We start from the raw sequence: 57,671 nt of genomic DNA, 5'->3' as shown, positions 1-57,671 counted from the left end.
TCGCCAAAGGACGCTGGCTTTCCGATCCGATACCGTGGCTCAAGGCGGCCGGAAGCAGGCCGATAGCGGCCATGGAGGCGGTCATTAATACGGAACGTACCCTTGATTTCACGCTCATCTTGATCGAATCTTCCAGAGGATGCCTCTCCCGCAGGTTATTCTTGATGTCCGATATCATGATCACGCCATTCTGTATACAGATACCGAAGAGGGCGATAAAGCCGATACCGGCGGAGATCGAGAAGTTGAAACTCGTGATTAATAGGGCCAAGATACCTCCGACGGCGGCGTAAGGCACGTTTAATAAGACCAGTCCGGCATCCCGGGCGTTGCCGAAAAGGACGAATAGGATCACGAAGATGATCGCTATACTTACGGGGACGACTTGGGCCAAGCGTTTGGTAGCCCGTTGTTGGTTCTCGAAATCTCCGGTCCATTTCAAGGTATAGCCTTCGGGGAGCTTTACCTGCCTCTCCACTTTCCGCTGGGCTTCAGCCACGGCGCTACCCATGTCGCGGCCCCGGACCGAGAATTTCACGGCGCAGAAACGAGCGTGGTTATCCCGGTAGATAATCAACGGGCCGGTAATCGTATGGATATCCGCCAGCTCGCGGATAGGAATCATGGAACCATCCTTCGCCGGAACCAGTATCTTGCCTATCTCATTCTCGCTACGGCGAAAAGCGGATTCGTAGCGGACCATGATATTGAACTTACGCTCGTCCTCATAAAGCAGGGAGGCGCTCTTACCTCCTATCGCCATCTCGATAATGGATTGCACGTCCTCCTTGGCCACGCCGTAGCGGGCTAAACGAGACTCGTTCAACTCGATCCGTAGCTCCGGCTGGCCGATATTCCGGATAACGCCCAGATCCTCGATACCGTCTACGGTCTCCAAGACCTTGAAAACTTCTACCGCCTTTTTCTCCGACTCGTATAGATCCTTACCGAAGACTTTCACGGCGATGGAACCTTTCACGCCGCTGGCCGCTTCCTCTACATTGTCCGAGATAGGCTGCGAGAAGTTAAAATCCACGCCCGGATAGATCGCCAGATCCTCTTGCATCTTCTCGATCAGACCCGCTTTCGAGCGTTCGCTTTCCCACTCTTTCTCGGGATATATATCCACATGGAACTCGATGTTGTAGAAACCTGTCGCATCCGTGCCATCGTTCGGCCGGCCGGTTTGCGACAAGACCTGACGAACCTCCGGATAAGCCGCCAGCTTCCGGCGCATCTGGTTGGCCAACGTAACGGATTCATCCAAAGATATACTTTGCGGTAAGGTCGCACGGATATAAATAGAGCCCTCGTTCAGTTGCGGGAGAAACTCGCTGCCCAACAAGGTGAAGCACCAGATACCTACGGAGGCTACCAGCGTGGCGAACGTGATCGTCCGCTTCTTACGGGCGTGGCACCAGTCGAAAATACCGATCGACTTCCGATTGATCCACGCGAGGAACGGATTATGTTTCTCACGCACCTCTTTCTTTAATAGCATGGAAGATAGGACGGGTACCAATGTCAACGTAAAGATCAACGCTCCCAACAAGGCGAACCCCAAGGTATAAGCGAGCGGGCTGAACATCTTTCCTTCCACCTTCTGGAAAGAGAAGATCGGGACCAAGGCGGTGATGATAATCAGCTTAGAGAAGAAAACCGCTTTCGCACGGTCCTTCGCCGTATGACGGATAATACCCATCTTACTCATCAAATTGAAAGCGGGCATGCCGACTTCACGGGCTTTCCGGTCCAATGCCACGAAAAGCCCCTCCACCATCACGACGGCGCCATCGATAATAATACCGAAGTCGATCGCTCCCATAGATAAGAGGTTGGCGCTCATCCCCATCGCCCGGAGACAAATAAAGGCGAAGAGGAGTGCCAACGGGATAATGATCGACACGATCACCGTCGTACGCCAATCCGCCATGAAGATTAATACGATGAAAGTTACCAGCAGAATACCTTCCGCCAGATTATGTGTTACGGTCTTGACCGCCAGATCTACCAGATTCTCACGATCGTAGAACGATACGATTCGCACGTCTTCCGGCAAGGCGTTTTGTTGGATATCCTTGATCTTATCCTTCAAGGCGGCGATTACCTCGCCGGGGTTCTCCCCTTTTCGCATGACAACGATGCCTTGTACGACATCATCTTCCTCCATGCGGCCGACTTGCCCTAGGCGGGGAAGACTGGATTCGTGCACGGTAGCCAAGTGCTTGACAAGGATTGGCGTGCCATTGATATTCTTTACGACGATATTCTCGATCTCTTTTACATCGTTAATCAAGCCGATACCCCGCACGACATAGGCTTGCGAGCTTTTCGTGATCACGTCGCCGCCTACGTTGATATTACTTTTCGCGATAGCGTCATAAAGTTCCAAGGTCGTTACCCCGTAACTGATCAGTTGATTCGGGTTGACGCTAACCTCGAAAGTCTTTACCTCTCCTCCGAAGCTGACGATATCCGCTACACCGGGTACGGCCCGCAACTTCCGCTCGATCACCCAATCCTGCAAAGTCTTCAATTCCCGGACGGAACGCTTATCGCTACATAATGTATAGCGGAAGATCTCGCCGGTCGGACCATATAAGGGCTGCACTTCCGGCGTGACCCCTTCCGGCAGGTCGGCGTCGTTCAAGAGATTATAAACTTGCTGGCGGGCGAAGAAATCATCCACCTTATCTTCGAACATCACGTTGATGACGGAAAGCCCGAAAAGGGTCGTGCTCCGGATATCCGTCTTTTTCTGTACCGGGTTCATGGCGATCTCGATCGGGATCGTGATAAACTTCTCGATCTCCTCGGCGCTCCTGCCCGGCCATTGGGTGATAATCGTCACTTTCGTATTCGTCACATCCGGAAACGCGTCGATCGGCGTATGGATAAAGCTGGTGATACCGGCGATTACGGCGATCGTGGTACAGAAGAAGATAAAGAATTTGTTCCGGAGGGAGAACGTTATGATATTATCTATGAATGTGTGCATATCGTCCGGTTACTTTAATTCGTTATACACCAAAAGAGCGTTCCGATCTACGATCCGATCCCCATCCTTCAAGCCGGATCGCAGGTAACAGAACTTCTCGGTTTGCTTATACACCGAGATCTCACGCATTTGCAAATATCCCTCCTTCGAGACATAGACAACGTATTCTTTACCATCCTCGAAAATCACGGCATGGGCGTTTACGCAAGGCATACTTTCTCCTTTTACCGCGCTCTGTACATATACGTTCGTAAACATTCCGGGTTTAAGCATATACTTCTCGTTCCTTAATTTGACTCTTACGCTCATGGTCTTACTTTCTCGGTCCAGCATATGATAGACCTTATCGATCGTTCCCGTAAACTCCATATCCTTATAGGCCAAAGTGGTGATACGAACGGTAGCCCCCTCTTTTACCTTGCTGATATCTCCCTCATAGACATCGGCCATCACCCAGACATCGTCGAGACCGGAAATGGTAAACATCTCCTCCCCTTGATCGGAACGGATCTGCATATCCCGGTTTATATTCTTATCGATGATAAAGCCGGAGACCGGCGCTTTCACCACATAGGTAGATGGGTCTGTTATGTTATAAATAGAATACATTTCTTGGATACGTTTGGTCTCGGCCTCGGCATCGGCTTGCTCTTGCTGGGCTTGCAGGAAGTCCCGGTCGGAAGCCATACCGCTCCGGGCCATATCTTGGGTAGCCTCCAAGTTACGGTTAGCGATAGCCAGTTGATGCTCGGCCTCCTTTCGCTGCTTGTCGATATCAGCGATCTCGCCGCTCCGGATCACCGCTAGGACATCTCCTTTCCCCACGTAATCGCCAACTTCCGCATGAATGGAGGTGACATTTCCACCAAATATCGGATACACATGGGCCACTCGCTCCGGATTGAAACTGACACGGCCATTGAGCAATAACTCGTTGGTTAATGGTGTGTCACGAACCGTATCCAGTGTTATAATCTCCTGTAAACTGTCATTTAATAGTAAAGGTTCCCGGGTATCGACCGAGGTGGTCGCCTGTTTCCCGCAGGAACATACCAAGGGTACTAAAAGGATGCATGTGATTAGATGCTTATTCATATCATTTGATTTGCTTTTAATAGTTGAATACATGGCTACCCGTTACGGTATTTACCTCCTCCAAGGCCAGTAACACTTCTTTTTGAGTTTGGTAAAGTTGCAAGCAGGTTGTTTTGTAGGTCTCATAATAATCGATAAACTCAAGGAGACTGATATTCCGTTTTTGGAAATTCAAGTTCACGCCTTCGATAATCAAGGCGAAATCCTTCTCCAATCCATAGTTCGAGGAACGATAAAGCTGAATCGCCTTTTCCAATCGGGCATAGCTGGTGAATAATTCATTCTCGGCCTGGCGGCGTGCGTATTCTTCCTTATGGGCCTTTTGAGCGACAGATATTTTCGCCGCCCGGATATTCCCTTGATTCCGGTTAAATATAGGGAGAGAGACGCTCAATCCGATCGCCCAATAATCATTGATAAAGTTACCGGCCTTATCATACGTACCCTTTACGCTCACTTCCGGGAAAGCGAGGGAACGTTGTAATTTCACGTCCGCCTCCGAAGCCTTGATGCTTACTTGCGCCAACTTAAGATCCGGACGTTCGTATAATAAAGAGGTCAATTCAGAGAAAGGGACGGAGTCCATATCGATCTGGTTCAACACAGACTCATCGAATATCGGCTCGAAGGTATCATTGCCGGATATTCCTAGTAAAAGCCGCATGTCTCCTTGAAGGGAGATTGCTTGATTGGCGATATCATTCCGCTCTTGCCGCAAGGAAAGCAATAGGGCCTCGATACGGGACTTCTCTAATAAAGAAACATTCCCTTTCTCATTCTGCTCCTTGAGAACCTCCAGCAGATGAGCCAAAGAATCGATCTCACGATCGTAAATGGATTGGGATTTCCGGGTGAAATAAAGCGTTACGAATTTCTCCTTCAACTCGCTCCGGAGGGTTCTCAATACCTCTTCGAATTGGTAAAGGGCCATTTCCTTATGGATCTTCTCCAAACGGACACGTTTGTTTCGCTGTCCGGCGATATAGATCAACTGTTCCACCTCTACGATCGTTTCCCCTTGTTTCCCGAAATCAAAGTAACGTCCGTTCAACCGGTTATAAACATTTTGCTCCAAAGAGACCACGGGATTCTCGAAAAGTTTGGCCTGTACTACTTGGGCCTCGGCTATATCGATATTATACCGTTCGGCTATCACTTCCAGATTGTGTTCAGAGAAACGTTGCTCGGACTCTTTCAAGGAGAGGGAGACAACAGAGGCTTTCGCCCCAGAGAAAAGAAGAGATAAAAAAAGTAAAAGAGTGACTTGTCTGTCCATTTGCGTTAAATTTTACGCAAAGGTAGAAGTCACTCTTTTATCGCTTATGAATATTTAGTTAGAATACTCTTAGGCCAAATTAGAAATTTATTAGAGAGATTTAAAGTATAATATCGTTTTCTTTAATCCTTCCTCCAAACAAACCGTAGGTTCCCACCCATCTAATTTCTCTTTGGCCAACGTAATATCGGGCTTACGTTGCTTGGGATCGTCTCCCGGCAACGGGCGGTATACGATCTTAGAGGAGGAGTTTGTCAAACGGATCACGATCTTGGCCAACTCGTTCATCGAGAACTCTCCCGGGTTTCCGATATTTACCGGGCCGATAAAATCATCCGAGGTATTCATCATACGAATCATCCCCTCGATCAAATCGTCTACATATTGGAAACTACGAGTTTGGTTTCCATCCCCATAAATCGTAATGTCCTTATTTTGTAATGCCTGTATAATGAAATTAGAGACGACACGGCCATCGTTCGTACTCATATTAGGCCCATACGTATTAAAGATGCGGATGATTTTAATGCGAACCTTGTTTTGGCGATGGTAATCCATAAATAAGGTCTCGGCGCAACGCTTGCCCTCGTCATAACAAGAGCGAGGCCCTATCGGGTTGACATTTCCCCAATAGCTTTCCGGCTGCGGGTGTATCATGGGATCTCCATACACCTCACTGGTAGATGCTTGTAATATCTTAGCGTTCACCCGTTTTGCCAGACCTAACATATTGACCGCTCCTAACACGGATGTCTTGATCGTCTGTATCGGATCTATTTGATAATAAACTGGAGATGCGGGACATGCCAAATTATAAATCTCATCGACCTCGGCTTGGAACGGTATAGAAACATCATGCCTGATCAACTCGAAATGTGGATTTTTCAGCAGAGGAATCACATTCTCCTTACTTCCCGTAAAATAGTTATCCAGACAAATTACTTCATTTCCTTCTTCTAAAAGACGGGCACATAAATGAGAACCGATAAAGCCGGCGCCCCCGGTGATAAGTATTTGCTTCATTATATTAAATTTATTTCGTGAATTTCACCCTATAAGGTGGATCCGGACGTAAATAATCTATATCCAGATAAGGAATCTTAGGATAGATCAAGTCCAGATAGCGGAGGTCTAAGGGGCCGGGAACGACTTCTATCCGTACCTTAGCGACACCTTTATCGATAAAATCCAATATCTCGGCGGCGCTCGCTGATACATCAATGATTCGTTTTCTATAACGAGGTCCACGATCCGTTACGCATACAATGGTACTTTTCATATTCTCCAAGTTCGTGACTCTTAAAAAAGTACCAAAAGGATACGTACGATGCGCGGCGACTAATTCTTCTTTATCATGAACCCTTCCACTGGATGATTTCCTGCCGTGGAAACGATGATGGTAATACGAAGCAAGTCCTTCCTCCTGTGCCCATATTCCTTCTCCACACTTAACTGCGGCAAATATAAGTAATATGTAGAACAAGCGGAAGGACATGTACCTTTTTTAATCAATTATTGAAGCATTTTTCCATTATATTCTCCGTTCAAAGTTCCTAGAAAAACAACGATTTTTTCAACTTCTACATCATTGATCTCCTTTCCGATCTGGAACTCATGCATGATACGGATCGCATCCTCCACGGAGGCTACGGTTCCGTCGTGCATGTACGGATAAGTCAGCATCACGTTACGAAGTGTCGGGGTTTTGAACTTATGACGATCGGATTCTTTCTTAGTCACGGCATAGCGTCCGTTATCACCGTCCGTCAACCCTGTATTCCGGTAATCGAAATAGCTGTTCTTGATACCCATGAACTCGTAAGATTGACCACCGACATTTACACCAACGTGGCAAGTAGCGCATTTATTGTCCTTGAATAGTTGATAGCCCTCTAATTCTTCCGCTGTAAGCGCGTTTTTATCTCCCATCAAGTATTTGTCGAAACGACTCGGCGTAAGCAAGGTCTTCTCAAACTCAGCGATAGCGTCCGTGATCGTAGATTGAGAATAACCTTCCGGATACACTTCCGTGAATTTCTTCGTGAAATCCTTATCTTGCGCTAAAGCCTCGCAAATCTGGTCGAATGAGGTACAACCCATTTCCACTGGGTTCAATGGAGGACCAGCCGCTTGCTCTTTTAGGTCTGCCGCACGTCCGTCCCAAAATTGAACGAAATTAAGCGCCGCATTATATACGGTCGGAGCGTTAACACCACCGAACTGTCCATTAATACCTTCCGAATATTGCTTACGGTCTACACCACCTGTGTTCAATCCGTGGCAAGTAGCGCAAGAGATCGTATTGTCCGCAGACAAACGAGTATCATGATACAGGGCAAAACCCAACTCTACCTTCGCCGGATCTGTAGGCAAGCTCTTCATTAGAGGCTGAAGAGGCTCATTCTTAAATTCTTCCGCTACGGTTTCGGTCGTGAAACGATCTTTACGGACATTCTTCGCCCATGAAATGATCACCGCTTTCTCATTGTCGTCAAGGCTAGTTCCCCAGTGCATCGGCATATGGGAATACTTAGCCGGGGGCATAGAGCCGCTTAGGGCCGTATTCTCCACCTTCGCCAAATCAACCTCTGAAACGGGCTGCCCGTTCTCCAAGGCTTCCACCATAGCAGTCAAGTCCACATAGTGAACGGCCTCCTTCATGTCTGCCTGTACTACGGGACCGATCAACGGTAAATTACCGTAAAATGGCAGAGGCGCATTTTCAGAGTGGCAGGCCAAACAGTCGTTTTCCCGCAGGATAGAGGCCACTTGCTTACCTTCATTGTCGGCAAATTTCTTGTATTCGGAAGAACCGCACGAGGTAACCGCAAAGGCTAAAGCGCAGAGTCCTACCGGTAATGCCGTCATTTTAGCATAAATTGTTTTACGCATAACTATATTTATTTAGATTTATTAAGTGCAAATATAGAACAATTCACTTACATGTACCCTAAAAGCCTTGGATTTCATTGATCAGTTTTATCTATGGGAAGATAAATAGAATCTATGCGGTGGGCTTCCATCCGCAGCATCGCGGCAAGCTCCTTCCTATAATGCCCAGTATGAGGTTCTAACAATGGGCAATATAAGGATGTTACAATGCCCATTATAAGCAGCTAACAATCGCAGTTATAAGCAGCCGCCAATCGCTATGTGGATAATCCGATTTTTTTATATAGCTTTGCCTCATTATGTATAATCAATAAATTATAAGGCAAAGATGTTTAAGAACAAAGTTGTATGGATTATCATCGCTATCGTAGCGATATTATTCTTTTGGGTGAAAGGTGTGTATAATAATATGGTAACTCAAGACGAAGGCGTGAAAACCGCATGGAGTCAAGTTGAGAACCAATATCAACGCCGTATGGATTTGATCCCGAATCTGGTAAATACGGTAAAAGGATACGCCGCACATGAGAAAGAGACTTTAGAAGGTGTGGTCAACGCTCGTGCCGAGGCGACGAAGACTACGATTGATCCTTCTAACCTTACTGAGGAATCCTTGAAGAAATTCCAGTCCGCACAGGGTGAGTTAGGAAATGCCCTCTCCCGTTTGATGCTTGTTTTAGAGCGTTATCCAGACTTAAAAGCGAATCAAAACTTTATGGAGCTTCAAGCGCAATTGGAAGGGACCGAAAATCGTATCTCAGTAGAGCGTAAACGTTTTAATGAGGTAGCTCAGTCTTATAATACCTATATTCGCCAATTCCCGAACAATATTTTGTCCGGAATGTTCGGCTTCCAATCGAAAGCTTATTTCGCCGCTGAATCCGGTGCGGAAAAGGCTCCTAAGGTAGAATTCTAATAGCCATTCGCTGAATGAGTGAGATAAAGAATATAAGATCTAGGCGCAAGTGTCCGGTAAGCCTTTTATGGATCAGTTTATTGCTGGTTGGTTTTGCCTCCTCTATTTTCGCGGCAAAGGATTATTCGATCGAGACCATTCCGAACGTACGTCTTTCCAACCGGTTGAACCATGTCAGTAATCCGGATGGTATCATTACCCCGGATGACGCGGCACGTATCAATCAATTATTAAATGTAGTGGAAGATAGTCTCGGTATCGAGGTAGCTGTCGTTGCCGTGAATAGCATCGGGGATCAGGATGCCCGGATGTTCGCCACAGATCTATTTAAGCATTGGGGCTTGGGGCAGAAGAGCAAGGATAATGGTTTATTGATCCAGTTGGTGACGGAACCTTCCCAACGTTCGGTCGTTTTCGAGACGGGATATGGCATCGAGGGTGTCTTACCCGATGCGATTTGCTACCGGCTCCAGCAGCGGTATATGATGCCCGATCTAAAGGCCGGGGATTATAGCGCCGGCATGTTGAAAGGAGTCATGGCGGTTACCAAGTATTTAATGTCCAGCGACTATGAACGGGCAGGCATGACTGGCAACCGTTCTTCTTCCTCGTCCGATGATGATTTTATGTGGATATTCGTGGTGGGGATTATCGGGATGATCGGTTTCTCGGCGTTTATCGCATACTTAAAGTATCGTCCGAAGGCATGCCCCCGTTGTGGAAAGAAAACCTTTGTGTATATGGGGCAGCAGGTGATCCGGGAAGCGACTCGTTTTTCGGAAGGTCTGGCCGAAGATGTATATCGCTGTAAGAGTTGCGGGTATACAGAGAAAAAAAATCGTACCATCGACCGCATACACCGAGGAGGAGGTGGCCCTATTATTATGGGGGGCGGTGGTGGTTTCGGAGGTTTTAGCGGAGGCGGCGGTGGCGGCTCTTGGGGAGGTGGAAGCTCCGGGGGTGGCGGTTCGATCAGTCGTTTCTGAAAATACGATTATTCGCATTATTTTATACAAGCGGTCACGTAAAACCTTATGTGACCGCTTGTGTTTTCGTATCTTATTGCTCTTTCAGATAGTAGTCGGAAAGTATATCCCGTACCTTCTCGGGAGTAACCCTTCCATAGACCTTCCCGCCGATCATGACCACCGGAGCCAATCCGCAAGCACCGACACAGCGTAAGCAATCCAAGGAGAACAAACCGTCCGGTGTAGTCTCTCCTACCTTTATTTCCAATTGACGTTGCATTTCTTCCAGAACATTTTCCGCGCCACGCACGTAACAGGCCGTTCCCAGACAAACCGAGATGGGGTATTTCCCCTTGGGGGTCATCGTAAAGAATGAGTAAAAAGTAACTACGCCATATACCCTTGAGACCGGGATATTCAATTCGGCGGCGATAACCTGTTGGACTTCCGGTGGTAAATATCCGAACAAGCCTTGGGCGGCGTGCAAGATATTGATCAACTCCCCGGGATCGTTGTTGCGTTCAGCGCATATCGCATGTAGCTCCGCTACTTTTGTTTTAGGCAAATGTATCTCATTCATGGCTTATTTACTTTTTTCAGTTTCTATATACATACCGATTACTTCCTTACGATCTATGTAATGGGTATGCAGTAATTTGTGGGCTTTCGGTCCGCAAGGCTCTCCCAAATACTCGCTGTATAATTGCTGGATATACGGATTCTCATGGCTCTTGCGAAGCGGTTTGTTAGCGTCTTCCCGGTAAAGAGCGGCAGCACGCCGGCGAAGTACCTCCATACGGCCTCGGTGGAACGGTTGTCCGCCACCGCCGATACAGCCTCCCGGACAAGCCATCACCTCGATCGCATGATAAGGAGAGGTACCGTTCTTCACCTCCTCGATCAATTTGCGGGCATTCCCCAGACCATGAGCGATACCGATCTTTACCGGAGTCCCATTAAAATCGATGGTAGCGCTACGAATACCTTCCAGCCCGCGTAACTCCTCGAAGTCCACTTTATCCAGATTTTTCTTCGTATATAATTCATAAGCAGTACGGCAAGCGGCCTCGATAACACCTCCGGTAGTACCGAAGATCACGCTCGCTCCGGTAGATTCACCCAACGGGCGATCGAACTCACCATCCGGCAGTTCATTGAAATCTATATTCGCATAACGGATTAAACGGGCTAACTCACGGGTATATATCGAATAATCTACATCGGGATTACCTTCCACGCTAAACTCCGGGCGGCTAGCCTCATACTTCTTCGCCAAACAAGGCATGATAGATACGACTACCAAATCCTTACGGTCCACTCCCAACTTCTCGGCGAAATAACTCTTGGCGATCGCTCCGAACATTTGCTGCGGGCTCTTGGCTGTAGATAAATTATCCCGTAACTCGGGGAAATGTTGTTCCACAAAGCTAACCCAACCCGGACAACAGCTCGTCATTAACGGTATTTTCACCTCTTTGTCTCCATTTAGGTAACTACCTAGGCGATGTAATAATTCCGTTCCCTCTTCCATAATGGTCAAGTCGGCGGCAAAGTCCGTATCGAATACATAATCAAAACCCAATTGACGCAAAGCTGAAACCATCTTGCCTGTAACCAATGTACCCGGCTCATACCCGAAATCACGTCCCAACGCTGTGCGAACCGCCGGCGCTGTCTGGGCGATAACAATTTTAGTAGGATCGGCCAAAGCGTCCAAGACCGGCTGTTGCGTATTACGTCCGCTAAGTGCGTTTACAGGACAGACGGATACGCATTGTCCACAATAAGAACAGGTACTTCCGGCCATATCCCGTTCGAAAGCTGTCGATACGGCCGCGTTAAATCCACGGTTCACGGCAGTCAAGGCGCCAACCGTCTGTATCGTATTGCACATGGTCTCACAACGGCGGCACATGATGCATTTGTTCATGTTCCGGACAATAGAAGGGGAACGATCTATCATAAATGTAGACATTTCTCCCTTATACCGGATCTCGCGGATTCCTAGGTCGTGCGCGATCTTTTGTAACTCGCAATGTCCGTTGCTACTACATGTCAGGCATTCCGCCGGATGATTCGAGAGGATCAGCTCCATCACCGTCCTGCGGGCATTCATTACCCGAGGGGTATGTGTCCGTACGACCATACCTTCCGTACATTCCATTTTACAGGATGGGGCTAAATTTCTACGTCCCTCGATCTCTACGACACAAATACGGCAAGCTCCCGGATTATTCTCATAATGCAAATCCTCCAGTTTCATATAACAGAGTGTCGGGATATGAATACCTACACTTTTTGCCGCATCTAAAATGGTGGTTCCTCTCGGCACTTCCACCTCTTTATTATCTATGATTAATTTAATTGTTTCCATGATTGTAAATGAATTTAGTGGACATAAATCGCTCCGAACTTACACTTCTCCATACAGGTACCGCAACGGATACAAGCTTGCGGATCGATAATATGAGGAATTTTCCGTCCACCTGTAATTGCGTGCACCGGACAAACACGGGCACAGAGCGTACATCCTTTACATTTCTCCGGATTGATGAAATATTGAGTAAGTTCCCGGCATTGATGAGACGGACAACGATGCTCCCGGACATGCGCCAGATATTCATCGTAGAAATTATCCATCGTAGATAAAACCGGATTCGGGGAAGTCTGTCCCAAGCCGCATAAAGCGGTATCCTTAATCACCATCGCCAGATTCCTTAGACGGGTCAAATCCTCTTCGGTTCCGTTTCCACTCGTGATTTTCTGCAATATTTCATGTAAGCGTTTATTACCGATACGGCACGGTGCGCATTTACCGCAAGATTCCTCGACCGTAAAGTCCAGATAGAACTTAGCCATGGCTACCATACAATCATCCTCGTCCATGACGATCATACCTCCGGAACCCATCATGGAACCAGCGGCAAGCAAATTATCATAATCGATAGGAAGATCAAGATGCTTTTCTGTCAAGCAACCTCCTGACGGGCCACCGGTTTGCACAGCCTTAAACTTCTTTCCATCCTTGATACCTCCCCCAATTCCAAAGATAACCTCACGCAAAGTCGTACCCATAGGAACCTCGATCAGCCCCACATTGTTTACCTTTCCCGCCAAGGCGAACACCTTTGTTCCTTTGCTTTTCTCTGTTCCGATACTACTGAACCATTTAGCGCCTCTTAACAAGATCACCGGGATATTCGCATAAGTCTCTACGTTATTTACATTGGTCGGACAACCTTTATACCCGTGTTCACTAGGGAACGGCGGCTTTACGGTAGCCTCGCCTCGCAAACCTTCCATACTGTGGATCAAAGCGGTCTCCTCTCCACAAACAAAAGCTCCGGCACCGTACCGGATCTCGATATCGAATGAGAAATCAGTCCCAAATATATTCTCGCCCAGCAATCCATATTCTTTCGCTTGCCGTATGGCTATTTTCAAACGTTCAACGGCTAGCGGATATTCGGCACGGATATATACCAAACCTTTGTTAGCTCCCGTACAATATCCATTAATCGCCATAGCCTCCACAATCGAATGCGGGTCGCCCTCCAATATGGAGCGATCCATAAAAGCGCCCGGGTCGCCCTCGTCCGCATTACAAACCACGTATTTTTGAGGCGCTTGTACCTTACGGGTAATCTGCCATTTCAAGCCTGTCGGGAAACCACCGCCCCCACGACCCCGTAAACCACTATCCATGATTTCCTTGATTACTTCCTCGGGAGTCATTTCCACAAGGGCTTTTCCTAACGCTACATAGCCGTCACGAGCGATATACTCATCGATATTCTCCGGGTTGATAAAGCCACAATTTCGAAGGGCGATTCGTAGCTGTTTCTTATAGAATCCGATATGCTTGGAGTCCGGAACCAGCTCACGGGTTTCCGGATTCATATAAAGTAACCGTTCCACTTTACGGCCTTTTACCAAATGCTCCCGTACGATCTCGTCCGCATCCGATGGTTGAACTTGTACGTAAAAAGTGTTATCGGGGATCATCTTAACTACCGGACCCTTCTCGCAGAAACCGAAGCATCCGGTACGGATCACTTGTGTATCCTCTAATCCGTATTGCTCGACGGCGGCTCTCAGATTCTCGATGATCTGCTCGCTTTGTGATGCACGGCAACCTGTGCCACCGCACACCAATATATAATTCGTGTATTGTGCCATTTATGTAAGATATTAAATTTCTTATTCGGGTTTTACGGTGGTGTAAGTTACAGGAATGATGCCGTCTACCAAGATACCCTTACGGATATACTTATCTATGATCTCTTCTACTTTTGCCTTATCGACATAACCGAATACCAACGGCTCCTGACCCGGAAGCTTGATTTCGATAGTCGGTTCCGCATAACAATAGCCCATGCATCCGGTTTGAGTTACCAACGCATCGATTCTCTGCCGGTCTAAAACCTCGATAAAATAACTCATTATCTCCTTGGCTCCGGCAGCTATACCGCAAGTGGCCATAGAAACCTTAATTTGTACGAGCTGATCAGGGGTATTGCTTTTTTCACGCAGATCCAAAGACGCACGAAGAGATTCACGCATTTTCTTGAGATCATCTAATGTCTTTACTTTGTTCATGGTCATATTCTATTATTTAAGGAAAACACCGTAATGTCATTTGCACAAACATACGGAATCTCTTTCAAATAATATCATATTTCCGTGAATTTTTCTTCGACACGTGATTGAGATATCTTGGAATTGGGAGGTACACTATGGGTGAGCCAGATGTTACCCCCGATAATAGATCCTCGGCCAATAGTGATCCGTCCTAATATGGATGCGTTGGAATAAATGGTCACATAATCCTCGATGATCGGGTGACGGGGCAAATCTATCGGAAGTCCTTCCTCGTCCAGCGTAAAACTCTTGGCTCCTAACGTCACACCTTGATAAAGGCGGACATGGTTTCCGATAATGGCGGTTTGTCCCACGACAATACCCGTTCCATGATCGATACTGAAATATTCTCCGATCTGCGCCCCGGGATGAATGTCGATCCCGGTTTGCGAGTGTGCCATTTCCGTAATGATACGCGGGAGTACCGGTACGCCTAGCTCGAATAATTCATGAGCGACCCGTTGATGTAAAAGCGCATAGACCGCCGGATAACAGAATATAATCTCACTCACGCTCTTGGCTGCCGGATCACCATCCAAGATGGCCTTTACATCGGTGGACAGTAAATATTTGATATGAGGAATCCGGTTAATAAAAGCGATCGAGATCTCGGAAGCCCGGTCCTTGGAATCACAACAACGCTCTACCTCAAAACAAAGTCCATTATATATTTGCTCTTGTAAGAGATCATAGATCTTTTCCAAATAGACTCCCGTATAATATTGGATAGAGCCTAATTGAGCCTCTTGTTCCGTACCAAAGAATCCGGGGAAGATAACCGTACGTAATAGGCGCATGATCTCATGCAACGTAGCGACTGAAGGCGATGGCTTCTGATGCAACGGGATATATTTGTATTCCGGTAGATCAGGAGCCGACAGCCGTTCTACGTTCTTCTGTATCTGTTCTAAAATCGCTGTTCTATTCATCTTTAATTATCCCAAGTAGGATCGTAACTGATTAATGAGTTAGAGGCATTGCCCAAACCGATATAGATATAATTATCCAAGACATACATGCAATGTACAGACCTGTTAGCCGCTGGTAACTGGGATTTCTGGCTCCAGTTCTGAGAGTCCGGATCATAGCGCCAAATATAACCGTCCCCGTCTACGCCATATACATAATTACCATAAGCGATAGCACATAAAAGCATCCTTCCGGGGAACGAAGCCTCCTTTTCCCAAGCTACAGCGTTCTTGTCTGTAGACCAAAACTGTGTCGTATATTCCAAAGAAGGATCCGCTTTATTAATAATCCCCAGTCCGGCATATATACGGTCACCAATTACAACGGATATTCCGCCGTATTGTTTAATCGGGAAATTAGATTTCTTGCTCCAAACGAAAGCGCTCGGTTCATAAGTCCAGACTTCATCGATTAGTTCGTTACCTCTACGTCCACCTATGAGGAACGCTTGATCTTCCATTCTGCAACATGCCGCCCGATACATACCTTTAGGCCGTTGCTGGTCTGTTTGTACGGCGCTCCAAGAATTATCGGATGTGGAGTATACATATAAACTGTCACATATCTTTCCCGTGTTATCCAAACCACCAAAAGTCCATAGGCCAAATCCGATGCTGAAACATGCTTGGCCCGATAATTTCTCAGGCTGAGACCTTAAGGGCAACCATTCTTTCTTAGAGGTCATATATCCCCAAAACTCATCGGTGTATTCCCTACCCGTGTCACCGCCTAACAAGAATCCCGTGCTATTAGCCAAGGTACAGAAAGAGGTAGATCCCGGTATCCGGAAAGCTCCCTCAAACCTTGCCCCTGCTCCAAATATATCCGGAGTTTGGAAGCGAACTTCCTCTCCGTAAGCGATACCATTCTTATTTTTAGCGTAAGCCCTTAAATAATAGCTCGTGCCTCCTCTCAATTCCTTTATCGTACCCGTAAACGCTTGTGTACCGGAAGAAAGAGCTACCGCTCCTTCACAATTACCAAAGGCCGGACTAGGACTAGTTCCCCAACATACACCAGCCTCTGTAACCGGTGAGGCACCTTCGGCTAAGACCTCTCCTCCTACCCATGCGGTACCGTTTTTAATAGTAGACACCTCCTTCGTATTGACTGTAGGCAACTCACTTTCCAGAATCGTATGGATACCTTCGCCTGCGCTATAGGTAGTACCTAAAGCGTTTGTCGCATAAGCACGTACGTAATACCCTTTCTGCTGTTGCATATCATAGATTTTCCCGGCAAATTCTCCGATACCCGCTCCGCAAATAATCGTATCCCCATTTTCTATTGTAGGCGATTTATCAGCACTAAAGCAGAAACCACATGCCGTGATCGGAGAATCTCCCTCGCTTATTATTTCCATGGAGAACTCCGCATAGGTAAACTCTGTCGCTATTTTCTTGAATTTGTTATCATCTAATACAGGACGACCATTCGTGGTCTTAAAGGTCTCGACTTTCGCCCCGTTATACTCACCATATTTACTTTTTGCGTAAGCTCTAACGTAATAGGTAGTTTCCGGTTTTAAATCGGAGATCGTACAATAGAACGAATCGGCTTCCATGTCTATACGAATCGTAGAGTCGGATGCTGAAGGCTCCGGATTCAGCATTAAGTAAATACCCCTTTCCTCGATTTCGGCTTCCCCTTGTTTGGTTATCATACCTCCACATTGAACGGAAGTAGACATCACGTTGACTGGCAATAAGGTCTTAACGCTTCCTAATCCATCTTTCGTCTTAAAAGGTAAAATCTCTCCATAAGCGGTATCTACCGCATTGATCGCATAGGCCCGGATATAGTAATCCAGATCATTGGTTAAGCCCTCGATCGTAGCCTCATATTTTACCTTACGCTTGGATACGGCTTTTTTATTTTTCTCTATCACAGTAAAGGTAGATTCCGTGCTCCAACAAAAACCGGCCTCTGTCACGGGAGCGCCGTTTTCTTGCAAGACCTCCCCCGATACTGTCACGGAACTAGCCGTGGACTTCAATATCTCGTCTGTCTTAACAGACGGTTTTTTAGCGTTTCGAATGCCACCATCTATATCCGGATCATTCACGCATCCGGCCATTAATAAAGCCGCAAATAGAATAGAGAAGAGTGAGTATATATGTTTCATAAATAATCAATATTAAAAGAATACACCTAAGCCAGCGTTTAGATCCAAGTACTTAAAATTAACCGTATTGCATCCAACGCTAATAAATACAGAGTTCGTTATTTTCATCATCAAGTCAACCTCGGCAGCGACCCCTTTGTATGAGGAATCAATATTCCGGCACCATACCTCTCGTGTACTGTCGTAGTTTTCATAGGAATGGGTCGTGAACGAATGTAGTAAAGCTCTTTCACCATATCCCAAACCAACAGAGGCATATAACCACGGAAAGCATTTTACGATTAAACCGGCCGTTCCGGCTATACTATTTGTCTTCGAGGATTTACCTGTATTAAGCTCATAAGATTCCCCTTCCGAATTAGAGAACTTAATAATCTGCCCTTGGTTATTACATTCGTCCGTATAATTCATAAAAGACATATTCGTCTTGAAACGGACATACCAACCGAAGCGTTGCCCCATACCTCCTACCGTGATTCCATAAGGAGATTCGATCGAATACGAGTATCCCGCGAAAAACTCCATTCGTTTCTTAGGGGATACCGCTGCGGAATCTATCGGTTGGGCCTCGGGTTCCGCCGGCTTTAACAACATCTCTTGGTATTCTTTCCAATAGGTTGCTAGCTCCTCACTTTTAGGGGTTCCGATACCTTCCGAATAATAAATGATTAATTTAGAGATGGCATCCGGATCATCTTCCGTAGCTTTGACCGTCAGGCAGTTTAAACATTTATTCATCAAGCTACGCATGGAAGGCCGCATTCGCTCGTTGGAAAGCCAAATCGTAGTCAGCTGATCAATACTGTATGCGTCGCATTGCGATACGCCTTCCTCGTACCACATTTTAGCGTCACTATAATCAAGACGTTTCATCGCTTCATCTCCCTTACGGTTGTATTCCGTACGCTGTTGCGCCAGCAGTCCGAGGGGAAATACCGCACATATCATCAATATCCAAAGTCTTTTCATATAATAGGTAAATACATGTTTAGTTGTTCATAATATTACAATCAATAATAAGTAAGGCCTTCGCTAATCAATGATCCGTCAGAATTATAAATATCAAACAAATTGTCTTCCCGTTCGAATGCCCGGCCGTTATCCGCGATACCGACACTTAGGTATTTGCAAGGAATACGTTCCTCGGCTTTCGAATCGATCGCCCCGTATCTGTTATTTGACTTCTTACGTACGATCTTATATCGTCCGAAAGCCATTTTCTCCTCATACAGGGCCTTTTTGTCCGCTATACGTTTCTCCTCGGTTTTCTCATCACAAGCGATGATCAACCGGACTACCTCTTCCGTAAGTTTCGTATCCTTTGCCTCCGACAAATCTTTCTTAGCTCCCAAATAATCAGCTTTGGCCATTTTTTCCTTACCGGAGGCGATTAACGAGTTATATTTCTCATTCATCTCATTTTCCGATGGCTGATCCGGGAGAACATTCTCTTCTATCGTATGCTCTGTTTCCATAGGTCGTTTCTCTTCCACTTTAGGCTCTTGTTTCTCCGCTTCCTTTATCTCAGAGATAGGAGGTTCCGTATGTAAAACTGGGTGATCTGGCATTTCTACTTCTTTTGAGACATTGCTATCCGGCTCCACAGCTGAAGGTAAATCAATACTCTCGACAACCTCTTTTGTGGGCCTATTGCTATGCACTAAAAGAGCCGTAGCGGATCCTACAACGACAAATATAGCGATTCCGATAGGAATTATTTTCTTTCTGGAATTATTCTTTTCTGTTATTGGCTCCACGGTAGGTGGATTAGCCACATTGACAACAGTCTCTTCATCATCCGATCCTACTAATTTAGAATCTACAGGTGATGAATAAACCACCGTTGTTTCCTCATTCACAATCTCGGGAGATGGACTTGGGACAACCTGAACTTCCTTTTCCGCTTGAGAAAAATCCAAAGACGCCAACATCTCGCCCACCGTCTCAAAGCGATCCGCAGGAATGATTTGCATCGCTTTTATGATAACAGCCTCTGTTTTCGGGCTGATCGCCGCATTGATTTCAGAGGGGTTTCGCAAAGGACGTGCGGCACGTAGTATAGATTCTGTAGGGATTGTTCCCGTTAACAGATTATACATCGTGGCTCCCAAGGAATAAATATCCGGACGGGGCGAGAACACTTGTGTTCCTTCGTTATCGTATTGCTCTATGGATGCGAATCCTTTAGAAAGGGTTAACATCGTAGTGCTGGTCTCTTCCTGCTCGATATCGTAACGTTTGCTGACTCCGAAATCGATCAAGCGGGCGTTCCCGTTCTTATCGATCAAGATATTGCTAGGCTTGATATCCAGATGCAAGATACTCTTATCATGAACGAATTGTAACGCCTCGCCAATTTGCCGTACATATTTAAGGACCGTAGCTTCGGGCAATATCCCGTTTTTCTCAAGCATATATTTTAGCGAGAAGCCGGAAATATACTCCATGGCAATATAAGCCGTATTGTTTTCCTCGAAAACCTCCAACACGTTTACGATATAGGGATGGTGAACTTCCGATAGGATCTTTGCCTCTTTGATCAGTTTTTCCTTGAACTTGTTAAATAAGACCTTTCCCGTCTCCGAATGTACTTTTACGGCTTGGGAACCGGGTTCTCTATAACAATAATCCTTGAAGAAATATTCCTTGACACAGATAGGGACCTCCGTCTTTACGGTGCCTAAAGATCCTTTAACCTCTGTATACCAAACTCCTCTGTAGGTTATGCCAAAACCACCTTGACCAACCACATGAGTAAGTCTGTATTTTCCGTTTTGAAGAAGATGTCCGTCTGGCAGATTCATAACCTTGAATAATTCCATTTAATCTGCCAAAAGTACGTTATTTATATAAAAGAATAAAGAAAAGAGAGAATATTTTGCTTAAAACCCATGCTATCTTCCACTTTTTGAATAGGTATGATATAAAAAGAAAAATTATCCCGAGTCTTGCCGTCACAGGCTTCCATGAGAGCGTCCTTTATTTCCGGAACAGATAAACGACCATTAAATATCTCTGCGATCTTTTCATTCTTCAGTCTTTCAAGAACCCCGTCCGTACAAAGAAAGAGGAAATCGTCGGGTTGAATATCGTTCAAGGTAATAATGTCCGCTTCTGTTGGAATATGAGTGCCTTGTATAGCCCGGATAATCACATTCCGCTGGGGGTGGGTTAACGCTTCTTCCGGAGTGATCTTACCTAATTTAACCAATGAATTTACCAATGAATGATCTTCTGTTTGATATAAAATCTCCCCCTTCCTCAGATGATAGATCCGGCTATCTCCGATATGAGCCAATACGATTCCGGAAGAAGCGATATAGGCCATGGTGAGCGTAGTAGCCATACCCATCGCTTCCGGATGCTCTTGAACATAGGAGTCGAAACAGACTTCCGCATAATGTACGGCTTTATGGATAAACTCAGGCGTGGGATCATCCTTTAGGAACGTAGAAAAGAAAGTTTGTATGGACTCGCAAGCTAATGAGCTGGCTACCTCCCCTTTCTCGGCTCCACCCACACCATCGCAAACCATAAACAATTTTTGGTCAAGGGTCACTTGTTCGGGAAGCGGGTAAATGGAATCCTCGTTATTCGATCTGCCTCCTTTTTCCGTAATAGCACATGGCTTACCGATCGTTATAATCATAACAAATGAGTTTTATTCATTAAAACGTAAGACGGTGCGACCAATAATAATCTCGTCATTATCATTGAGCACGACCACCTCGCCATTCTCTAGGTAACTGTTATTATATAACGTATGGTTTTTACTATTATTGTCGGTAAGGAAATGTTTATATCCACCTTTTGAATCTTTTTTCACCTCAATGCAAATATGCTCGCGACTCATCGTGCGATCAGCCGTGATAATTGGCATCGTAGCTTGTGAGGCGTTCGACTTCCGGCCAATGACAACCTTCCCTTCGTGAAGAGGAAACGCTTGTTCAGGTGTATCGGCGTCTGGAAGAACCGTCAGTCTGCCGATTCCAGTCTTGACAGGTGTCACTAAAATCGTATCGGAATCGACTTCCTGATGATTACTTTTCTCGGATAATAAGGACAAAGGAATAGGCTCTTTGCATTTCGGACACTTAAAGGAGGTAATGCCGAGGGGAATCTTCCCCTCGTCTACCTTTAATCCTACATGGCAATGTGGACATTTAACCGCGATCATACGATAAACGAAATATCTGCGCCATCCATATCCGTAGAGTACAGATCCATCATATCTGTATCGGAAAGCATAACCGTATCGTCCGCCAATGTTATAAAGTCTGAATGATCGAAAGACTCGATGCTACTATCGTCTATAACTATGGCGTCGCCTAGGTCGACACCTCCTCCTTCCACGTCTATTATGACAGCATCCGCTGGCATGACGTCATTGCCGTCTAAAGTTACGAATGTATATTCCTCTTCTTGCATAACCTTTGTTCCTAATATATTAATATTCCGAAAACAAAAGTACAAAAAGCAATGGATTAATAAACTTGTTATTCTCTCTTATAATCAAACATTTGGGTTTCATGTACAAAAGAGGCTGTTTTACTATACGAAAAGAAAAGGCTCATTCTCTCACCCATTTGGCCTTACAGGAAGAAACTGGGCATTGCTTTCGGTTTTTCAATGATTCCCAAGGGATCTCACCCAAGAATGTCCCACATTTCGGACAAACATAGTCTATCTTAAATTGATTGGCGATATCCTGCAATTGCTGGGGAATCTTGGCCGACTGCTTGGCTCCTAGATAGATTCCTACCGTAGGGGCACAAATCGTTATCAAGAGGCTGATGCCGAATAGTTCCGGGCTACCTTTCCCTAAGAAGCCTATCACGACCCCCACTATTCCGGGCAAAGCAAATGGTAAGGATTGAAATAATCTGGTCTTAAACTGATTAGAGGATTGAATCTTGACTTTTGCTTGAATATAATCATCGTAGACTTTTTTCAATGCGGCAAATTCATCGCTATAATCATTATTGTATTTAAGCACCTCGGAAAGATTCAAGACATAGCTATCCCCCAAGCGAATATGATCCGTAGGAGTAACACGTTTCTTTATGATCTGGGCTCCATTCACGAACGTACCGTTAGTAGATCCCGTATCCTCCAATAATAAGTTGCCACCATCCTCACGTATCAGACGGGCATGATGGCGGCTTACATGAGGATCGTTTGCAATAAAATCATTGTCTTTTGCTTTTCCTATCTTTATAATCATAGTCTTATTCCTTTTCCTCTTCCTCTTGAGGCTTTCCCATCTCCTTCTCAAGATTATCTTTCAGCACTTTCAACGGATCCTTGGATATTACCAACTCTTTAGGCTTACCCTCTTCCGTCAATAATAATAAACGCTGCTTAGGGAGATTTATTTGTAAGATATGATTTTTATTTATGATATGACTTTTTCCGACACGCATTAATATCTTGTTACAACCAGCGACCTGCTTCTCTAAGATCTCTTCTATTTTTCCGATATTTATAGCGAAGGTAAATTGGATGCCATTTGACAACAATAGTTTCGTATAGTTCCTGTCTGCTTCAAAATAAAGGATCTGACCAATCTTAATGCGCAACAACTCATCCCTTGTTTTTATAATTAAATACCGCTCCATACGTAGAAATTGTTTTTTCGTTTCTCTTTCAAAAACAAATATACGGTATTTTCTTTATTTAATAGGTATCTTTTGGGGGAAAGATTGGTAAAGTGCACCAAAAACAAGAGCCTTTTCCCTGCTCAGAAGAGACACCGATACGCCCTCCCAGCCTTTCAATTATATTTTGGCAGATAGAAAGTCCAAGCCCTATGCCTTGCTTTTGGTTTCGTCCTTTATAAAAACGATCGAACACATGAAGTTTTATTTCCTCCGACATTCCTTCCCCCGTATCGGTCACGGATAACAGAACTTCGTTCTCCATGGCTTGATATGACAAGATGATGCTACCTATAGAGGTGTACTTAATTGCGTTTGTTATAAAATTGCCAAGAACTTGTTTCAAACGGATACGGTCGGAGCGTAATAAAAAGGAATCCAAAGATTCCGGATAGGTCAAAGCTACCCCTCTCGGTACTTTGATCTGGAAAGATGCTACCGTTTCTACAATAAGTTGTCTTAGATCAAATTCCATGAAATCAAAGGTCATGGTACCAGACTCGAGCTTAGCCAGATCCAATACATCATTAACGATACCCAATAATAACTCATTATTGGTCTGAATAAGATTAATATACTCTTGTCTTAGCTCACCATCCTCTTCATCCCCTAAAAGAGAAGAGAATCCGACAATAGCGTTTAATGGCATGCGGATCTCATGGCTGATGTTTGCCAAAAAGGAGGATTTCAAACGCTCTGATTTCTCGGCCTTCAGCATTCGTTCTTCCATCGCTTTCAGTTCAGATATATCATAATTCATCAGTAATAGGATGGGGCTTGATTTCTCCAGACCCGCCTCCATTATATCCAGACGAACCCATTTCCATCCCTCGCCATCCCTGACCCGGACTTCCCCTTGATCATGATCAGTTTCTCCGTGGACAAGTCGGCTCAAGGAAGTTTTCAAGCATTCACGGTCTTCTGGCTTGACATTGGAATATATGCCTACTATCTGGCTCAATGGAGTTCCCGGAACTTCACCCATATTCAGATACCATTGTTCCATCGCCACTCCTTCCCCAGTAGACAAATCATACTTTGCGCAGCCGATCTTGGCACGATGACTTATCTGAGGAAAAAAAGGCTCGAACTCTATGCCTAATGTCGTTTTCATATATATCCGTTCTCATTATATTTATGCAAAAAGAGGGTTTAACCATAAAAAACGAATGAATTAATCGTTCGTTTTAATTAGTCGTTTATATCGATTATTTTATAGGGAACATATAGGTTTAGTAAAATACCCCAAAAACCGCATCAAAATTATATTCTAAAGTCTTTTTGACTTTCATAAGTAAATGTTTTTTGCGATATTTGCAAACGACTAATTAAAACGAACGATTAAACTAGTCGTTTTGTTGCCTTCCCCTCCACTTCAATATCCTGATATATAAGATTATACCATATGACTATAAAAAAATAGAGGGTAGATTGATCACTCAGTCCACCCTCCTGTCTATCGTGTGCTTAAACTATTAAAAATCAACCCCTTGATTAGTCTTCTAGAGCCGCTTGCGCCGCCGCGATACGAGCGATGGGCACTCTAAAAGGTGAACATGATACGTAATTCAAGCCAACTTTATGGCAGAACTTAACGGAAGAAGGCTCACCACCATGCTCGCCGCAAATACCACATTTCAAATCCGGACGGATGGCACGACCTTTCTCAGTTGCCATACGAACCAGCTGTCCTACACCATTTTGGTCTAGTACTTGGAACGGATCGACCTTCAAAATCTTCTTCTCTAAGTAAACCGGTAAGAAGGAAGCGATATCGTCACGAGAGTAACCAAATGTCATCTGAGTCAAGTCATTCGTTCCGAATGAGAAGAATTCAGCGCTGGAAGCGATACGATCCGCTGTCAATGCCGCACGAGGAATCTCGATCATCGTACCTACCTTGAATTCGATACGATCGCCAACTTCCTTGAATAGCTCTTCGGCCGCGGTACGGATCACCTTCTCTTGTTCCTTGAATTCATATAAGATACCTGTTAATGGTACCATGATTTCCGGTTTAGCCTCAATACCTTCTTTCTTCAAATCCAAAGCGGCACCTAAAATGGCCCGAGTCTGCATTTCCGTAATTTCCGGATATGTATTACCTAGACGGCAACCACGGTGACCCAACATCGGGTTATGCTCGCAAAGAGATTCCACACGTTTTTGGATCTCCTTAACGGACACGCCCATAGTCTCAGCCATTTCCTCTTGACCTTTCAAATCGTGAGGAACGAACTCATGCAAAGGAGGATCGAGCAAACGAACGGTAACAGGACATCCGGCCATAGCCTTGAAGATACCCTTAAAGTCCTCTTTCTGATAAGGAAGGATCTTCGCCAACGCTTTCTTACGACCTTCAGCGTCCTCGGCCAAGATCATCTCACGCATAGCTTTGATCTTCTCACCCTCGAAGAACATATGCTCCGTACGGCAAAGGCCAATACCAACGGCACCGAAGCTACGAGCGATCGAAGCGTCGTGAGGCGTATCAGCGTTTGTACGAACTTGCAATTTTGTATATTTATCGGCTAAAGCCATTAACTCCTCGAAATCACCCGATAACTCAGCGGCTTTTGTCTCAACCTGCCCGACATAGACTTCTCCGGTCGTACCATTGATAGAGATATAATCACCTTCTTTCAAAGTCACGCCATCAACGTCTACAGTCTTATTCTTATAATCGATGTTCAAGGCACCAGCACCGGATACGCAGCACTTCCCCATACCACGAGCTACAACAGCGGCATGAGATGTCATACCTCCACGAGCGGTAAGGATACCTTCGGCGACAGCCATACCGGCCAAGTCTTCCGGAGAAGTCTCGATACGGACCATGACAACCTTTTTGCCATCGGCATGCCATTTAGCGGCATCATCAGCGAAGAATACGATCTGTCCGGTAGCGGCACCCGGTGAAGCCGGCAAACCTTTTACCCACACTTTCGCCAGTTTCTCGGCTTTTTTATCGAATACAGGGTGAAGCAACTCATCTAATTTATTCGGCTCGATACGGTTCAACGCTGTTTTCTCATCGATCATACCTTGATGCAATAAGTCGATAGCGATTTTCACCATAGCGGCACCGGTACGTTTACCGTTACGGGTTTGCAAGAACCAAAGTTTACCCTCTTGTACGGTAAATTCCATATCTTGCATATCCCGATAATGATCTTCCAATTTCTCTTGGATAGCGTCTAATTGCTTATAGATTTCCGGCATGGCTTCTTCCATGGACGGATATTTAGCGATACGTTCTTCTTCTGAGATTCCGGCACGTTCAGCCCAACGTTGTGAACCGATCTTCGTGATCTGTTGCGGGGTACGGATACCTGCTACAACATCCTCACCTTGAGCGTTAATCAAGTACTCGCCATTAAACAAGTCCTCACCATTACCCGCGTCACGAGAGAAACAAACGCCTGTAGCGGAAGTATCGCCCATATTACCGAATACCATGGCTTGTACGCTAACCGCCGTTCCCCACTCGTCTGGAATACCTTCCATCTTACGATACAGGATAGCACGCTCATTCATCCAGCTATTGAACACGGCACAGATAGCGCCCCACAATTGCTCATAAGCGCAAGTCGGGAAATCCTGTCCGGTCTGGGCCTTAACGGCTGCCTTAAATTTAGAGACCAATGTTTTCAAGTCTTCAACGTCAAGCTCGTTATCTAACTTAACGCCTTTCGCTTTCTTTACTTCCTCGATGATCGCCTCAAACGGATCGATATCCTCTTTGCTTGTCGGTTTCATGCCTAATACGACATCTCCGTACATTTGAACGAAACGACGATAGGAATCCCAAGCGAAACGAGCGTTGCCCGTCTTACGAGACAAGCCTTCCACTACCTCGTCGTTCAAGCCAAGGTTCAATATCGTATCCATCATACCCGGCATGGACGCACGGGCACCGGAGCGAACTGAAACTAACAGAGGATTGGCAACATCACCGAACTTAGAGTTCATTAACGTTTCGATATTAGCGATCGCCTTCTCAACATCCGCTTTCAGCAACTCTACGACTTTATCTTTGCCTAACTCGTAATACTCTATACAAACTTCTGTTGTAATCGTGAATCCCGGAGGAACCGGTACACCAATCAGATTCATCTCGGCAAGGTTAGCGCCTTTACCACCCAGCAGATTTCTCATATCTGCCTTACCTTCGGCTTTTCCATTTCCGAACGTGTAAACTCTTTTTCTTTCCATATTCGACAGTATTGAATTTAGATTCTAGTTTTGTTGATTTCAACTGTTATATTGCTATCTCAACTTTGCAATGCTGCAAATATATGCTATTTCTACTTTGCAAGCACGAATAGCGTTAAAGATTTTTACATGTTTTACAACTATTCTTTACCATTTATATCCAGCAAATGCTTACATTTGCGTGCGGAAGTTTGTTGACGCTTCCATTTCCCATCGGATTTCCCGCCTATCTCTTTGCCCCTTACATATAATTATATGATCTTTTTCTTTTATTTGTGTCTATTTATTTCCAATAGGAAGACTCAGGAGTTTTTTGCTGAAGAAACTTTAGTTTCTACAGCATGAAACTAAAGTTTCTCCCTAGTGGAACTAAAGTTTTTCTATAGCAAAACAAAAGTTTTCCTTATAAGAAATTTTAAGAAACTGCAATATATTGATTTATAAACACATACTATACATCCCTTTCTGTCCATAATCATATCTTCATCAATCTTGATAGAATAACGAGAACTGTTTGCCGGACTCATTTAAGTATATAGAACGAAGCTCTTTGTTCTTAGCGGAATTGTAAGTATTTTTGCGAAGCGAATTTAAAACTTAACGACATTGGCAAGAAAGAAGAAACAGTTGCCTATATTAGAAAAGGTAACCATTACGGACGTAGCCGCCGAGGGCAAGGCTATCGCGAGAGTGAACGATATGGTGGTATTTGTACCCTTCGTCGCTCCGGGAGACGTGGTTGATATTCAACTGACCCGTAAGAAGAATAGTTATGCGGAGGGGAAACCTGTATATTTCCATGAGTACTCGGCCAAACGTGCGGAGCCGTTTTGTGAGCACTTCGGTGTCTGTGGAGGTTGCAAGTGGCAACATCTTCCCTATGAGGAACAACTTTACTATAAGCAAAAACAGGTCTACGATAATCTTACCCGCATCGGGAAAGTCGAAATGGAAGAGAAACTTCCGATCTTAGGTTCCGAGCGCACGACTTTCTACCGGAACAAGCTTGAGTTTACTTTCTCAAACAAGAAATGGCTTACGGAGGAAGAGATCCAGTCCGGTGCTTCTTTCGATTGCATGAATGGTGTCGGGTTTCATATACCGGGGATGTTCGATAAGGTATTGGACATCCATAAATGTTGGTTGCAAGATGATATATCGAACAAGATCCGTCTTTGCGTCAAGGAATATTGCCTATCTCATGAGGGATATCCTTTCTTCGATTTACGGAACCAAGAGGGATTCGTTCGTACGTTGATGATCCGTACGGCATCCACTGGGGATTTGATGGTCGTATTGGTTTTCTTCCATGAGGATGTAGAGCGCAGGGAAGCGTTATTATCTCATCTGGCGGAACGATTCCCGGAAATCACGTCCTTGATGTACGTCATCAACGGCAAATGTAATGACACGATCACCGACCAAGAAGTTCTCGTATTCAAGGGAAAAGATCATATCATCGAAGAGATGGAGGGGCTTCAATTCAAGGTAGGTCCTAAGTCTTTCTATCAGACAAACAGTGAACAGGCTTATAATCTATATAAAGTGGCTAGAGAATTTGCGGGTCTTACCGGAAATGAGATGGTGTACGATTTATATACCGGGACAGGTACGATCGCAAATTTCGTCTCTCGTCAAGCAAAGAAGGTTATCGGCATCGAATACGTACCGGAGGCTATCGAGGACGCAAAAGTGAATTCCGCCTTGAACCATATAGAGAACACGCTTTTTTATGCCGGTGATATGAAAGATATCCTTACGCAGGATTTCATAAACCAACACGGACGTCCAGATGTTATTATTACCGATCCACCACGTGCCGGTATGCATGATGATGTGATCAACACTATTCTCTTCGCCGAGCCGGAACGTATCGTTTACGTTAGCTGCAATCCTGCTACGCAAGCCCGCGATTTGAGTTTGTTGAGCGTGAAATACTCCGTCAAGAAAGTCCGTCCGGTCGATATGTTTCCTCATACACATCATGTGGAGAACGTGGTTTTGCTTGAGAAAAAATAAACATATAATATAATGTATAGGAAATACGTCCCCTTTCTGCTCTTTTTGTTCTTCTTGTATGGTTGCAACGGTAACAAACAAGAGGAGAAAGAGGACGTTTCCGTTTTCGTGGATTTACCGCAACTGAAAGCGGAAGGCGAGATCACGGCGGTGACTTTATACAGTTCTACCTCCTACTTCCAATATAAGATGCAACCCATGGGTTACGAATACGATCTGATAAACGATTTTGCCAAGAGCCAAGGTTTGAAATTAAACATCAAGGTCGCCGAGAATCCTGCCCGCCTGATCGAGATGCTTGAAGCCGGCGAGGCCGATGTTGTAGCCTACCCTATCCCAATCAATAACAAGCTGAAACAAGAGGTCATTTATTGCGGCCGGGAGGATATCTCCAGTCAAGTATTGATACAACGGGCCAATAAAGGCGATAAGCTTCTTACCGATGTCACTCAATTAATCGATAAGAATGTTTACGTAAAGCCTAACACCAAATACTCCGAACGACTGAAGAACTTGGATGAGGAACTCGGCGGAGGAATCCATATCCAAAAAGTGGAAAATGACTCCATTGCTACCGAAGATCTTATCGAGATGGTCTCCTTGGGCGAAATTCCCTATACGATCAGCGATGATAACACCGCCCGCCTAAACAAGACTTATTATTGGAATATCAATGTCGACCTAAAGGTTAGTTTTCCCCAACGCTCTTCATGGGTGGTAAGGAAAAGTAGTCCGGACTTGGCGAAGGCCATCGATGAATGGGCTTCCGATAAAACGGGTAAACATTCTTTCAAGGCAGTTACTAAGCGGTACTTTGAATTAAGCAAGCGACCTTTTACCGCAGATATTCCGGAGGTAAAGAATGGACATATTTCCCCGTATGACCCTTTTTTCAAGAAACATGCGAAAAACATCGGATGGGATTGGCAGCTGCTGGCGTCTATTTCCTATCAAGAGTCTCATTTCAATCCTACGGTTGTATCGTGGGCCGGTGCCGAGGGGCTTATGGGAATCATGCCAAATACGGCGAAGGCATTAGGTGTCACCCCGCATGAATTGAAAGATCCGGATACGGGAATCCGTACGGGAGTAGATTGTTTACGGCGCTTCCGTCAAGGTTTTTCTGAGATTACGGATCCTGAAGAAAAAGTCAAGTTTACCCTAGCGGCTTACAACGCTGGGATCGGACATATTTACGATGCGCAGCGATTGGCCCGAAAATATGGAAAAGATCCCAATAAATGGGATAATAATGTAGCGGAATATATTCGTTTGAAAAATGATCCCGAGTATTATAACGATCCTGTTTGCAAGCATGGATACTTGCGTGGCTCAGAAACATATAATTACGTGCGGGAAGTGTTGGAGCGTTATCATTACTACAAGAAAAAGTCATAGTTATAAAAAAATTCATAGCTATGAGTGAAAGTAGTCATAACTATGAATTTTCTGCAAGTAAATGCCACTTAAAAATTATAGGCGACACCTATGCCTAATATTTCCTTGAACTGGACCTTCGCCCCCCGTTTCTCTCCATTATCCTCAAAAGTTTTCACGTCGTTATCATATTTAAGCGTCGTATTGAGTGTAGCGGACAGGAATTTATTAATCTTCATGCTTATCAATACATCCCAATTGACATCGATATTTCCGAATTGATCGCTATAAGGAGTAAAAAAGTCAGCTGTAGTAATCAAGTTCACGTTTTCCATCACGATTAATTCCGCACGAGCTTTCAGGTAAGCTCCCCATTCCATTCTGAAGCGATCTCCCGGATCGACCCCGAAAGCTCCTAACTCGGAAAGGTAATCATCCTCCACGAAAGTCATCTTCGTGGAAGCCGGAGAAAGATAAACCGAATAATTGCTTTTGGGACGATATTCCATACCTACGGAGATATTCGAATACGCCGGCGCAAAGAAGTTCGATATATAATGTGTCTTATCCGGATAATTATATCCTTTGGCAAACTGGGTGTTTAAATCTCCCATCAACGTATAATACCATACATTATTGGTGGAATATCCTAATTGGGTAGACAGGGTTATATTATCGGTACTTTTCCTCATTCCCTGCGATTTAGTCTTTGATAATCCGTAATCGAGAGCGAGATTGGTTACCCATAACCAGTCACCGCTTTTATGTGTTAATGTCCCATTCAGATACGCATTTCCGGCAACAGAGTTCTCACCGCCAGCCGACCAATTCGACATCGCCGTTTGCGACAAGTTCAAACCTGTCACACCTTTCAGTACCCATTTGCCTTCCTCATATCCTTTATCATCCGTTTGACTATATGTGATTGTCGTTAATGCGACAAACAATGTCATGAAGAATATACGTTTCATATTGTGATATATTTTAGTTATTAAAAAATAAGACGTCCTATCATTTAAACAGGTTTGATTAATTTTTGTTTAGAAAAGCCTAAAGTTGAAAGGATGTCACATTTGTTACACCTTTATACGGATAAACCCCTTATTTTTGTATCCGATAATTAAGTAATTTGATTTATGGAACAGTTACATGCACACGAAGTCCTTCATATGATGGAGGGTAATAGTTATTCAGAAGCTTCTTTAAAAGAAGCGATCGTTAAGACTTTTGGTGAGGATCAGCGTTTCTATACTTGTTCGGCAGAAAATATGGATACGGATGAGTTAATCGTATTTCTGAAACAAAAGGGGAAATTCATGCCTGTCGAAAATGGTTTCACGGTAGATATTACAAAGGTTTGTAATCATTAAAGATTCTACGACACTATCAATGACTCTAGGCTAAATCAAAAGAATTTAGCCTAGAGTCATTTGCCTAAAGTTAAAAAAGACTTTCGATTCTACTCAATGGATAATACTATTCCTATAAATAATCGCAAATGATTTTTGCATCAATTCATAATCTTTATCAGAGACATAACTTGGCCTACGGTTACCCGCGTGATTTATCATCCAGACAAAAGACTCTATATACTTTAGTATCTTATTTGACTTATCACTTTTTATACGTGACAAATAATCCATTTTTCCTAAAAGATAATTACTCACTTCAAAAACACTCATCTTATTACACTCATTCAACAATGATATTAATTCAAGGTCTTCCATAATCTTTATTTTTATTACTACAAATATAATATATTTAATCAAATAAACAAATCATATAGACAGATTTTCATCTTTAATTCTTTTACATAAAATAGCAAAGATGGAAAATGAACACATCTCTAAATTATATACCACTAATCTAAATGAGATCATTGAAGTTCATTGCCATTAGATAGGAAGTAGTTTCCTTAAAAAGAAATCAGATGGTCCTACAACAATAAAAATAGGCTTAAAAGAAAAATATTTAATAGATTTGTTTTGATATTCAAATAATAAAGATTATGTTTGATGCGCATTTTGTTGCAAGTGAAAATATTGGGGATTTTTTGACGTTCTGGAATAACACAGACAGCAACCCGGCAAGTTTTGTACTACCGGGTTGTTTTTTATCCATGATTGATCCTATACGTGTAAAAGTGTGAGTCCGAAAACCTACCATACCTGCGAGCCTTCCAACAAACATTCTATAGGCCTTTTATGTTATGGTTGTAAATGGTCTATTTATGCTTACTGGTTTTTTAAATACCTTAGCGACAATAATAAGTGTGACAAGCCTTCTGATTGTCACCTATGGTGCATTAATCGGAGTCATCTCATTTTTCAGAAATGAACTTAAGCGACTTACTGGTAATTATTCCATTACTAACATAAGAAAACTAAGAGCTGTATTCGGTACATACTTACTTCTCGGACTAGAATTTTTGATAGCGTCAGATATCTTAAAAACAGTATTGGAACCAACACTTAATGAATTGGCCATTTTAGGTGGAATAGTCGTGCTGAGAACAGTTCTGTCTGTCTTTCTGAATAAAGAGATCAAGGAACTAGAGACTGAAAATAAAGATACCGAGTAGATCCCATAAAGTTTTCAAGGGAAAGTACAGAAAAATGGCGCTTAAGTCTTGCATGAACAGGATTTAAACGCCATGAAGTAAAGTTAGAAAACCAAACCGCTCGGCCTTCACAGGTGAAGCGGAAGTGGATATATTGCCTTAAACTAATACCTTATATTATTACAACCAGATTAAAGATCATAATGTTTATGCTTTTGATGAATTTCAATAGCCAAAATAAAACAGAAAATAAAAATCCGCATTCAGTGTCACTGCTACATGCGGATCAAAAATAACAAACTCTTACAAGAGTTAGGCACTACATAAAGTTGTATTATACTAATAAGCAGACTGAACCGCATCAAAGTGTTGATTCCTTATGTTGTTTTTTTCTCATCATTTACATATTCCAAAATGTCGCTTGGCTGACAGTCTAATGCTCTACAAATTGCCTCTAGGGTACTAAAACGAATTGCTTTCGCCTTTCCCGTTTTTAAGATAGAAAGGTTAGATAATGTCAAACCAACTCTTTCAGAAAGTTCGTTCAAAGAAATCTTCCGCTTTGCCATCATTACATCTAAGTTTACAATAATAGGCATAATTAAACTGTTAAGTCATTCTCTGATTTCATATCTATCGCATTTTGCAATAATTTTTCAAATACAGCCACGGCTGTCGCAACTACGATAGCGACAAAAGTAGTTACGATACAAATGGCAAGAAAACCTGCGGGGTCATCTTCTGTATTATGGGTCAACCTTATAAATAGTCCTGCCAGCACGATTAAAATACTTAGTAAGATCGCACAATGCTTTATGTTCTTCAAAGTCTTTACAGAGTTTGTTGAAAACACTTTATTTTGCCCAATATAACCGAGCAACCTAAAAGCATTGTACAACGCAACAAAAAAAGCGATTGACGCTCCATATCCATATAAGATAAATGGATCAGCGTAAGTACTAAATAAATCTAGGTGTGTGGCTCGTCCCTCAGTTAAGGGAAACCAAATCAAAATAATAAGTGCCACAATACCGATAAGAACAATAACTGTTTGAAGAAATGCTGTTGAAATTCTTTTCATGACGTATGATGTTAACTTTAAACGACGTTGCAAATGTAATAAATATTTATTGATAAACAATAAATGAATAGCGAAATTCAAAAAACAGTCTCTTTCTCAAGCTAATTAAAAAATCTGGACTTGAATCGCCAGTGTAGTGTCGAAGTACAATGATCTCCCATTTGGAAGGGAGAATGGGAATAGAAGAAAAAAAGAACGCCTACCTGAAAAGTGGTAGACGCTCATTGCATACGGTTATTGGGACAAATATAGAGTTTATTTCTATCTTGGATTATCCTATTCATTAATAACTACTTCATCTCTTCTCCCTTTTCATTAAAGATAGCGATAGCCTCCTTGCCCTCGATTACCAAAATCACCTTAAAGAGTTTCCCTTCAGTCTTTTCCGCAACATATACCTCTTGGATCGCTGAACCCGGATAAGATTTTTAATTAAACAATCTATTCATATTAACGTAATCAATAGATATAGAACAACGGATATGCCGAATTTCGCCTATCTACAGATAATCATGACACACAACATCTTATATTTTAGCATTAACATATGGATTCCATGCGGAAATAAATAAAAATCCGCATCCAGCTTCACAGCTACATGCGGACCAAACAAATAACAAACTCTACTTATATGAAAAAACAAATACTACTAACAAATTATTATACGATGACTACTATCAAGGTGACTTCTGAGTCATTTTATAGTATAACAGAAGATTGTTTGAAAAGGTTCACCAGTAATTTCTTTTAGGCTGAGAGCTTTTCTTTTTATCGACTGTTTGAATATAAAACATTTCAAGCTGCAAATTGTTTTACAAACAAAGATAAAAATGATGATTGATCGGTTTGAGGCATGATTAAGAAGTTACTTTCTATATTATTGTTTATGATAATGCTCTTTGCCTTCCGGATGAATGCGGAAGCGGATGAGGAACACTTTTCTAACGGTTCCTATCGTTAGCGCACTAGGATTAACATTAAATGAAAGCGCTTCCGACGCTATGGTTGGTGGAGCGGTTACCCAAAACGACAAATTTCAAGTAAAACACGGCGATTACTCCTAAATATTTAGGGATAATCGCTTTTTTATGAATAGATTTCAAGTAAAATTAGGACATTTATCCAATTATATCCGTAATTTTAGCCCAATTAAATCAATAGCAATTATGGAAAGAATCGTTAATCATCCTATTTTAACAATTCCACAAGAGGGAGAACACACTTTTTTATTCAATGGCAAACCCGTAACGGGAATGAAGGGTTTTACCATCGCCGCCGCCTTACATCAGGCCGGCTATCCAGTACACAGTCATAGCGTAAATGGCCGCAACCGTTCGTTGAATTGCGGTATCGGTAAATGTGGCGCCTGCGAAATGCTGGTAGACGGAGAAGTAAAGCGTATCTGTATTACGAAAGTAGACAATGTAAAGGAAGTATCGGAAATAACAGTACAGAATTATACGACAGATTCCCAAATAGAACCCAGAGAAGAACCGGTAGAGATCTATCGAACCGATGTGGCCATCATTGGTGCCGGCCCCGCTGGATTAGCTTGTAGGGAAACCTTAAAAGAGCTAGGTTTGAACAGCATCGTAATCGATAGCAATGATAAGATTGGCGGTCAATTCTTGATGCAAACCCATGCATTTTTCTTTTTCGAGAAAGAGCGGCGCTTTGGCGGTATGCGTGGTTTCGATATAGCGAAAACTTTAGCCGGAGACGACCACTCTGGTATTTTCTTACATTCTACGGTCTGGGATATCCTACAAAATAAGCGTATCGCCGTAAAAGACATGCTTAACCATAAAAATTTCTATGTAGAAGCTCAAGCCTTGATAGTCGCTACCGGTGCGGTTCCTTTTATGCCGACCTTCGAGAATGATGATGTGCCCGGAGTTTATACAGCGGCAGTCGTACAGAAAATGATGAACGCTGAATTCACGTTACTCGGCAAAAACATATTGACAGTAGGTGCCGGTAATATAGGTTACCTAACGTCTTACCAATTGATGCAAGCCGGAGCGAAAGTCAAGGCTATTTTAGAGGCGATGCCTCGTGAAGGAGGATTTCCGGTACAAGCGAATCGTATCCGCCGCCTTGGCATACCTATTTATACCTCTCATATGCTTTTGAAAGCCATTCCAAACCAGGATCGGACAGGTATCACCGGCGCGGTTGTCTGCGAATGCGAGAACTTCAAGCCAATCCCGGGAACAGAGAAAGTGATTGATGGTATTGATGTTATTAATATATGTACAGGATTGATTCCCGACAACCAATTGCTAACCAAAGGCCAATATACATTTGGAAAACGTTGTGCCGGCGTAGGTGATGCCGTACGAATCGGAGAAGGTACTACCGCCGTACTAAGAGGAAAGCAAGCCGCTTATGAGATCGCCCAAGAGCTAGGCGTACGTTTCAACTACAACGATTACTTACAAATATCTAAGGAATACATCGACTCCCAGCAACATCCGATCCGCATCAAGGAAGAGTCCCCAAGGCCCACTCCCGAACGTCAAGCCCAACGCCCTTTCGTTCGTTTGGATTGCCTATACGGTTTCGCTTGTAACCCTTGCTCTTTCGCTTGTCCTCAAAAGGCGATCACCAAAAGCTCCACCAGCGTAACGCCCGAGATCGATTACGAAAAATGTACCGGCTGTATGCAATGCGTATCCCATTGTCCGGGGCTGGCTATTTTCGGCTACGATACCCGGAAGCAAAACTTATTCTTACCGGTAGAATACGAGGTAGAAGAAGGTGCCGAGGTGTGGCTCGTCGATGATAACGGGAAGAAACAAGGCGAAGGTATCATTGAGAAAGTATTAAAGAAGCCGACAAAAACAAACGTGGCCCGTGTGAAAGCGGCAGGAATGGAAAACGATGCCTTATTGAATATCACAGGATTCATCGTAAAAGAAAACTATCCGGAGGAGATCGACTTCAAGCAAGAGCCGGAGTGTGAGTCGGAGACCTATGTTTGCCATTGCGAGGACGTATCTTTGGACGAGCTACTTTCCGCCATTGGGGATCGTAAATATATCTCCGTCGACGAGGTAAAACATATCACCCGCCTAGGAATGGGGCCATGCCGGGGAAAACGCTGCATACCCCGCCTACGCATGAAACTAAGGGAAAAAGGTATCGAACTGGTAGGCGACGCTACCCCCCGTGCTCCCCTATCTACCCGCTTCGTCCTAGGGGAAATGTATCCGCAGCGTCAGATAGCGGATACCTATAAAGTAGATTCCGGAAAGCAGGTTCGTAAGACGGAAGTCTTAATCGCCGGCGGAGGTATAGGTGGTAGCGCATTATTCCGTTATTTTTCGGAAGCCGGTAAAAAGACCGTGCTTATTAATGCGGATCGAGGATCATCATGGCGTAATATCGGTGGTGGTCGTCCAGCGTTCTCGATCCCCGAATTAGCGGAGATCGCCCGTAATAACCAAACGATATTCGAGGAGACACAAAAAGAATACGATATCCATTACCGTGAGATACGCTATATCACGTTCGCCCACGACGAGGCTACCTACAATGATCTGGAACGTTCCTGCGGTTGGTCCAACGCTTATTTGATCGACAAGAAAGACTTCCAGAAAGAGGTGTCCCCCTACTTCAACACGAACCAAAACACCTATTTCGCCGCACAAATCTCCCAGCATTGTTGGCAAGCTACCCCGGGGCGTGTGATAGACTTTATACGAAACAAAGGCAAAGAGCGGCAAGGTGAGGTTTGGGAAGACACACACCTAGTGGAAGTACACAAAAACGGTGGAAAATATCACGTCTTATTATATACGCATGATAAGCGATACATCGAATACGAATGCGATCATTTCGTGAACGCCCTCGGTTATAGCGCCGAGCGTTTCGCCCGCATGCTAGGCCTTTACACCGGCCTCTATCCGGTCAAGCACCAAGCGTTGATTACCCATCGCCTACCGAATCTGGGTAAAGACGGGGATATCCTCGATATGTTGATAGACCGCCGGAAACGTAACGACTTCTCCGCTGTCTACGGTCAGCAATTCGCCGAGACCGGACAGATTATCGCTTGCGCCTCCCCCGCTGTCGACGCTAAAGCGGAGATCAGCAACTTTGATGAGTTGAAGTTTAATACCCGTCGTTTCATGGAGATCATCTCCGAGGTGTTCTGCGATTGGATTCCATCGTTAGCCACAGTACCCGTACAAGCCACATGGTCCGGTTATTATGTAGAGCCTCGCTACATTATCGATCCGGATAACGGACTATTCGTCGGTTTGCAAGGTCACGGCTTCATGCTCGCTCAATACTTGGCTAAACTATACGTAGATAAAGCGTTAGGCCGTACCGTTCCGGATTATATGGAGCGATTGAGGCTCGATGGAGACGGAATTAGTGAGAAAGCTTTCAAATAAACTATAAATAAAACAAAACCTCCTCTACCACAATTGGTAAGGGGAGGTTTTGATAAAACCAATCTTTTCTATTTTTGTTATTCTATATCCATAAATAGTAATCATATGAATATAGAAACAACAGACAACTCCCCTTTGCTACAGGAATGTATAGAAGAATTGATCAGTAGTAAAATCGATGAGGGGAAAGGAAGAACCGCTGGGAATTACCGAAGCGCATGGAATAAATTATCCACCTTTTTAGGTCCGAGAGTAATGGAGTTTACATTTGCCGACTTAACGACCGATTTTCTTCATCACTATCTTTTATGGTTGATGCAAGGGGAAGACGGGAAACAGGCTCCCTTGAAACCGGGTAGTTTGGACTTCTACATTCGTAATCTAAAGACAATGTACAACAAGATCGCTCAAGATAAACAAATGGATGTTCCGAGAGAAAGCCCGTTCTCCGGCCTGCAGATAAAGGTCCCACCCACCCGGAAAAGGGCTTTGCCAAGCCTCGACCTACAAAATCTGGCGACTCTTGAGCGGCCCAAGAACCCACACGCCTGTACGGCCCTTCACTTGGCTCTTTTCTTATTTTACGCTAGAGGTATGTGCTTCGTGGATGTCTTTAATTTGCGACACAGCAATATAAACGATGATTATATCCACTACGTACGTAGCAAGACTGGCGTAGCGATGCAAGTAAAGATCACCCCCGAGATGAAGAACATCATATTCTCTTATCGGCGTTTCAATAATCCGTGGATATTCCCTTTCTTACACGAGAAAATCAGCGGAGAGGGAGAAGTTACGGCCCAGTCCGCGCTTCGGAGAGTGAACCGCCACTTAAAGAAAATGGGAGAGCAATTACACTTCGAACAGCCATTCACTACCTATGTGATGCGGCATAGCTGGGCTTCCATGATGCTGGAGGCGAATTCGGAAATCGGCATTATCAGCCAATCCTTAGGACATATGTCCCTACGGACTACCGAGATCTATCTTGGCCGGATATCAGTATCTAAAATAGACAGGGCCTCCGATAATATGTTGAATAATTTGGTTCGCGGCTCTTCCTCCCGGCAAAGAAGTAAAAATAAGGTGATGGCTTTAAGAGACAATCCTCCTATACAAATAAAAGAGACAATCGGCAAGAAATGCAAGAAGCTCATTTCCTCGATTGCCTCTAAGTTATTCTCATTTATTTAAAATAGTTCATGCAGGAATGCCAAAGGGTAGATTCGTCAAGGCATTCCTGCACAGCCCTTAGAATGGATACTATTTCTCTTCACCAAAATTAACGGTATTCTCGACATTGTCCACATCATCAAAGACAGCCACGTTGCCGTTTGTTATCGTTACACGGAGGTCGGCACTATTAGGGCCGGCGATATTCACCGTCAGCTTATAATGATAATCCCGATAGATATTGTAATCGGTCACCAAGTCACCCCCAAGATAGAATTTATACTCTACATCGATCGGCGAAGAGTATGCTCCTCCACCCAAAGGATACTGATATTGCCCTCTTACCAATAGATAAGTGCATCCTTCCAAAGATCCGCCAGTCCCCGGCCCCATATCCTTCTTATTCTTCTCTTGCGCCGTGGTAGCTAAACCTGTACCCCGGATATTTTCCGCCATATAGAAAACTCCTTCTTTATCACCGAGTGTTATTCCTGATACAGGTATCTCCTCCGTATAGAAATTAGTAGATAAAGGACTTGAAATCGTTGGATATGTCGAGTCGTCATCATATAGCCGGGTTACTTTAGGTACATTTGACATAATAACCGGTTTCGTATCAATTAACTTAAAATTGCCAGAGGCCACTGAAGAGTTCACGGTCACGGTCACTTTCGCGAACGCCCTGTACATACGGGATAATACGACCAACCTCATGTCAGCCTCTGAGCTAGAGGGATCCTTCGTATAGTCGGTCGGTCCCGAAGATAGTATATTAGTACCTGTTGGAGAGCCATCTGATGAATAAATAATACTTTTCGTTTTAGCCATCAATTCTGTTACAGAAAGGGACGTAGGGATACCACCTTCTTTTACAAATAACTTGGCGGTAACCTCCGTCGCATTCATATCCTCCGCATTTACGATGATATAAAACTCACTAGTCTCGTTCTTGAAACGCATATCATCCTTCATTAATTGAATCAATAACTGGTCATAGGTAGTGCTACTACTTCCCGGCACAGCCGTTATGCTATTCCTATCGGCAAAGACAGCTTTCAACAACTCGGTTCCATCCTCTTTAAACTGTAAAATCCAGACGTTATATATATTAGTATCTCCCAATTTAAGAATTTCCGTTCCCGCTTTCGTCTCTACATCAATCGTACCCGGTACCCTTAACAGGAACTGGAAAGCACATTCCTCCCCTCCTTCGGATGTTGATGGTATCATTTCCTCATTACTACACGCCCCTAGCAGCAAGCATAGTATACAAAATAAACTTATTCTCATTTTCAGTTCCTCCTTATTCCCCTCCAACGGGATCCGTCACATTTTTTATTTCCGTGAATTCCAATATACCCAGAGTCAGTTCTGTCTCCTTAAAGTCACCAAAGAACTTCAAGGTAAATTCAAAGCTATAGGACATACCGGGCAAGAAAGTCTTACGAGCGGTAGCATTGAATACAAAATGACCGGGCACAGATCCACCATTTCCATTTTTATCATAATCTACCGTTAAATCAATTACAAACTGTAATTCCGACCCGCTTAAAGGCAATACGATTTTACGTGGATCTGAGGTATGAGGCAGGCCTACAGCTACGGAATTATTGAAAGAGCTAAAATCCACTCCGTTGTTTTCATTCGCAACTCCATCCGAATACCATGCATTATCCCCTAGCCGATAAGTTCTTGAATCAGATAAGTTTTTCATCGTTATAAAGTTTACACGCAAGCCTTTTACAGTAACAGGAGATACACTAGCCGCTTTTACCGACACCTCTACTTGCGAGCAAAGCCGCGTGAATGGATTCGTCAAGGTAACCGACATCGTGTTTTGTCCCGCTTTCTGGGGCTGGACAGTTATATCGTTCATGAACGTATACATAAAATCTTGCCCATTTTGCACGGTCACCAGATTTCCATCACCCAATTCCGGCGCATTCTCCTCATTGTAGGAAGTGAAATAAAGGTTATATACACCCCGATACAAAAATAGGGCCTTGCCCGATTGGGCGGTGACCTTTCCATCCGCACCCACCACATAAGTACCTTCCGCCGAAGGAGTACCAGTTTCACCAGTCCCAGTCTTAGTACCGGTCTCAGTCTTAGTCTCCACCTTGAAAGCATAGACTTTAATCAACGCTTTATCATTCAAGGCTGAAACGGTCGCAGCCTTGGTTACGTTCGCTTGATAAAGATCGAACTCCAAGGCAACCTTATCACCTTCCCCTTCTTCCAAAAAAGATTCCTTTTGGCAACCCACCAACGTGACCAAAAGCCATAGACTTACAAAACTTAATACATATCTCATATCTCCTCCCTTCTTATTTAAATACCCACACTCGTATTCTGATCCGTACTATTTTGCCAATCGTATACGGTTACGCCCTCGAATGTACCTTCCATCTTATCAATACGTATCTTATAGACATAATGATAACCCGCCAACCATTTCACCCCGCTTTCGGAAGAAATAGAGGCAGTCTCAAACTCACGTTCCACCCCGTCTACATCCACTGTCAAACGGAACGACAATACTTGCTCGGCAGCGTCCATCGGGGCTACGAGACAAGATATGTTCGGTTGCGTCAACGAGGTTTCCAATATTTTCGAACCGGTCAACTCTATCGAGGATGTCCCCGCTAGGCCATTCAGACGCCCTAGTTCCTCCCCTGTCCCGTTCAATCGCATGTCCGCCTTACCGATTTGCAGACGTCCGGTGTTACTACGTATATCTATTTTTTTCAGCGTTAAGATCTCATCGCTGGCATTCGCAGACTTATAGATATAGAAACTCACCTTTGTCAAGGCATGGAACAATTGAAGGCTGATTATCTTTGAGGTTTTGGAAGCCTGAACCGGCTTAGCATAAAGGTAATCGATCTGTTTACCATCGAATGTATCCGCATCCCGGACCGTGACCTCGACAGAGTACACGCCGGAGGAGGCTGTTACGTTAATGGCCTTACCTTCTTCTTCCGTAGGATAATAAGCATACACATCCGTAGCGGTACTACCCAGCAGTGGCGCGGATTCACATCCCCATGTTACTCCGGATTTGGAATACACCGGATTCACCCATGTATCACTGGAGTTCTTCAAATACAATTTCACGTTATCCACAGAGGTAGTCACAGCCTTCGTAACAGCGTCGTCAGCCAAAGAGACCGATCGCAGCTCAAGGGTGGAACCTGCCTCCACCTCCGGTATCCCGTCTGACTGGCAAGCTCCCAACAGGGAACAGAGGGCCAATCCCCAACCTAGATTATATAAATTTCTCATATTCTTCATTCTTTATAGATTTTAAATGGATCAAGTGGCGCTAACAGGATTGTCGGGAACCGTTGTCTCCGTAAACCCCATTACTTCCACGGAAGTCAATATCAATTCATCGGATGACGTGAAGTTATATACATAGTTCTTACTAGCCCCAAATGTGTATGCCGGCTGAGTAAATGTTTGTTGTGTAGCCTCTGGACTTGAAGCACCGTCAAGCGTACGGGAAACGCTTAGCTTGAAACTCATACTCGCTCCCGGTCTTAAGATACAGACGAAAGTATGCTTATCGCTAGCTACGGTATTATCCCCTGTATGCAACATCTCGATCGTTTCAGAAGAAGAGGCACCAGTCCGGATGCCATTGCCTGCCAAGGTAGCCGTCACATTCTTATATTTTGTAGTAGCACCCCCTGATGAGGCATAATTAATTGAGATCGTGATCTTCGCCGCTACCGGCATAAAGGTAAAGTTTACCTTGTTGCTACTCAAGGTAACGTTAGAGCCGCCTTTCGCTTCCAGTTTATTGCTTTGCCAGAAATTCTCATAGGATTTCTGGTCTTGCAGAATAAAGGTGAAAGCTGCCGGATATGAGGCCGAGAATGAAGAAGCCGTAGATGATCCGGAAACCGTCAACGATTTTCCCGCCGTTTTCGGAATCCACCCGTTCGTGGCATCCTTTCGGTAAGTCACGGTCTGGCTCCCACCATTAATCTGTATCTCATCGTCCGTACTAAAGCTACTCTTATCATAGTTCGTAGCGTCGACCGCACGGGTAGACAGAGAAGAAACGATCTCCGCCGTCACCTCCAAGGGCTGTCCACCTTCCAGATCCACCTCTGAGGTACAGGCGGGGGCGAGCAATAGCAATAAGCCTCCGGACAGGTGGAGCATGGTTTGTCGTATGTTCCTAGTATAATGTATCATAATGCTATATAGTTGTTAAGTTAAATTTCCTCCAGCCATGATCTCATCCGTCCATTTGCCGATGGTACAACTTTCCGGGATCAGCATGTCGTTATGCAAGGTCAAATTATATGTATAGTGGTAACCGGTCCGCAAGGCACAACCCGTTAAGGTAGCCTTGTAGGTAACACCATCGCAAGTGAGAGAGACCGTTAGATCCGTAGCAGGGGTTCCCGCACTACCACCTACAGCCCTTAGGATACCACACCATTCATATTTCCGGGATGCATCGACCGGGTAAGGCCGATATAGCGTGATCGTCTGGTTCGTAGATACAGCCGTACGTATCCCCGCCGCCGCTACCAATACGGCATCATTGGCGATGGTAGTCTCACGGTTCACGGTAAACTTCAAGGTCAACTTCGAATTGACGTGCGTAAAGGGCTTGCCGCTCGACGTAAAGTCCAGCGTACCGTCGCTGGATGTGGCATCACCCGTTTTCAGCAGGTTACTGGCCAGATAAGCAGCGCTCGTGGTTTGAAACTGGTTGATGGCCGAGTAATCCGCCGGAAACTGCGCCGAATACGTAACGGCAGGCTCCAAGGTCACAGGCGAGGTTCCCACCACGGTCCATGCGGAAGTCCCGTCATACCGATAGCTGGCCGATTGGGAAGCCGCCGTCCCACTTGCCTTTTTTGTCCTTGTCACCTTTATCTGATCGCCGGAAAGGAAGGATGTCCTATCGAAACCATTATCCGAGCTAACCGCCTCGCCGCTTTTGGTAACAGGGCTGATCTCGGCAAGTACCGTCACCGGGATTCCCTCCGGAGCGGAAAGCCCCGTCTCTATCCCGTTCGTGCAACCGTAGAGAGCCAGCGCCATGTTCAAGGCTCCCATCCATGCTAAACTGAGGTTCATGTAATTCATATTCATATTTTTCTTTTTATGCCGTAATTAATAGCCGCCGGGCTTAACGTCTCCCGTTCCTGCTGAACCGCTCTCCATCCAAGGGACGATATTGGCGTTCACCGTAATCGCTCGGTTGGATAAGGTTATTTGTATTTTGTGGGTATGTCCTCTTTTCCAAGTGATCTGACTTAGGTTGGCGGATAACGTCCGGTCATCCGTAGTGCCATCCCGCTTGCCGACCACTACCGTAAGGGTCATGTCTGTCGATACCAAAGGAGCCACCAGCCCATAGCCTACCTCCACCGGAACACCCGCGGCACCGCAAAGTATGGCGGTGGTATTACTCGACGCATCGTTTTTAGGGGTAAAAGTGAGTTCGGCTACCTTTGTTCCTCCACCAAGCGCTCCATCCGCGATCTGCATCGTTCCCGTGCCGGTAGTGAACGCATTGGAGGATGTTTTCAACGTTATCTTCTTCACGTAATCATAGGTCGTATTCACGGAACGTCCCGTGGCGGATTGCATCGTGAAGGAAAGGCGGGCCAGCGCATGTTGCAAGTAGATTTCCGGCTGATAAGTACCGCTTGAGGGGGAACCGCCGGACGGCGTGGTATTGCTGGCCGTAATAGCGATAGCCTCTCCTACCGTGTTGCTGGCGGAACCGTACATATAATCGGTAGCGTCAGAATCCCATCCCTTGCCGCCATAGAAATTCTGGTGAGCGGGAAGGGTGGTCGCTATGGTATGCGTCGTGGTAGTCGTTGATTTTGTGAGGGTGGCGCTCGTCGGGCTATAGGCATAGATCCGGGCCTTTACACTCGATAAATTCACGGTGGGATCGCCTATCCAATCGTTTCCGCCGCTACCTACCGACTGATAGGTGAAGGTGGAAAGGCCAGCATCCCCCGCCGTACCAACCCCGCCATAGGGAGTATAGCCGTCCTCTGCTTTAGTAACGAAAAGTTTTACCGCGTTAATCCTTCCCTCACCCTCCGTCGTGGAGGTTCCGCTTATGATGGAGCGGGTCTCGACACCGCTCATGTGGAATACGGGTTGTAAGAATGCCCCTGTCGTGTCTTCCGGCAAGGAGTCGTCGGAGGAGCAGCCGGATAAGAGCGCCAGTATCGCCAACAGGCCTACACTGAGGTGTAGCGGACGTGCGTTTTTGTAAATATCCTGTATCATAGGTCGTATAGTTTTTTTAGATAGTCGTACTTGTATTGTCGGATGATTCATTCGTCCACCCTACCACATTGAAGCCGTCCAGCTTAAGGCCGGTACCGTGGATGGAGATGGTGTATGTATATTTATTTCCGGCGGACCATTCGCCACCGTCGGTAATGGTGTCTAGTTTCATTTCCTTGCCATCTACTACGACGGTCAAGGTAGCGGCGGTAACATTTGCAGTGCCGGAGGGGAATGGTACGCCGTAATTGATGAACTCGATTCCGTCTGTGGTAGCGGCAACGGTTACGCCGCCATTTACCGTGTACTCGTACTTTACCGGTGTACCCGCCTTCGCTCCGGTTAGGTTGCCGAGGGCTCCGTCCTTTAGGCTCATGGTGGTGGTACCATTCGTTTGTAGTGTCGGGATGGGGCGACTATAGGTTATTTTTGTCAGGTTGCAAGGACCGGCGTAGTCCGTGTGTTTCTTGAACTTTAGGCTTACCAAGCAAAAGGCATGCTTAAGGCCGAGGTTTATCTTCTCGCCTTTTGAATCGGAGGTTCTGTGGCCGTTATCGGCTATGGGTTGAGTTGTTCCAAAGGTTTTCGCGGTAGTGTTATAGGCTACGCCATACATATAATCGTTACCGGGAACTGTGAAATCCAAGGAGGAGGCATTCGTTACCGTATTCGAATAGGCTATGGCAGTGGCTCGTACCGGGATGGTATAGACCGGGGAAGAGGCATTTCCGGCCGCGGTTATCGTGGTGGCATCCGTGACTGGATAGCAAGAGTAGACTATAGCTTGCTGGGTGCTTAGCCAGATCGTTTGATCCTTACCGTTTATCGTAGCGGGTTTTAAGGAACCCTCTTGGAGGGTGTATTGGCCGTATGTACCTTGGGGGGATGTGCCGTAATGGTTTTCACTTGCCACGTTATTTACGGCGTATAGGCCGATAGCCGCTATATCGCTGGATGTGGCAGTGGCCTTGGTGAGGGCTACGCTGGCGATCTGCGGGGACAGGGCGACAGGGGTATCTGGATCAACCGGGGGTACGATGGGGTCTTCGCCATCCTCTCCGCCGCAGGCGAAAAGGGAAAGCGATACTGTTGTTAATAATAGGTATCTATACGGTTTCATATTTATCGTTGTTTATATTGTTCGTTTATTTGCCACCCGGTTTTATTATTACCACCCGGTCTGATTGTTACTACACAGATTTCGTGTTTTGTATTTCGTGTTTCGTGTTTTGTTGTAGAGACGGGGCACGCCCCGTCTCTACAACCCTAGACTGTAGGTTAATTAACTTTCAAATCATCATTGCCGGTTCCTGTGCCCCAAGCGGCTACGGTTACGGTGCCTATGGATAATTCCTTACCGCTAAGTTTTACAGTATAGATGTTTTCTTTCCCCTGCTCCCAAGTAACTCCTGTCCCACTATCGGCTAACGCAACCTCATAATCCGCTCCATCAATCGTAAAGATGGCTTTGGTATTATTTAGGGCTTTGCTAGTTATCGGCAAAGCCAAGATGCTAAATCGGGATGAAGCATTTTTTGTAGCTGTCTCATCGGTTAAGCCTCCAGAACCTTGTACCTTTAGCGTATAGTTAGAGGAAAAATCCCGGACGTAAGTCGCAGCACTAGTTGTATTGGCGTGAACCGTCAAGACTCCCGTATTAATATTCATCGTCGCTATCGCATCGGAACCTGTATTAGCTTGATTAGGTACATCCTTCAACTGTATCTTCGATAGCACACCTTTATTCTTATAAGTTCCATCATTGTAAATGCGGAAACTAACCAAAGTCAAGGCATGCTTCATGGTTAGATCAACAGAGGCATCTATAGAGGTTTCCTTTTTCGTGTTGCTGGCAGTTATCCAATTCGTCTCAGAGCTACCTTGGTCCGCCCACATATAATCGATTTCACCTTTCGCTGAATTAATCTTTGCCTTATTGGTATTTGTCGTTTCAGAGTTGTCTATTAATGTCGAGGGATAATCCCTATGCGCATCATCAGTCGTTCCAGCAAAGACCGTTACTGGGATTGTGGAGTTATCCGTAGCGGTATTATCAGATAATACTAGAGCTGTGGTTGTGGCTAACTCTTGATTTGTTCCGGGCTGATAAGCCGGATAATAAGCGTATATCTTTGCCACTTCGGAGGTCAGATAGATCTTTTTATCTCCGCTTTTCCAACCTGCGGTTCCTGTCGTCGAATAAGTATATAATGCGTAATTATTGCTTTTCGCATTCGTATAAGGATCTTCACCCGATACGACTGTCCCCTTTAAGCGTGCGTACACCGCTACGCTTTTCATGACATCATCTTTACTAGCGTCAGCTTGGGTACCCAAATTTATCACGCTTTTCGTAAGCGTCACCCCCGCCGTAATCCCCAGCTCTACGGCATCCGGCTGGTTGGAAGGGAGGATGGAGGGGATATTGTCCTCGTTGCTACAGGCAGCCAAGAAGAAGGGAGAAAGAAAGAGTAGTTTATAGTTTATCTGTTTTCTCATGATTACTTTTTTTGATTCGTTCTATTAATTGTTCAATTCGTTTAGTCAGTCAGTGGATCAAGTCTAGGTTGCCATCGACATACGAGGGAGTCCATTCGGCTACCTCCACGGAGGAGATACCTAAAGAGGCATCGTAGATATCCAACGTGATCACGTGAGAGAAACCGGGCTTGAAATTATCCTCAGATATTTCATCACCCATCTTTACGGATACGTCGGTAAAGGTACCGATCGAAGTCTCGACCGTTATTTTTACATTGCCCGGATCGGGTGTAGGCGGCAGATACAAGCAGCCCAGATCGATGGGACCGACATTTGATGCCCCTACCGTGGCGTTGCCGGCAGGCTCAAGGATCACTTCCGAGGAACCGGAGAAGACAGCCTCGCCCGTAGCCAGCGGAACATTTACCGCCGTAGGTATGCTTTTCACGATAATCTTGTTCACCTTCACCTCCAGTCCTCCGGCATCATGCTTCTTTGCCTTGAATACCAGCTGGGTAAGCAGGTGGGCGTAATTCAATGAGCGATTCGCCTCGACCCCGGCGACGGTATTGCCCGTAAACCGGTTACCATCCCACTTATTACCCGCCAAGGGACCGGCGTACATCAAGTCCATATGCCCGTCAAGGGTATAGCTTACGGTACCCTCGGCGGCATCGTACGAGTTATCGCCCGCCACGGGAGATACGCCGACCAGATACACGTTCGCTCCCATGCGGGGATAATGGTGCTTACGAGAGGCATCCCATGAGATACTCCCGCCTACCGCCACATCAGCCGTCCGCTCTACCCATTCCTCGTAGAATACGGCATCGGCCCAACTTGTGGTCACGTCGGATACGGGGGTGGAGAAACGATCGGCAAGACTCGTATAGTCGGGAACACCTGTGATGGCGTCGAGACGGGTCACGCAAAAGAGGGTAGTCTTGAACGCCTCCGCCTCTCCCACTTCCGCTTTCGTGCTTATGGACGTGTCCGGGTACGTCGCCCGAAGCTCGATCGGAGGATCGGCGGAAGGTATCTCACCTCCCGCCTCACCATTGTCCGAGCAAGCGGCCAACGATCCCATGGCTATCATCGACAATATGTATGTAGAGAGTTGTCTCATGATGGTTGAGGGATATTTAAGATTATTTCAATTCAACGGTTCCGCCGTTACCCTGTTTCCATTCGTTGACAGTGGCTTTCACTTCCAGTGCCTTCACATTTTCTCCTGTAGGTTTATCTGGCTCGGTAATGTTCAACGTAACCGTATGGGCATAGCCTTCTTGGGCATTCAACTTTTCACCTGCATTCTTTGAGTCCATCACCGGGACATTCAAGAAGGTACGATCCGTACCGCCTACGTTGATCGTTACGTTCAGCTTGATATCATTAGACGGAGCGAGCATCACTGCCGGGCTAATCGTAGAAGCTGTCGTGGAAAGAGCGGTTGTCGTGATATTCGGGACAGAGAAATCGGAAGCAGTAGCCCAATTCACGTCACCATTTGTCAGGTTCACGGATTGGGGCAATTGCGTGCCCAAAATCTTGATGCTCTTGATGGAGACGTTCTTTCCTTCCCATTCTCCCTTACCACCAGCTACGCTTGTGTAACTAGCGGCGAAAACCAATTGGGTGGTCTTGTGGGCAAACGTCAACTTACATCCATTTTGATTTGGTGACGCTGCAGTTCCGGCATCTTGATCCGCACCGATCGTCATGACATCCTGCAAGCCGTCTACCTTACCGAAAACCACTTTTGAGGACTCGATTGTTCCGGAAGGAACGACCGCCGTGATATGGGCGCTTTTAGGACTCGCCTGCTCATTATCATAATACAAGGTGGGAGTCAAGGTAATATCCGTCTCTGTCCCAGCCGTAAATACAGCGCCAGCTACGTTGGCACGTGTTTCCAATGCCTTTGTAGTTTCATTGATCACATTCTTGTAAACCGGATTAAAGCTACCCCAATCATGCTCGTGTCCGGAAGTCACGTCCACCATCACCACGATACCTTCCACCTGCGATCCATTCGTGATCGGGGCTTTAGTCGTGAGACCTTCCACGCTTTGTGTCAATTTGATCGCTACCGGAGCATTCGCCGTACCCAAATCGGGAGTGATCACATCCTTGTCGTTCGAGCAGCTTGCCGCTAACAGGGCCACAGCCGCCATTGTCAAAATCTTTTTCATTTGTCTTGTAATTTTAAAGTATTAATAAAAAATATGAATTAAATAATCTGGTCTATAAATCGGCGTTGCCGCCATTGCCCGGTTTCCACGGGGTGACGGTTGCCGTTATCTTTACTTGGTACTCCTCGAAGGGATCCGGCTCCTTGGGTTCCTCGGGAGTATCGGGGTCGTCCGGTTCCTCCGGATCAACGGGTATCTCAAGCGAGATCTCAATATCGTAAGCCCCTCCACTCTCGTTGCCCTCGCCGCCGAACGAGACGGGGAGATCCTTGAAATCCTGCCCGGAGGCGGGATCACCTTCCGGCGCGAGCGTCATGTCAAGCGTCAAGGAGGCCTTGGGCTGCACCAGCACGAATCCGGGGAGCGTCACTACGCCATCCACCACGGGGATACCATTCCCGTCATCGGAAGAATAGATGATCACCGAGCTGGTCTCCCCGACCGGGACCACTTCTCCATCCGACAAGGACACCTTAGCTACCGAGGCTAGCCCGTTCAGCTTGACGGCATGTACGCTATACCCGTCCGGCGCTCCCTTGACACGTAGGCGGAAGCTGAGTTGCGTCAGCAGGTGCTTATGGATCAAGGGCGTTTCCGTAGCGTCGAAACGGCGGGACAGGGAACCGCTCCGCTCATCGGTCAGCATCAAGTCTTCCTGCCCCGTCAGCTCGTACCGTACCTCGCCGTTCACGTGGGGGGCGGCGGGGTGATAGCTGCGGATGAAAAGCGCGGAGCCGTCCGTGGGATAGTAGCGCTCCGGGTCTAAAAGGATATCGCCCTCCGTAGCCGTCCCCGTCCAATGCTCCGTGTAATCGCCGGCGGAAGTGCCTACGGCGATGGATACGGGTGTGGAGTCGAAAACGTCCACGGCGGCACGGGTCTGGATGCCGGTGTAAAGGCGGATCGGGACGGCGGGGCTTACCTTCAAGGAGAGATCCAGCGTATCACGGCCCGAGGACATGGCCTCATGCAGGCTCGCGGTCAGGTTCTCCTCGTAACTGAAACGCTCGCCGCCGGCGGTCTCGAACGAGAGCGTGCAGACGTTGCTCCGGTCCGAGCCGTCCAGCGTCACCGTACCCAAGATACCCGCCACGGCTTGGTAAACGCCCGCTACGCCCGTAGCCGAGGCACGGAAATCAAGGTCGAGCACACCCACTCCTGTCGCTATCCGGTCGGACAGGCGCACCGACGAGGCTATCCCGCCCAGACGGCCCTCCACCTTCGCCCCGCCGAAGCCTTTCCCCGCGTCGATGGTAAGGCGCAAGATCCGGCGGATATCCTTGGGGGTCGATGAGATCGCGGTCTCATCACCATCGGTCACCTTAATCCCCGTCACGCTCTCCACGTAAAGAGGGCTATCCAGCGATACCAGCAGGCTGTCGCTTCCCGAGGGAAGGGCGGCGGCATAGGCTTTCCCCAGATTCTCCGTATCGCCCAACCGGACCTCGGCGGGGTCGGCGCCGGCGACCAGCAGGGCGTACTCCCCCACCACGAGCCGCTCGCTCCACGACCACGTAGACGGCGTTCCGGCGGGCTCTTCCTTCCCCGCCATGCGGGAACCATCCGCCTTATAAGCGAAAACGGCCAAGGGAGTATCGCCCGTATGTCGCACGGATACCCGCAACAATCCCTCGCCGGAACCGGGAACGGGTGGTTCCGGATCGTCCTTACCGCAAGCTCCCAAGACGAGGAAGCCGAGTAATAAAAAAGCTGTTTTTTCCGATAAATGTCTTAATCTCATATACTAGTTTATCTATAGTTTTTCCTTTCCCTCTGTACGGGCCGGTTCCCTGCCGTCGGGGAGGGTGTCTCCCTAGCGTTAGGGATGATGCCTCCCCAGCGTTAGGGACAATGCCTCCCTAGTGTTAGGGATGATGTCTCCCCTGTACTAGGGATGATACCTCCCCCGGATCAAATCTCATCCGGACTCTCGGAGTCGCCTCCCCCGGCACCCACGGTGAGCGGCAGCTTGTACTCGATCGTGCGGGGAGACTTGAGCAAGGTGACGCCTTTCGAGAACTGCGTCACGATGCGTAGCTTGTACTTGCCGTCGGTCAAGGCCGGTACGCGGGCGATGATACGGCTGGGGTCGTTTTGCGTGAGGCGGCGGGTCACGGGCGTAACCTTCTCGCCGTCTTCCGACACGAAAAAGATACCTACCGAGCTGTCCGCCCCGTTAATACGGATACGGTCGCCCTCGATCAGTATGTCCTCGTTCGGGGTGATAGAGCCGTTGGACAATCCCGTGAAGGTATCGGTCACCATGCCGATGCGCCCTACCTCAGACTTGGCTCCTAGAACCTCGACGCCCACCTTGCTCAACGCATCACGCATCTCAGCGGAGGGCACGATATCGAGCGTCAGCTTATGGATAGCGGGATCGAACTTCGCCGTCTCGCCTCCCCAAGGGCCCGTGATACGGGGCGTGTACTGGCACACCTCGGTGAGTAGGCTGTAGCCCATCATGAGGTGCTCCCGCACGATGCGGTCGCGTTGCTTGATAATGGACAGCAAGGTGTCATACTTGATCTCGGAGCCTTCCTTGATGATGGCGTTGGCTATATTCTCGTTGTGCAGGGTGTCTTTTTGTGTCAATACCTCCGCTACGTAGTCGTTGTCGTCATCCTTGGTTAACAAATTCGGCCGAAGCCATACTTTCCAGTAATACTCGTTTGCCATGATTGGTTTGTTTTTAAGTTGTTTATAATTCGTAATGTGTGATCTTATTTGTTTGTATTCTTTACATGTCAGTTTGCTTGCACGCAACGGACAGCGAAACCGTAAGCCTTACCACTCACGGTCGCTGAAGGGGTCGTGTCCAAGTTGTATTTAAATTCAATGTACCAGCCATATTCATTATAATAATCTTTTCGTGAATTCGCCCCAAATAAGGAGAAACTTGGAGCTAGACCTCCATTAAACGAACAGGGGGTTCCATCAATATTACGCTCGGGGTCCCTTAAAAGACCGGTACTTATTTCACGCATCCTGAAAAAGGGGAACCACGCATAATCCCCTTGCGGTGTCTCATATTTTATTCCATTCATGATATGGAAGGAATTCTTGTTGACAGCGATCCCTGTCGTTTTCCAGTCGGAGTTTACTAACATTTGAAACTTGTTAGTACCCCACGAAAAACCACTCCAGATATTTTTCATTGCCGTATCATCGAAATCCGGGACTCTCCATCCGGCCGGGCATGGATCGTACAGGGCCTTCGCCGTAGGTCCCCACGAGCCATCGGCCGCCTTATAGCCTATATGGAATTTTGATGGATTCCGGATCGTATTCTCCAAACTGTTACTATTCACCTTTTCAAGATCAATAATCTCCCCATCCCCGTTAAACATTAATCCCTTGTCATCCCTTCCGCCATCGGCGGAGCCTGGCATCGGGTCTTTACGACCCCATTGATAAATGTTGCCGTAAGCACGGGCGGATTCCAAGGGGTTTGTCGTAGACCACGTATTGCGAAGGGCTCCCAAATTGCGATCCATGATTACCTTGCCGAAGAAAGCTCCGGACGTGGCATCAGTCCATGCGTCTCCGGCGTACGTATGTACCGTGCCCCCGGCGCTAGCGCTCTTGGCCGTCCGGATAGCCTCTTCCCTGTTCGCCGCCGTGATCGTTCCCGACAGGCGTGCCGGCACGTAATCCGTGATCCATAGATGCCAGCTCCAGAGGATCGTGGCACCATCCGCAGCGTACGCCGCGATCACTGCGTTGCCGCCTTGCGTGACCGGCACCCTCACGTGGACAAGGGCATTTGCCCTATCGCCGATATTCGTATAGTTCACCAGATTCTGATGGTTATAGCTACCCGCCTCATTGCTGACGGCGTAACCCATCACCAAATCACCCGAGGTTCCGGCGTCCTTGCTCTGCCACAAGACACGGACGCTACCGATCGTCTTATCGGACAGGTAGGTGTTGTCGCCACCCGAACCCGCCTCGTGCTTATAGGGGTTGAAGCAGATGTTCGTACCGGGACGCATCATGAAGCAGTTCGATGTCTGGACAAGGTTCGTGCTGATCACAGGAGTCTGGTCCAGCAATTGGATACGGGGATCGCCGCGGTAGTCGGTGTTCCGGATATTTATCGTATAGTTGTAGTTCGTGCTCTCCAAAAGGTTGAAATCCGACACGTCGTTCCCTCCCAGATAGGCCCGGTAGTACATACGTTCCAACCCGTCTTTGCTGTCCACCACGAGCTCCATATACGTAGCAGAGGCATGAGCGTACTCTTTCGTGCGGTAATACTCGGAGGTCACGCTACGAGACTTGCCTTTCGCGTTGGCGGGCATCCAAGTGGTTAACGAGCCTTCGTTTGCGGCATCGACACCTTTCAAGCGGTACAAGTCCTTGTATTCCACCGTGGAGATCGGGTAAAGATCGCCCTCGAAGCGAGAGTCGGTCTCCGTCGGGGACATAAGATAATAGACAGTGGGCACTTGGCAGAGTTTTACCTCCTTCAAGGTATAGTCGGTACGCAATCCCTCGGCGAACTTCCAGTTCACCGTGAGACGCACGGCGAGGCGCTTCAAAAGGATACGGGCATCGCTACCATCCGCGCTTTGGATGACGATCTTGCCCTCATTCGTCACGTTCACGTTCTTCAAGAGGATGAAGTAAGGCATGGCGTTGATGTCGTTGGTGCCACCATCCCCTATCCCATTGATGGTGGAGGCATCGGCAAGCCTTCCTTGAAGGTCGCTCCAGCTAGGGCTGCCGGAAAATTCGGATATGGCGTTCGAGGAGCCACGGGCCACGATGATAAGCTGGCAGTTCTCGCAAGCAACCAAGTCTACGGTCAATGTTGAGCCAGTGGCTTGGCTGACTGTAGGGGTTAGCTTCTTGAAATTCCTGTTGGAATCATACTGCAAGATCTGCAAGTTATGGAGTTGGTCCGGCTTGGCACTGGCCAAGGCATCCGCCTTTGTCCGGACAGCGGCAGGCACCAGACGAACGTCGAAGGCCCCGTTATTCCTCGCCCCTACGCTCTTCGTCCCGGATGATCCGGCATTCAGTGACGCCGCATCCACCTCGTCGGCGATACCCACGCACAAGGATACCTCCACCGTCTTGCCTCCACCTGTAGACGGGCAGGGTGAATCGAGACGATCCTCACAACTTGACATTCCTAACATCGATACTATTGACATCATCATCAATACTGCTTTTTGTAATTTTACACCTATTTCCTCCATAACTGCACGTGCTTTTTCACTACTACATTTCACATTTTTTTACTTGAATCACGCTGTCTCTTTCTTACGCAGAAAGAGACAACAGGAGAATAAACGCTCCTATCCACTGTTTTTCAAGCCCTTGGAAATGTTAATAGGACAAAGCACGTCACGCTTGACGGCTCGCTATTGTTTGTCTTTTTTAATTTTGACAAAAGATTTAAGCACTCACCTTGCCTTTATCAGCAATTTGAGCTACTTTTACGTCCGAAAACGGATATTTATCCGTCATTCTGAAAGTTGTCTCTTTCTGCGTAAGAAAGGGACAACTTTTTTTCTCTCACACCTTCATTCTCAATATCTTCCATTTTCTTTCCTTTTTTACATTTTCATTCATTTCGCTTTTTGTCTCTTTACAAATCACTACTCATTTAACATTTCGGACTTACTGTCCGGAAAGGCACGCACGAAACCGCACGATACCCGACGGGGGTACCGTGTAACTTCACGCACGCGACAACAATTATATCATCGCATGACGGGATTAATAAGGATAAAAAGTGTTATTTTACTCGGTGGTCTTCACCCACACACGTTTGCCATCGAACGTGATCGCCATTTTGAGAATGTCTCGCACCCCAGCCGCATGGAGCGTAGCGGCGTATTGCTTCTTCTCGATCTGCGCCAAGGCGGAATCAAGCACCTTGTCCACGGACTCGTCAAACATGGGGTCGTACACTTTCAACTCCATGATAAAACCCCTGCCACCAAGGTCACGGGGACGAAGAAGGATGTCGTAACGGCCCAAACCCGACTCACGGTTACTGCTCACCTCGTACGCACCGTGACTTACCAGCATTCCCAACAAGAACGCCTGATAGACCTTTTCCGGCTCACGCCCGTTCGTGTCGTAATAGGAGAGCGTATTCACGACGAAGTCATTCAATAGCCGCTGGAAGATATTCATCTCGTTCTCGTCCAAAGCCTGCAGCATCATCTCCAAGCGGTCGTTCTTCACGGGGCCGTCGTTGATCCAGCCCCGGATGATCGTAGAAAAAACCGTGGAAACCTCCGTGTTCGGCACCCCCAAGGTGTACGACATCAAGTGATCCGGGGTCATTCTCCCCTCCGACGCTTTCAGATAGCCGCTGAACAGCATGAAAGACCA

General features: G+C 46.0%; 49 protein-coding genes (1 of these 49 running past the window's edge). 10 read left to right on the top strand and 39 right to left on the bottom strand.

From position 1 onward, the window contains the following. The 6 genes from DWX33_RS00245 to DWX33_RS00220 form a co-directional block, all read right to left on the bottom strand. Positions 1-2,998 carry the 5' portion of an efflux RND transporter permease subunit gene (locus DWX33_RS00245; protein ID WP_122379657.1) on the bottom strand. Its footprint begins 128 nt before the window's first position, so 2,998 of the gene's 3,126 nt are visible here — the first part of the coding sequence; it begins with the start codon at positions 2,996-2,998; its stop codon lies off the left edge, out of view. Between the two features lie 9 nt (positions 2,999-3,007). Beyond that, positions 3,008-4,093 (bottom strand): efflux RND transporter periplasmic adaptor subunit, encoded by a 1,086-nt coding sequence (locus tag DWX33_RS00240; RefSeq protein ID WP_121961134.1) that lies wholly within the window; start codon positions 4,091-4,093, stop codon positions 3,008-3,010. 16 nt (positions 4,094-4,109) lie between these two features. Continuing rightward, positions 4,110-5,369, bottom strand: a complete 1,260-nt coding sequence (locus DWX33_RS00235) for a TolC family protein (RefSeq protein WP_122379656.1) — start codon at positions 5,367-5,369, stop codon at positions 4,110-4,112. A gap of 90 nt (positions 5,370-5,459) precedes the next feature. Then, complete coding sequence (locus DWX33_RS00230; protein ID WP_005862346.1) at positions 5,460-6,392, bottom strand: UDP-glucuronic acid decarboxylase family protein; 933 nt, start codon at positions 6,390-6,392, stop codon at positions 5,460-5,462. A 10-nt stretch (positions 6,393-6,402) separates the two neighbouring features. Beyond that, positions 6,403-6,864, bottom strand: coding sequence for a septal ring lytic transglycosylase RlpA family protein (locus DWX33_RS00225; RefSeq protein ID WP_005857026.1), 462 nt, complete (start codon positions 6,862-6,864; stop codon positions 6,403-6,405). A 17-nt stretch (positions 6,865-6,881) separates the two neighbouring features. Continuing rightward, positions 6,882-8,261, bottom strand: coding sequence for a cytochrome c peroxidase (locus DWX33_RS00220; RefSeq protein ID WP_005857028.1), 1,380 nt, complete (start codon positions 8,259-8,261; stop codon positions 6,882-6,884). 328 nt (positions 8,262-8,589) lie between these two features. Here DWX33_RS00220 and DWX33_RS00215 point away from each other — a divergent pair, with 328 nt between their 5' ends. After that, positions 8,590-9,177, top strand: coding sequence for a LemA family protein (locus DWX33_RS00215; RefSeq protein ID WP_005857030.1), 588 nt, complete (start codon positions 8,590-8,592; stop codon positions 9,175-9,177). A 14-nt stretch (positions 9,178-9,191) separates the two neighbouring features. After that, positions 9,192-10,163, top strand: a complete 972-nt coding sequence (locus tag DWX33_RS00210) for a TPM domain-containing protein (protein ID WP_005862349.1) — start codon at positions 9,192-9,194, stop codon at positions 10,161-10,163. Positions 10,164-10,236: 73 nt separating this feature from the next. Here DWX33_RS00210 and DWX33_RS00205 read toward each other — a convergent pair whose 3' ends face one another. The 15 genes from DWX33_RS00205 to ppdK form a co-directional block, all read right to left on the bottom strand. Further along, positions 10,237-10,725, bottom strand: coding sequence for an NAD(P)H-dependent oxidoreductase subunit E (locus DWX33_RS00205; protein ID WP_005857033.1), 489 nt, complete (start codon positions 10,723-10,725; stop codon positions 10,237-10,239). Positions 10,726-10,728: 3 nt separating this feature from the next. Further along, a complete protein-coding gene (locus tag DWX33_RS00200) occupies positions 10,729-12,519 on the bottom strand; it encodes an NADH-dependent [FeFe] hydrogenase, group A6 (protein ID WP_122379655.1) in 1,791 nt (596 codons plus the stop codon). A 14-nt stretch (positions 12,520-12,533) separates the two neighbouring features. Further along, positions 12,534-14,324 (bottom strand): NADH-ubiquinone oxidoreductase-F iron-sulfur binding region domain-containing protein, encoded by a 1,791-nt coding sequence (locus DWX33_RS00195; protein ID WP_044546036.1) that lies wholly within the window; start codon positions 14,322-14,324, stop codon positions 12,534-12,536. A 21-nt stretch (positions 14,325-14,345) separates the two neighbouring features. Next, positions 14,346-14,744: a ferredoxin gene (locus DWX33_RS00190; protein ID WP_044546039.1), complete on the bottom strand. Its 399-nt coding sequence runs from the start codon at positions 14,742-14,744 to the stop codon at positions 14,346-14,348. A gap of 74 nt (positions 14,745-14,818) precedes the next feature. Then, entirely contained in the window at positions 14,819-15,715 is an 897-nt protein-coding gene (locus DWX33_RS00185) for a serine O-acetyltransferase (protein ID WP_005857041.1), read from the bottom strand. Positions 15,716-15,717: 2 nt separating this feature from the next. Further along, positions 15,718-17,880 (bottom strand): kelch repeat-containing protein, encoded by a 2,163-nt coding sequence (locus DWX33_RS00180; RefSeq protein WP_009017422.1) that lies wholly within the window; start codon positions 17,878-17,880, stop codon positions 15,718-15,720. Between the two features lie 12 nt (positions 17,881-17,892). Further along, positions 17,893-18,849, bottom strand: a complete 957-nt coding sequence (locus DWX33_RS00175) for a hypothetical protein (RefSeq protein WP_036629346.1) — start codon at positions 18,847-18,849, stop codon at positions 17,893-17,895. Positions 18,850-18,890: 41 nt separating this feature from the next. Then, positions 18,891-20,684, bottom strand: coding sequence for a serine/threonine-protein kinase (locus DWX33_RS00170; protein ID WP_158595276.1), 1,794 nt, complete (start codon positions 20,682-20,684; stop codon positions 18,891-18,893). A gap of 41 nt (positions 20,685-20,725) precedes the next feature. Then, complete coding sequence (locus DWX33_RS00165; protein WP_122379653.1) at positions 20,726-21,529, bottom strand: PP2C family serine/threonine-protein phosphatase; 804 nt, start codon at positions 21,527-21,529, stop codon at positions 20,726-20,728. 12 nt (positions 21,530-21,541) lie between these two features. After that, on the bottom strand, positions 21,542-22,057 hold the full coding sequence (locus DWX33_RS00160) for an FHA domain-containing protein (RefSeq protein WP_008772194.1): 516 nt from the start codon (positions 22,055-22,057) through the stop codon (positions 21,542-21,544). Next, the gene (locus tag DWX33_RS00155; RefSeq protein ID WP_005857054.1) at positions 22,054-22,308 is read right to left on the bottom strand and encodes a hypothetical protein; all 255 of its coding nucleotides are present in this window, start codon (positions 22,306-22,308) and stop codon (positions 22,054-22,056) included. Before DWX33_RS00155 ends, DWX33_RS00160 begins: the two co-directional genes overlap by 4 nt. 142 nt (positions 22,309-22,450) lie before the next feature. Then, entirely contained in the window at positions 22,451-23,104 is a 654-nt protein-coding gene (locus DWX33_RS00150; protein WP_008772195.1) for an FHA domain-containing protein, read from the bottom strand. 4 nt (positions 23,105-23,108) lie between these two features. After that, positions 23,109-23,498, bottom strand: coding sequence for a LytTR family DNA-binding domain-containing protein (locus DWX33_RS00145; RefSeq protein ID WP_005857058.1), 390 nt, complete (start codon positions 23,496-23,498; stop codon positions 23,109-23,111). A gap of 58 nt (positions 23,499-23,556) precedes the next feature. After that, positions 23,557-24,651, bottom strand: a complete 1,095-nt coding sequence (locus DWX33_RS00140) for a HAMP domain-containing sensor histidine kinase (protein ID WP_005862364.1) — start codon at positions 24,649-24,651, stop codon at positions 23,557-23,559. 380 nt (positions 24,652-25,031) lie between these two features. Further along, positions 25,032-27,752 carry a pyruvate, phosphate dikinase gene (ppdK, locus tag DWX33_RS00135; protein WP_008772196.1) on the bottom strand — a complete coding sequence of 907 codons (2,721 nt, stop codon included), beginning with the start codon at positions 27,750-27,752 and terminating at the stop codon, positions 25,032-25,034. A 606-nt stretch (positions 27,753-28,358) separates the two neighbouring features. On the opposite strand from ppdK, the gene rlmD reads away from it, so the two are divergent. Both rlmD and DWX33_RS00125 read left to right on the top strand, forming a co-directional pair. Continuing rightward, positions 28,359-29,771, top strand: a complete 1,413-nt coding sequence (gene rlmD / locus DWX33_RS00130) for a 23S rRNA (uracil(1939)-C(5))-methyltransferase RlmD (protein WP_005857064.1) — start codon at positions 28,359-28,361, stop codon at positions 29,769-29,771. A gap of 12 nt (positions 29,772-29,783) precedes the next feature. Further along, entirely contained in the window at positions 29,784-31,169 is a 1,386-nt protein-coding gene (locus tag DWX33_RS00125; RefSeq protein ID WP_048927278.1) for a transglycosylase SLT domain-containing protein, read from the top strand. Between the two features lie 68 nt (positions 31,170-31,237). On the opposite strand, the gene DWX33_RS00120 is transcribed toward DWX33_RS00125, so the two are convergent. Further along, the gene (locus DWX33_RS00120; protein ID WP_048927277.1) at positions 31,238-32,119 is read right to left on the bottom strand and encodes a DUF3078 domain-containing protein; all 882 of its coding nucleotides are present in this window, start codon (positions 32,117-32,119) and stop codon (positions 31,238-31,240) included. Between the two features lie 165 nt (positions 32,120-32,284). Between DWX33_RS00120 and DWX33_RS00115 the strand changes: the two genes are divergently transcribed. Beyond that, complete coding sequence (locus tag DWX33_RS00115; RefSeq protein WP_048927276.1) at positions 32,285-32,518, top strand: YecH family metal-binding protein; 234 nt, start codon at positions 32,285-32,287, stop codon at positions 32,516-32,518. Positions 32,519-32,611: 93 nt separating this feature from the next. Here the strand turns inward: DWX33_RS00115 and DWX33_RS00110 are convergent, their stop codons facing one another. Then, a complete protein-coding gene (locus DWX33_RS00110; RefSeq protein ID WP_227154340.1) occupies positions 32,612-32,875 on the bottom strand; it encodes a hypothetical protein in 264 nt (87 codons plus the stop codon). Between the two features lie 100 nt (positions 32,876-32,975). Here DWX33_RS00110 and DWX33_RS23110 point away from each other — a divergent pair, with 100 nt between their 5' ends. Both DWX33_RS23110 and DWX33_RS00100 read left to right on the top strand, forming a co-directional pair. Next, positions 32,976-33,047, top strand: coding sequence for a hypothetical protein (locus tag DWX33_RS23110; protein WP_350453580.1), 72 nt, complete (start codon positions 32,976-32,978; stop codon positions 33,045-33,047). A 331-nt stretch (positions 33,048-33,378) separates the two neighbouring features. Beyond that, positions 33,379-33,729, top strand: a complete 351-nt coding sequence (locus DWX33_RS00100) for a DUF1622 domain-containing protein (RefSeq protein WP_005857075.1) — start codon at positions 33,379-33,381, stop codon at positions 33,727-33,729. A 356-nt stretch (positions 33,730-34,085) separates the two neighbouring features. On the opposite strand, the gene DWX33_RS00095 is transcribed toward DWX33_RS00100, so the two are convergent. Both DWX33_RS00095 and DWX33_RS00090 read right to left on the bottom strand, forming a co-directional pair. Continuing rightward, positions 34,086-34,307, bottom strand: a complete 222-nt coding sequence (locus DWX33_RS00095) for a helix-turn-helix transcriptional regulator (RefSeq protein WP_005862373.1) — start codon at positions 34,305-34,307, stop codon at positions 34,086-34,088. Between the two features lie 2 nt (positions 34,308-34,309). After that, positions 34,310-34,789 carry a DUF2975 domain-containing protein gene (locus tag DWX33_RS00090; RefSeq protein WP_087344632.1) on the bottom strand — a complete coding sequence of 160 codons (480 nt, stop codon included), beginning with the start codon at positions 34,787-34,789 and terminating at the stop codon, positions 34,310-34,312. A 926-nt stretch (positions 34,790-35,715) separates the two neighbouring features. Between DWX33_RS00090 and DWX33_RS22325 the strand changes: the two genes are divergently transcribed. From DWX33_RS22325 to DWX33_RS00075, 3 genes are all read left to right on the top strand, one after another. Then, positions 35,716-35,853 (top strand): hypothetical protein, encoded by a 138-nt coding sequence (locus tag DWX33_RS22325; protein WP_008772202.1) that lies wholly within the window; start codon positions 35,716-35,718, stop codon positions 35,851-35,853. Between the two features lie 102 nt (positions 35,854-35,955). Beyond that, positions 35,956-39,192, top strand: coding sequence for an FAD-dependent oxidoreductase (locus DWX33_RS00080; protein ID WP_122379652.1), 3,237 nt, complete (start codon positions 35,956-35,958; stop codon positions 39,190-39,192). Positions 39,193-39,297: 105 nt separating this feature from the next. Next, complete coding sequence (locus DWX33_RS00075; protein ID WP_121961945.1) at positions 39,298-40,386, top strand: phage integrase SAM-like domain-containing protein; 1,089 nt, start codon at positions 39,298-39,300, stop codon at positions 40,384-40,386. Positions 40,387-40,455: 69 nt separating this feature from the next. Here the strand turns inward: DWX33_RS00075 and DWX33_RS00070 are convergent, their stop codons facing one another. The 14 genes from DWX33_RS00070 to DWX33_RS00005 form a co-directional block, all read right to left on the bottom strand. Continuing rightward, positions 40,456-41,655, bottom strand: coding sequence for a DUF4906 domain-containing protein (locus DWX33_RS00070; RefSeq protein WP_233570098.1), 1,200 nt, complete (start codon positions 41,653-41,655; stop codon positions 40,456-40,458). Between the two features lie 13 nt (positions 41,656-41,668). Continuing rightward, positions 41,669-42,679: a fimbrillin family protein gene (locus tag DWX33_RS00065; protein WP_232285133.1), complete on the bottom strand. Its 1,011-nt coding sequence runs from the start codon at positions 42,677-42,679 to the stop codon at positions 41,669-41,671. 17 nt (positions 42,680-42,696) lie between these two features. Further along, on the bottom strand, positions 42,697-43,650 hold the full coding sequence (locus tag DWX33_RS00060) for a fimbrillin family protein (protein WP_005862543.1): 954 nt from the start codon (positions 43,648-43,650) through the stop codon (positions 42,697-42,699). A gap of 30 nt (positions 43,651-43,680) precedes the next feature. Further along, positions 43,681-44,571 carry a hypothetical protein gene (locus tag DWX33_RS00055; protein WP_233570097.1) on the bottom strand — a complete coding sequence of 297 codons (891 nt, stop codon included), beginning with the start codon at positions 44,569-44,571 and terminating at the stop codon, positions 43,681-43,683. A gap of 15 nt (positions 44,572-44,586) precedes the next feature. Beyond that, on the bottom strand, positions 44,587-45,483 hold the full coding sequence (locus tag DWX33_RS00050; RefSeq protein ID WP_232432515.1) for a fimbrillin family protein: 897 nt from the start codon (positions 45,481-45,483) through the stop codon (positions 44,587-44,589). 21 nt (positions 45,484-45,504) lie between these two features. Next, positions 45,505-46,644, bottom strand: coding sequence for a fimbrillin family protein (locus DWX33_RS00045; RefSeq protein ID WP_233554120.1), 1,140 nt, complete (start codon positions 46,642-46,644; stop codon positions 45,505-45,507). Positions 46,645-46,660: 16 nt separating this feature from the next. After that, positions 46,661-47,764 (bottom strand): fimbrillin family protein, encoded by a 1,104-nt coding sequence (locus DWX33_RS00040; protein ID WP_122379649.1) that lies wholly within the window; start codon positions 47,762-47,764, stop codon positions 46,661-46,663. Positions 47,765-47,922: 158 nt separating this feature from the next. After that, positions 47,923-49,143 (bottom strand): fimbrillin family protein, encoded by a 1,221-nt coding sequence (locus DWX33_RS00035; RefSeq protein ID WP_122379648.1) that lies wholly within the window; start codon positions 49,141-49,143, stop codon positions 47,923-47,925. A gap of 49 nt (positions 49,144-49,192) precedes the next feature. After that, positions 49,193-50,251: a fimbrillin family protein gene (locus tag DWX33_RS00030; RefSeq protein WP_122379647.1), complete on the bottom strand. Its 1,059-nt coding sequence runs from the start codon at positions 50,249-50,251 to the stop codon at positions 49,193-49,195. Positions 50,252-50,273: 22 nt separating this feature from the next. Then, on the bottom strand, positions 50,274-51,317 hold the full coding sequence (locus DWX33_RS00025) for a fimbrillin family protein (protein ID WP_122379646.1): 1,044 nt from the start codon (positions 51,315-51,317) through the stop codon (positions 50,274-50,276). Between the two features lie 52 nt (positions 51,318-51,369). Continuing rightward, complete coding sequence (locus DWX33_RS00020) at positions 51,370-53,058, bottom strand: fimbrillin family protein (RefSeq protein ID WP_122379645.1); 1,689 nt, start codon at positions 53,056-53,058, stop codon at positions 51,370-51,372. Positions 53,059-53,228: 170 nt separating this feature from the next. Further along, positions 53,229-53,996, bottom strand: coding sequence for a DNA-binding domain-containing protein (locus DWX33_RS00015; protein ID WP_048927267.1), 768 nt, complete (start codon positions 53,994-53,996; stop codon positions 53,229-53,231). A 68-nt stretch (positions 53,997-54,064) separates the two neighbouring features. After that, a complete protein-coding gene (locus DWX33_RS00010; RefSeq protein WP_158595275.1) occupies positions 54,065-56,485 on the bottom strand; it encodes a DUF4906 domain-containing protein in 2,421 nt (806 codons plus the stop codon). A 586-nt stretch (positions 56,486-57,071) separates the two neighbouring features. Further along, positions 57,072-57,671: PD-(D/E)XK nuclease domain-containing protein (locus DWX33_RS00005; RefSeq protein ID WP_199713235.1), on the bottom strand; the 600-nt coding region annotated here is incomplete at its 5' end.

The sequence above is a fragment of the Parabacteroides sp. AF19-14 genome (assembly GCF_003635485.1).
Taxonomy (GTDB): domain Bacteria; phylum Bacteroidota; class Bacteroidia; order Bacteroidales; family Tannerellaceae; genus Parabacteroides; species Parabacteroides distasonis.
Note: the sequence above shows the minus strand (reverse complement) of the source record. Positions and strands in the feature narration are given on the sequence as shown.

Excerpts from the sequence above, each read along its gene's own strand:
- DWX33_RS00240 (WP_121961134.1), bottom strand. The coding sequence starts at position 4,093 with ATGAATAAGCATCTAATCACATGCATCCTTTTAGTACCCTTGGTATGT.
- DWX33_RS00235 (WP_122379656.1), bottom strand. The coding sequence starts at position 5,369 with ATGGACAGACAAGTCACTCTTTTACTTTTTTTATCTCTTCTTTTCTCT.
- DWX33_RS00230 (WP_005862346.1), bottom strand. The coding sequence starts at position 6,392 with ATGAAGCAAATACTTATCACCGGGGGCGCCGGCTTTATCGGTTCTCAT.
- DWX33_RS00225 (WP_005857026.1), bottom strand. The coding sequence starts at position 6,864 with ATGTCCTTCCGCTTGTTCTACATATTACTTATATTTGCCGCAGTTAAG.
- DWX33_RS00220 (WP_005857028.1), bottom strand. The coding sequence starts at position 8,261 with ATGCGTAAAACAATTTATGCTAAAATGACGGCATTACCGGTAGGACTC.
- DWX33_RS00215 (WP_005857030.1), top strand. The coding sequence starts at position 8,590 with ATGTTTAAGAACAAAGTTGTATGGATTATCATCGCTATCGTAGCGATA.
- DWX33_RS00210 (WP_005862349.1), top strand. The coding sequence starts at position 9,192 with ATGAGTGAGATAAAGAATATAAGATCTAGGCGCAAGTGTCCGGTAAGC.
- DWX33_RS00205 (WP_005857033.1), bottom strand. The coding sequence starts at position 10,725 with ATGAATGAGATACATTTGCCTAAAACAAAAGTAGCGGAGCTACATGCG.
- DWX33_RS00200 (WP_122379655.1), bottom strand. The coding sequence starts at position 12,519 with ATGGAAACAATTAAATTAATCATAGATAATAAAGAGGTGGAAGTGCCG.
- DWX33_RS00195 (WP_044546036.1), bottom strand. The coding sequence starts at position 14,324 with ATGGCACAATACACGAATTATATATTGGTGTGCGGTGGCACAGGTTGC.
- DWX33_RS00190 (WP_044546039.1), bottom strand. The coding sequence starts at position 14,744 with ATGAACAAAGTAAAGACATTAGATGATCTCAAGAAAATGCGTGAATCT.
- DWX33_RS00185 (WP_005857041.1), bottom strand. The coding sequence starts at position 15,715 with ATGAATAGAACAGCGATTTTAGAACAGATACAGAAGAACGTAGAACGG.
- DWX33_RS00180 (WP_009017422.1), bottom strand. The coding sequence starts at position 17,880 with ATGAAACATATATACTCACTCTTCTCTATTCTATTTGCGGCTTTATTA.
- DWX33_RS00175 (WP_036629346.1), bottom strand. The coding sequence starts at position 18,849 with ATGAAAAGACTTTGGATATTGATGATATGTGCGGTATTTCCCCTCGGA.
- DWX33_RS00170 (WP_158595276.1), bottom strand. The coding sequence starts at position 20,684 with ATGAATCTGCCAGACGGACATCTTCTTCAAAACGGAAAATACAGACTT.
- DWX33_RS00165 (WP_122379653.1), bottom strand. The coding sequence starts at position 21,529 with ATGATTATAACGATCGGTAAGCCATGTGCTATTACGGAAAAAGGAGGC.
- DWX33_RS00160 (WP_008772194.1), bottom strand. The coding sequence starts at position 22,057 with ATGATCGCGGTTAAATGTCCACATTGCCATGTAGGATTAAAGGTAGAC.
- DWX33_RS00155 (WP_005857054.1), bottom strand. The coding sequence starts at position 22,308 with ATGCAAGAAGAGGAATATACATTCGTAACTTTAGACGGCAATGACGTC.
- DWX33_RS00150 (WP_008772195.1), bottom strand. The coding sequence starts at position 23,104 with ATGATTATAAAGATAGGAAAAGCAAAAGACAATGATTTTATTGCAAAC.
- DWX33_RS00145 (WP_005857058.1), bottom strand. The coding sequence starts at position 23,498 with ATGGAGCGGTATTTAATTATAAAAACAAGGGATGAGTTGTTGCGCATT.
- DWX33_RS00140 (WP_005862364.1), bottom strand. The coding sequence starts at position 24,651 with ATGAAAACGACATTAGGCATAGAGTTCGAGCCTTTTTTTCCTCAGATA.
- ppdK (WP_008772196.1), bottom strand. The coding sequence starts at position 27,752 with ATGGAAAGAAAAAGAGTTTACACGTTCGGAAATGGAAAAGCCGAAGGT.
- DWX33_RS00125 (WP_048927278.1), top strand. The coding sequence starts at position 29,784 with ATGTATAGGAAATACGTCCCCTTTCTGCTCTTTTTGTTCTTCTTGTAT.
- DWX33_RS00120 (WP_048927277.1), bottom strand. The coding sequence starts at position 32,119 with ATGAAACGTATATTCTTCATGACATTGTTTGTCGCATTAACGACAATC.
- DWX33_RS00115 (WP_048927276.1), top strand. The coding sequence starts at position 32,285 with ATGGAACAGTTACATGCACACGAAGTCCTTCATATGATGGAGGGTAAT.
- DWX33_RS00110 (WP_227154340.1), bottom strand. The coding sequence starts at position 32,875 with ATGGAAGACCTTGAATTAATATCATTGTTGAATGAGTGTAATAAGATG.
- DWX33_RS00100 (WP_005857075.1), top strand. The coding sequence starts at position 33,379 with ATGCTTACTGGTTTTTTAAATACCTTAGCGACAATAATAAGTGTGACA.
- DWX33_RS00095 (WP_005862373.1), bottom strand. The coding sequence starts at position 34,307 with ATGCCTATTATTGTAAACTTAGATGTAATGATGGCAAAGCGGAAGATT.
- DWX33_RS00090 (WP_087344632.1), bottom strand. The coding sequence starts at position 34,789 with ATGAAAAGAATTTCAACAGCATTTCTTCAAACAGTTATTGTTCTTATC.
- DWX33_RS22325 (WP_008772202.1), top strand. The coding sequence starts at position 35,716 with ATGAGGAACACTTTTCTAACGGTTCCTATCGTTAGCGCACTAGGATTA.
- DWX33_RS00080 (WP_122379652.1), top strand. The coding sequence starts at position 35,956 with ATGGAAAGAATCGTTAATCATCCTATTTTAACAATTCCACAAGAGGGA.
- DWX33_RS00075 (WP_121961945.1), top strand. The coding sequence starts at position 39,298 with ATGAATATAGAAACAACAGACAACTCCCCTTTGCTACAGGAATGTATA.
- DWX33_RS00070 (WP_233570098.1), bottom strand. The coding sequence starts at position 41,655 with ATGAGAATAAGTTTATTTTGTATACTATGCTTGCTGCTAGGGGCGTGT.
- DWX33_RS00065 (WP_232285133.1), bottom strand. The coding sequence starts at position 42,679 with ATGAGATATGTATTAAGTTTTGTAAGTCTATGGCTTTTGGTCACGTTG.
- DWX33_RS00060 (WP_005862543.1), bottom strand. The coding sequence starts at position 43,650 with ATGAGAAATTTATATAATCTAGGTTGGGGATTGGCCCTCTGTTCCCTG.
- DWX33_RS00055 (WP_233570097.1), bottom strand. The coding sequence starts at position 44,571 with ATGATACATTATACTAGGAACATACGACAAACCATGCTCCACCTGTCC.
- DWX33_RS00050 (WP_232432515.1), bottom strand. The coding sequence starts at position 45,483 with ATGAATATGAATTACATGAACCTCAGTTTAGCATGGATGGGAGCCTTG.
- DWX33_RS00045 (WP_233554120.1), bottom strand. The coding sequence starts at position 46,644 with ATGATACAGGATATTTACAAAAACGCACGTCCGCTACACCTCAGTGTA.
- DWX33_RS00040 (WP_122379649.1), bottom strand. The coding sequence starts at position 47,764 with ATGAAACCGTATAGATACCTATTATTAACAACAGTATCGCTTTCCCTT.
- DWX33_RS00035 (WP_122379648.1), bottom strand. The coding sequence starts at position 49,143 with ATGAGAAAACAGATAAACTATAAACTACTCTTTCTTTCTCCCTTCTTC.
- DWX33_RS00030 (WP_122379647.1), bottom strand. The coding sequence starts at position 50,251 with ATGAGACAACTCTCTACATACATATTGTCGATGATAGCCATGGGATCG.
- DWX33_RS00025 (WP_122379646.1), bottom strand. The coding sequence starts at position 51,317 with ATGAAAAAGATTTTGACAATGGCGGCTGTGGCCCTGTTAGCGGCAAGC.
- DWX33_RS00020 (WP_122379645.1), bottom strand. The coding sequence starts at position 53,058 with ATGAGATTAAGACATTTATCGGAAAAAACAGCTTTTTTATTACTCGGC.
- DWX33_RS00015 (WP_048927267.1), bottom strand. The coding sequence starts at position 53,996 with ATGGCAAACGAGTATTACTGGAAAGTATGGCTTCGGCCGAATTTGTTA.
- DWX33_RS00010 (WP_158595275.1), bottom strand. The coding sequence starts at position 56,485 with ATGATGATGTCAATAGTATCGATGTTAGGAATGTCAAGTTGTGAGGAT.